The following is a 57671-nucleotide window of genomic DNA, read 5'->3' as shown; positions in this document are numbered from 1 at the left end:
TATCCGTTGCAATACTTGCAGAAAAAGCAAGTATTTCCGCTCCTATCTGGGCTATTAGAGAAACGTGGTTACCTATTTGTAAACTTTTTTATCAAGATACTATCAAATAAAAATTATAAAAACTACTTTTGCAAAAAGATATTTTTTAATGAAATCACCACTAAAAAAATGTTAGCGCAAGCTAACACCAATGAGTAAAAAAGTGATTACATATGTTACCGCTTAAAAATAATATTTACATATGAAATTTTACCAAAGATTAGCATACTATTTAGTCGGATTAGTAATGGGTGCATTTGTTGTTGCCTTAGTTTTATCAGGAAAAGACACACGTTGTAACTATTTTCCAAACTCTAGAGTTTTAAACGATTTACGCAATAAACCATTCAATTACAGCATCGAAGCCTCAAGAAAACTATCCGAAGATTGGATTGATACAGTCGATATCAAAAACACATTAACTTACGGCGATGTAGATTTTGACAAAAGCAACATAAGTTACCAAAACGGCAAACTGTATATCATTGAAGGACAAACCGTTCAAAAAGATACAATTACATTAAGAGTAATTAATTATCCAAATAAAGCTGTCTTAGAAGACATCATCCGAAAAAAATAAGAGAATTTAAACTATAAATAGAAATCCGTTTTGTAAAGCAAGACGGATTTTTTTTTGCTAAACTTTATAATATGTCTAATTCAATTTACTTCAATTATTAACTACTTTTGCAATAAAAAAAATGTCTAGGTTCAAAGAAAACGATTTACCAAAAGCAAAACTCAACGCAAGTTCTCTAAATAAAGCATTATTAATATTTAAATACGCCGACAATCATAAATGGAAATTTTATCTAGGTTTAGGATTTCTATTATTAACTGGCGGAACCGCACTAGCCTTCCCAAAACTAATGGGAATTTTAATCGACTGTGTAAAAAATAACGATTTATCAAAAGCCAATTCGATAGCTTTAGGATTAGTTGGAATTTTATTTCTGCAATCTTTTTTCTCCTTTTTTAGAATTTCATTATTTGTAAATTACACCGAAAATACTTTGGCTAATTTACGATTAGCGCTTTACAGTAATTTGATAAAATTGCCAATGCCATTCTTTACTCAAAAAAGCGCTGGCGAATTAAACAGTAGAATCAGTACCGACATCAACCAAATTTCAGACACTTTGGCAACCACAATTGCTGAATTTCTTAGACAATTTATTCTAATAATAGGAAGTTTTATATTGTTGGCAAGCATCAATTTGAAATTAACACTAATGATGATTTCCATTGTTCCGTTAGTTGCAGTTGCTGCAGTAATTTTTGGTAGATTCATTAGAAAATATTCTAAAAACCTGCAAGATCAAGTTGCCGATAGTCAAAGTATTGTGGTAGAATCATTACAAGCAATTACAGTTGTTAAAGCATTTGCCAACGAATGGTACGAAATTGCTCGCTACAAAAATAAAATTTCAGAAGTTGTTAAAGTAGCCATTAAAGGTGGAAATTACCGCGGTTATTTTGCATCGTTCATCATCTTTTGTCTATTCGGAACCATAGTTGCCGTAGTTTGGTATGGTGTAACTTTGAGCATCAAAGGCGAAATGACTGTTGGCGATTTAATTTCGTTCGTTTTATATTCCACATATGTCGGCGCATCATCTGGCGGAATTGCCGAATTGTACACCCAAATTCAGAAAGCTGTTGGAGCAACCGAACGTGTTTTCGAACTATTAGATGAAACTCCAGAAAAAATTAATACTTCTCAAAATCAATCGACAGAAAAAATTAAAGGAAATGTTTCGTTTCAAAATGTTTCGTTCTCTTATCCATCACGACCAGAAATTCAGGTTTTAAAAGATGTAAATTTCACTGCCAATTTTGGACAGAAAATTGCAATTGTTGGTCCGAGTGGCGCAGGAAAATCAACTATCTCTTCACTCCTATTACGTTTTTATGATATAGATGGCGGACTAATTTTAATTGATGATAAAAACATCTATGAATATGATTTAGAAAACCTTCGTGGCAACATGAGTATTGTTCCTCAAGATGTTATTTTATTTGGAGGAAGCATTCGCGAAAACATCGCCTACGGAAAACCAAACGCAACCGAAGAAGAAATTATGATTGCAGCAAAACAAGCTAATGCCTTCGATTTCGTAAACGGATTTCCAGAAAAATTCGACACTTTGGTGGGAGAACGTGGCATCAAACTTTCGGGCGGACAACGCCAACGAATTGCCATTGCGCGAGCATTATTAAAAAATCCTAGTATATTAATTCTAGACGAAGCTACATCATCCTTAGACAGTGAGAGCGAAAAATTAGTACAACAAGCTTTAGAAAATTTAATGGAAGGAAGAACAAGTATTATTATCGCACACCGACTTTCAACCATTAGAAACGCCGACGCAATTTTAGTTCTAAACGATGGGAAAATTGCCGAAAAAGGAACACATAAAGAACTACTCGAAATTGAAAATGGTATTTATAAAAATTTGAGCAATTTGCAGTTTAGTGAGTATTAGTGAATCTCTTAAAGTAATCCTAAAATAGAGCTATTCTCTCGAAGTGCCAATTGGTTTGGCTAAATTTGTAAATAAATCATTTTCAAATGCAATTTACCAAATCGTTCAAACTTCAATTAAAAGAACTAAAAACAATTACAATTACCTCCATTTTAATCGGATTTTTAGCATCATTTCTTGCTATTTCGTTGAAACGAATTACTGAACATTATGAAGCAATTTTGTTTTTCAAAGCCAATTCAAATAGTGTTTTTTATTTTTTGTTTCCCTTAATCGGATTGACAATAATTTACTTTTTAAGAAAATATTTATTCAAAAACAAAGAGAATAAAGGAATTAAAGAAATCTTTGAAAGCATTTCTTCATCTTCTAAAAAATTGCCATTATATAAAATTCCTTCTCATTTTATAAACGGATTATTAACCGTTATTTTCGGCGGCTCTACTGGAATTGAAGTTTCTACAGTAGTTGCTTCTGCAACAATTGGTTCGGTTGCACAACAAAAAAGTGGATTTCTAAATCAATATAAAACCGAATTTATTTGCGCTGGAGTTGCTGCAGGAATTACGGCACTATTTTGCAGTCCGATTGCTGGGATATTATTCGCTTTGGAAGTTATTTCAAGAAAAGTTACTAAAATATTTCTAATCACAACTATAATTTCGGTTACAGTAGCTTCGAGTTTACTTTTTTTACTTGACGAACCAGCATTGTTTCCAATTTCAGTCACTACTTGGCACTTGTACGCCATTCCCTATTTTATTCTTTTAGGAGTTTTGGCTGGAGCAAATTCTGTTTTGCTGACAAAAAGTGTTTTATTTTTTAAAAATCAATTCTCTAAAATTGAAAATGCTTTTTATAAAATTGCAATTGCGACACTTTTACTTGGCATGACAATTAGTTTTTTTCCAACTTTATATGGTGATAGTTATCACGGAATAAAAGAAATTATTGCTCATCCGAATACTAGCTTTACCATTACGTTTTTTATTTCAATAATTGGAATTTTAATTTTAAAACCACTTTTAACCTCAGTAACATTAGCTTCTGGCGGCGATGGCGGAGTTTTTGCTCCAAGCATTGTAATTGGTGGTTTTTTAGGATTATTTGTAGCGACTTTTGTAAATACGGTTTTCAATGCTAATGTGATTCCAATCAATTTTATTATTATTGGAATGGCAGCGTTATTAAGCGCAAGTATTCACGCACCATTTACAGCCTTGTTTTTAGTGTGCGGAATTACAAACGATTACACTTTGTTTTTCCCAATATTGATGGTTTGTTTAGTTTCTAAATATACGGCAAAATGGATTTATCCTTTCACTGTTTATTCCTATTCTTTAAAAGCTGTAAAATCATAATTGTATGCCAGTTCACAAACTTAAAAGAGGTTATAGAAAGACAAAGTATATCTTGTATAAAGAAACTTTAGTCGATTTTAAAGAGCATTTTTGGGCATTTGTCGGTTCTTTCATCGGAATCGGAATTATTGCTTATTTGCAATCTCAAACACTTCCAAGTGCAGATGTTGTTTATTTAATTGGTTCATTTGGAGCATCTAGTGTTTTGGTTTATGGAGTGATTCAAAGTCCGTTAGCACAACCTAGAAATCTTATTGGCGGACATTTAGTATCTGCAATTGTTGGCGTTAGCGTTCAAAAATTAGTGCCTGATGTACTTTATATTACTGCACCTTTGGCTGTTTCATTAGCAATAGTCTTAATGCAAATCACAAAAACACTTCATCCTCCAGGCGGAGCAACGGCATTAATTGCTGTAACTGGCTCCGAAACTATAAAAAATTTAGGTTATTGGTATGTAATTTCACCTGTTTTATTAGGAGCAATAATTCTACTTATCGTCGCATTGCTTTTTAACAATGTAACTTCTAAACGAAAATATCCTGTAAATAAGGAATTTGATGAAGTTAGAAGAAGAATTCCGTTTTTCCCAGCATATAAAAAATATCAAAATCCCAAGTAACAACTCGGGATTTTGATATTTTTTTTAACTATTATTTTGATTTTCGTCTAGTTCGTTCTGTTTTCAACAAATTCAATTCTCTACTTGTTTGTCCAGCAACAGAAGTATTTTCTTCGGCACGACGAATTAAGTACGGCATCACATCACGAACAGGTCCAAATGGTAAATACTTAGCAACATTATATCCGTGAGCGGCCAAGTTATAACTAATATTATCGCTCATTCCGTACAATTGCCCGAACCAAATGCGTTCGTCTTTAATTTCTATTGCATTAGCTTTTAGCATTTCCATTAATTTATACGAACTTTCTTCATTGTGCGTTCCAGCGAAAATTGCCATTTTATCAATGTGTTTCATCATATAATCAACTGCTGCATTATAATTGTCATCGGTTGCTTGTTTAGATGCACAAATCGGCGTTGGATAACCATTTTCTTCAGCACGTTTATGCTCTTTTTCCATGTAAGCGCCACGAACAATTTTCATTCCAATGTAAAAACCATCACGTTTAGCTCTATCGTGTAAACCTTTTAAATAATCCAATCTATCCCAACGATACATTTGTAACGTATTGAAAACGATAACTTTATCTTTATTATATTTACGCATCATGTCTTCTACCAAATCATCAGCAGCATCTTGCATCCAACTTTCTTCGGCATCAATTAACAACGCCACATCTTTACTGTGAGCTGTTTTACAAATAATTTCAAAACGTTCCAAAACTCTATTCCATTCGGCTTGTTCTTCTGAAGAAAGTGGTTGCTTCTCTCCTACTTTTGTATATAGATCCAAACGACCTAAACCAGTTGGTTTGAAAACCGCAAACGGAATTGCTTGACGTTCTTTAGCAAATTCAACCGTTTTTAAAGTCATTTCTAAAGCAGCATCAAACTGGTTTTCTTCTTCTTTACCTTCAACTGAATAATCCAAAACCGATGAAACGCCTTTAGTATACATTTTATCAACAACCGAAAGACAATCCATTTCATTTACACCGCCACAAAAATGGTCAAAAACTGTAGCACGAATCAATCCGTCAACAGGCAAATGTGCTTTTAAGGCAAAGTTGGTTACTGCAGTTCCTATGCGAACAAGCGGTTCATTGGAAATCATTTTGAAAAGAAAATAAGCTCTATCTAGTTCGGTATCGCTTTTTAAAGAGAAAGCAACTTCGGTATTGTTGAATATTTTGTCCATCGAAATTTTATTAATTATGCAAATATAATTAGAGTTTTAGAATTAATTTTATGATTTTAACCACAAATTCCTATAAACTTTATTTTTATCATAATCAGATGCTTGTTTTTCAATATTGAAATAACGATTTCCTCTTGGATCGTTTCCAACTCCAGCTAAGTAAGCCCAATTTCCCCAATTGCTACAAACATCATAATCAATAAGTTGCTCCTCAAAATAAGCTGCGCCGTAACGCCAATCCAATTTTAAATCATTACATAAATAACTGGCTACATTTTGTCGTCCACGATTACTCATAAAGCCAGTAAGTTTTAATTCGATCATATTTGCATCTACAAAATCAACTCTAGTTTCACCATCAATCCATTCTTGTAATTGATTTGCGTTATGTTTGTTTACAGGAATTCCTTTATCCTGAATTCCAGCTTGTTGAAAGAATTTGGCATTGTATTTTTTCATCATAAAACGGAAATAATCGCGCCATAATAATTCAAAAACCAACCAATAAGTCGATTCGTTTGCTCCAAATTGACTTTCATATTTTTTGAGTTCGTCATAAATAAATCTAGGTGAAATACAACCCAAAGCTAGCCAAGCAGAAAATTTTGAAGAATAATCGGCGCCAACCAGTCCATTTCTAGTTTCTTTATATTCTGAAATACATTTGGTTTTAAAGAAATAGTGATTTAGTCTAGAAATTGCTTCGGTTTCACCACCTTTAAATTGTAAAACAGCTCTTGAATCTATTGGTTCAAAATTCAATCCTAATTCTTCTAATGTTGGTAGTTTTAAAGGTTCAATTTCTGGCGATTTTAATTCTTTCGGTTCATCAAATGAAGTTCTTATAAAAGCATCTTTTTCTGTTTTTTTTCTGAAATTGGTAAAAACATCTGGAATGTCTTTTATTGAAAAAGGCAAGTCTTCTGCATGATACAATGTACTTGTACTAAATGTTTTAAGTTCGCATTTCAATTTAAATAATTCTTCTCTAATTTTTGTTTCAGTTTGATTTTCTTCATAAGAAACTTCTTTCTTGGAAAATACTTTCGTTGCTTTATATTGATGAACAATTTTAGGAATTTCAACTTCTGGTTTACCTTTTAAAATCATTAATCCCGAACCAATTGCTCTTAAATTTTTATCTAAATCAATTAGCGACTGTAACAAAAATTGTGCTCTAAAATTTCCAATTTTTTTAAATCCAAATTCTGTAATAACAAAATCAGCGTCATCAAAACAGTACACTGGAATGATTTCGTCGCTTTGCGAAATAGCTTTTATAAGCGTTTCATTGTCGTGCAGTCTTAAATCGGTTTTAAACCAAATAATCGAGGTTTTCATAATTCATTCATATTTTTCAAATAATATTCAGCTTGTTGCAAAAGAGCTGTTTTGTCTTCGGGTTTCATTTTTCGCCAAACGTTGTACATCATTCCTATTCGCGGATTTTTACCTAATTTATCTTCATTTCGATCATAAAAATTCCAATACAAACTATTGAACGGACAAGCTTTTTCTCCAATTTTTAAGGATTTTTTATAAAAACAACTGCCGCAATAATGGCTCATTTTATCAATGTAAGATGCCGAACTTACATACGGTTTTGTGCCAACAATTCCGCCATCGGCAAACTGACTCATTCCGCGAGTATTAGTAATTTCAACCCATTCGAAGGCATCAATGTAAATTCCGAGATACCAAGCATCGATTTCGTCTGGCTGAATTCCTGCCAAAAGCGCAAAATTTCCTGTAATCATTAACCGCTGAATATGATGAGCATAAGCATAATTTAACGATTGATTTATGGCATCTTTCATGCAATTCATTTTAGTTTTTCCTGTCCAAAACCAATCGGGTAATTTTTCTTGATTGTTGAAGAAATTCATGCTTGCAAATTCAGGCATTTTGTTCCAATAAATGCCTCTCATGTATTCACGCCAGCCGATAATTTGACGCACAAATCCTTCCAATTGATTGAATTCTATTTCGTTTGGACGTTTTTTCCATTCATCAATGCAACGTTCTACAACTTCTCTTGGTGAAATCATTTTTACATTCATTGAAAACGAAATTCTAGAGTGATATAATGACCATTCGTTTGGCGTCATCGCATCTTGATAACTTCCGAATAATTGCAAACATTTTTCTGCAAAAAAGTCTAATAATTGCAATGATTGCTCTCTATTTATGGGCCAAACAAAGTTTTTAGCATCAATAGTTCCAATAGTTTTTACATCGTTTTTTGTAATTTCTTCATAAATATTGGCAACATCATTATTGAAAACTAATGGAGCTGTTGGTTTATGATTTTTTGGTAATTTTTTTCGGTTTTCTCCATCATAGTTCCATTGTCCGGTTAATGGTTTTTCGCCTTCCATCATGACATTGTGTTTCTTTCGCATGGCACGATAAAAACTTTCCATTAGATAGATTTTCTTGCCTTCAAAGAAATCTCCGAGTTCATTTCGAGTAGTAAAAAAATGCTCGGAATCTACAACAGAACTTGGAATTGAAATGGATTCACAAAGTTTTTTCAAATCCAAATCTACTCGATATTCATCTGGAAACTGGTATTCAAAATGTGTAAAAATGTGTTTTGAGATTAGATTTTGTATGTTTTTTTCAAATGATTGTAAATTGTCATTATTATTTAAATGAATATAGATAACTTTATGATTTTTAGATAGTAAATAATTTTTAAAATTCTGCATTGCAGCAAAAATCCCAACAACTTTTTGAATATGATGATTGGCATAATCTGTTTCAGATCGAACTTCCATCATAACATAAGTTATTGAATCATCAACAGTTTTAAACCAGGAATGATTGCTATTTAATTGATCGCCGAGAATTAATCGTAAGGTTTTTGACATTTTAATTTTAACCCATTTAGGTATTAAGTTTCATTAAGCTATTCACTAATTACTATTCACTAATTACTATTCACTAATCACTTTTTTCCTCTACATTTATCACTACAATATTTTACTTCATCCCAAACTTTTTCCCATTTTTTGCGCCAAGAAAATGGTTTTTGGCAAACAACACAGATTTTATTTGGAAGGTTTTGCTTTTTTACTCCTCGCATCTTTTGGTTTATTTGGATTATTAACGTGCTTTTTTAAAATTCTTTTCCCTTCTTCTTTAACATCATCTTTCTTGCGGAAACTCCAAACAATATCACTTGCTTTTTTTCTAGTTTCTTCAATATCAACAATGGGAAACGGATAATCTTTTCCAATTTCACAATTGTAAAATTGTTGTTCAATGGCATTTAATTTCCAAGGTTCGTGAATTAAAGTCACTGGAACTTTGGCTAATTCTGGAACCCATTTTTTGATAAATATTCCCTCAGAATCATGATCTTCAGAGTTTTTTATTGGATTGTAAATTCGGATGGTATTGATTCCTGTTGTTCCTGATTGCATTTGAATTTGTGGATAATGAATTCCAGGTTCATAATCTAAAAATTGGCGTGCTAGAAAATGTAATTCGCGCCAATCTTGCCAGAGATTAAAAGTGAAAAATGAAACAACCATGGCTCGCATTCTAAAATTTATGTAACCCGTTTGAACCAAACATCGCATGCACGCATCTACAATTGGAACTCCAGTTTTGCCCTCTTGCCAAGCTTTTATATAGGTTTCATTTTTAGGTTTTATCAAAGAATCATAAGCTCGGTTTACATTTTCAAATTCCATACGACATTCGTCTTCAAATTTTTGCATAAAATGACAATGCCAATGCAATCTTGAAACAAAATTTAACATCGCTCGTTTATTTTTGGAAACTTGGTAATGCTGATTTGTATATTGATAAACCATTCGCATACTGATGTTTCCATAAGTAAGATATGGCGATAATCTGCTACAGCCTGTTCGACTCAAATTGGGTTTGGAAATGTGTTTGCTGTAATTTACATGACGCTCTTTTACAAAACTATCCAAGTAGCGCCAAGCCCAATATTCGCCGCCTTGCTGGAAGTTTTTGTTTCGGTTTGTGATGTCTTTTGGAAGTTCTTCTCCTTTTAAATTTTGATATAAATCAGCTTCTAAATTTTCAAATTGAAACAAATTCAAATCAATCATTTTGGGTTCAGCACGCATTACTTGTTCCCAACGTTTGTCCCAATCGCTTCTTGATTTCAACTTACGAATTACACCGTGCATTTGCGATTGCTTCCACAGAATTTTATTTGAATCAAAAAGAACTTGCATTGCAATATCTCTGTCAAATGTTATTTTATTACCTATTTCCTGATGAGAAAAAACGGTTTTGATATCGTATATTTTTATTAATTCTTCAAAAACTAAATCAACATCATTGTGAAAAAAGCAAATTTGTGTTTCAACCGATTTTAATCTGGCTTGCATTTCTTGAATCGATTCGTAGATAAAACGCCAATGACGCGCATCAGAATCATCATATTTCATAACTGATGGTTCGAAAAAGTAAACTAATAAAACTGGAATATTCTCCTGTAGTGCCAAATAAAGTGGTTCGTGATCTGTAAAACGTAAATCACGTTTGAACCAAACAATATTTATAGCTTTTTTAGTCAATTTTATAGTAATGAGGTAATTTCTTTATCGGGTTTTGCATAGCTTAATCGGTCTAATTGTAGGGTTTTGTGATAACTATCTAAACCAGAACAAGTGATTGTGTTGGCTTTTTCTAAATCAATAAAACCATCATCAAACAAACAATTTTCTGGAATGTAAATCTGTACAATTTCTCCAATAATCATCATTGTGTTATTTATAGAAATATCAATTTTTTGTTTAAATTCAATGCCTAATTGTACCTTGCTTTCAGCTACAAATGGTGCAAAAAAATCATTCTTGAATTCTGAATTTAAACCTGTTGCATCAAATTCTGAAACTCCTTTTTCATATCTCGCAGATGTTTGATGTGCTTTTTTAAAAATAGATTCATTAATATGATTTACAGTGTAAAATCCTGTATCTAAAATATTTCGCATCGTATCACGTTCTGGCGGACTTGGACGAAAAATCATTCCAATTAATGGCGGATTTGCTCCAATATGAAAAAACGAACTGAATATTGACAGATTGGTATTTTTATTTTTATCAGAAGTTCCAACCAATGCAACACTTTTAAATCCGCCTAAACTATTAATTAAGTGAACTCGTTTTTGCTTTTCTAGTTGCAAAATCTGATTGTAATCGATATGAATTTGTGCCATTTTACTTTGAGTTTAAGCTATATGAATCCACTTTTTATCGCTATTTAATTTAAACGTTCCAAGATGTTCTTTGTTCCATTCGTTTGGTGCAATTAAGGAAAGAGAATTGGTTCCGTCGTTGTTGGAATACAAATGATAAATTTCGCCGATAACTGGTTCGAACGAGAATTTAGAGTTGTAAACCAATTCGTTCCACTCAAATTCTTGCATCAACTTTTCATATTGCAATTTGAGTTCGCTAAACTTGTTTTCAAATTCTTTATTTACAGTACTAATTCCTCTACTTTTCCAAGAAACTACATCATCCATTTTGATAACTGGTGCACCAACACTTGTTGAATAAGACAACAAACTAGCATTGTAACCTTCGTCTTCTGAATAAACTATATTATCTGGTTTTTTACTTTCCATTATCGTTTCGAAATTTTATTATTTGAAATAGAGCGTTGCAAATTGCATTTGAATCGGTCAATTCCTTCTACTCGCTTGGCAACATGTTTGGTTTTACAATTTTCCACACGTTCACGCCACAATTTATAACTACTAAATTTGAGTTCTTTCTTCATCAAAGCTTTTACCTCGGCTTCGGCTAACCCAAATTGGAATTTTATGGCGTCAAAAGGAGTTCGATCTTCCCAAGCCATTTCTATAATTCTATCTATCTGAATTTCAGTTAGCTCTTCTTTATCTATGTTTGCAATAATTGGTTTCAAAATATTTTGTTTAATTATTTCTAATAAATATTAAACAAAAGTAATCAATTTTTATAAATTTGAATCATTTAAAAACAAAAAAATAAGTTAATTTTCATTCCTTCGAGCTTAAATAATATCCTTATTTTTGCAAAATATAAAACTAATTATGCAATCAATTGTAGCAAACGGATATTCTATTTATTTTAATGAAAATGGTTATGATCAAATCAACAAATCAATAGTAGAAAACAACTACTCTTCTATTTTTATTTTGGTTGATGAACATACAAATGAGTATTGTTTGCCAAAAATACTATCCAATTTGGCTACCGAAATTTCAATTGAAATCATAGAAATTGAATGTGGTGAAGAAGTTAAAAACATTACTACATGTCTAGAAGTTTGGTCGGTTTTATCTGATCTTGGTGCCGATAGAAAAAGTGTTTTAATTAATCTTGGTGGTGGCGTGATTACTGATATTGGCGGATTCATAGCATCAACTTTCAAACGAGGAATTGATTTTATTAATATTCCTACAACTTTATTAGGAATGGTTGATGCCTCAATTGGCGGAAAAAATGGTGTTGATTTGGGTAATTTAAAAAATCAAATTGGAGTTATTAATGTGCCTAAATTGCTACTTATTGATACACAATTTCTTGAAACTTTACCACAAAATCAAATGAAATCGGGATTGGCAGAAATGTTGAAACACGGATTGATTTATGATAAGAAATATTGGGAAATGTTTTCAGATTTAAGTCTATTAAATTCAGACGATTTGGATTTATTAATTTATCGTTCGATTGAAATTAAGAACGAAATTGTAAAACAAGATCCTACTGAAAACGGAATTAGAAAAGCATTGAATTTTGGTCATACGTTAGGTCATGCAATCGAAAGTTATTTACTAGAAACTACAACTCCATTGTTACACGGTGAAGCAATTGCAATTGGAATGATATTGGAAAGTTATATTTCTAAAGAAAAAGAATTGATTTCAAATGAAGAATTTTTAGAAATAAAAAAGGTAATTATGTCCATTTTTGAAATACATTCTTTCAGCCAAAATGATATCAAATTGATCCAGGAATTACTGATTCATGACAAGAAAAATGAGTACGGAAAAGTACAATTTGCATTATTAAAAAATATTGGAAACACTGCCATCAACCAATCGGTTGAAAGTGAATTAATTATTGATAGTTTTCACAATTATAATTCATAACATTTTTTTAATAAAATAGTTGCAATTCGCTTATTTTATTTTTTACATTTGTGGTAATGAATAAAAAGAATATTATCAACAGAAATAGGCAATTATTGCTAAAAACCAATGCTGGGTTTCAGGTGTTGTGCGTGGCATTTTTGACTTCTATAAAAATGATATTACATCTTATTTTAGACATTACAAAAACTGATACCATTAAGCTACCTATTGTATATGCCAATATTAGAGTTTGAATTGCAGATTAATTCATCATTTTATTAATCTTACAAAACATTTAAAACACTAATGAATACAAAATATTTCGACTTAATTAATCAAACGTATTACTTTCCGCAAGAAGAATTTACTTTAAATAAAGATAGCACATTACAGTTTCATAACATCGATTTGATGAAATTGGTTGAGCAATACGGAACGCCTTTAAAATTTACTTATTTGCCTCAAATTTCTAATAACATTAAAAAAGCCAAAAATTGGTTTAGAAATGCGATGGAAAAAAATGCTTATGAAGGTAAATATTACTATTGCTATTGCACAAAAAGCTCTCATTTTGAATACGTTATGAATGAAGCTTTTAAAAACAATATTCATGTAGAAACATCATCTGCATTTGATATCAATATTGTTGAAAATTTATTAGAAAACGGTAAGATTAATAAAAGCACCTATATTATTTGTAACGGATTTAAAAGAGACCAATACATTTCAAATATTGCTCGATTGATTAATAATGGTCATAAAAACACTATTCCGATAATTGATAATTACGAAGAACTTGATTTGCTTCAAGCAGAAATTAAAGGTAAATTTAAAATCGGAATTAGAATTGCCGCTGAAGAAGAACCTAAATTTGAGTTTTATACATCTCGATTAGGAATTGGTTATAAAAACATTTTAGCTTTTTACAAAAAACAAATTCAGGAAAATGATAATTTGGAGTTGAAAATGCTTCACTTTTTTATCAATACTGGAATTAATGATACAGCCTACTATTGGAACGAATTGGTAAAATGTATCAAAGTTTATATTCAACTTAAAAAAGAATGTCCTTCACTTGATGGATTAAACATTGGTGGCGGATTTCCTATAAAAAATTCATTGGCATTCGAATACGATTACCAATATATGATTGACGAAATTATCAATCAAATTAAGATTGCTTGTGATGAAGCAGAAGTTGATGTACCCAATATTTTTACCGAATTTGGTTCGTTTACAGTTGGAGAATCTGGAGGAGCAATTTATCAAGTTTTATATCAAAAACAACAAAATGATAGAGAAGCTTGGAACATGATTGACAGTTCATTTATCACCACGTTACCTGATACTTGGGCGATAAATAAACGCTTTATTTTGCTTGCAATAAATAGATGGAACGATACGTATGAACGGGTTTTACTTGGTGGAATGACTTGTGATAGTGATGATTATTACAATTCTGAACAAAACATGAACGCCATTTATTTGCCAAAATACAATAAAGAAAAGCCTTTATATATAGGATTTTTTAATACTGGAGCTTATCAAGAAACTATTGGTGGATATGGCGGTTTACATCACTGTTTGATTCCGCAACCAAAGCACATTTTGATCGATCGTGATAAAAATGGAATTCTAGCTACAGAAGTTTTCTCGGAGCAACAAACATCAGAAGACGTATTGAAAATTTTAGGATACACACAAAAATAATTCTAATTTTATTATAAAAAATTGTTTGAGGTTTTAGAAAAATAGTTTTTCTTTGAACACCAAACTACAATAACAAACACTAAACAAAGAAAATGAGCAAAGGACCAATAAGTCAGTTTATTGAGAAGAATTACCTTCATTTCAATGCCGCAGCTTTAGTAGATGCTGCCAAAGGATATGAACAACATCTTCTTGAAAATGGAAAAATGATGATAACTTTAGCTGGTGCGATGAGTACGGCTGAGTTAGGAAAATCTTTGGCAGAAATGATTCGTCAAGATAAAGTACATATTATTTCTTGTACAGGAGCCAATCTTGAAGAAGATATTATGAATTTAGTAGCTCACAATTCATACAAAAGAGTTCCAAATTACAGAGATTTATCTCCACAAGAAGAATGGGATTTGTTAGAAAACCATTACAATAGAGTTACAGATACATGTATTCCAGAAGAAGAAGCTTTTAGAAGATTACAATCACATTTATTTGACATTTGGAACAATGCTGACTCTAAAGGAGAACGTTATTTTCCGCATGAATTTATGTATCAAATGATTAACTCTGGAGTTTTAGAACAGTATTACGAAATTGATCCAAAAGATTCTTGGATGGTTGCTGCTGCAGAAAAAAACTTACCAATTGTAGTTCCAGGTTGGGAAGACAGTACAATGGGAAATATTTTTGCTTCGTATTGTATTAAAGGTGAATTCAAACCTACTACAATGAAAAGCGGAATTGAATATATGATGTGGTTGGCAGATTGGTATCCAAAAAACTCTAGTGGAAAAGGTGTTGGATTCTTCCAAATTGGTGGAGGAATTGCAGGAGATTTTCCAATTTGCGTAGTACCAATGTTATACCAAGATATGGAAATGCACGATGTTCCTTTTTGGAGTTATTTCTGTCAAATATCTGATTCAACAACTAGTTATGGTTCGTACTCAGGTGCGGTACCAAACGAGAAAATTACTTGGGGTAAATTAGATATTCACACTCCAAAGTTCATTATTGAGTCGGATGCAACAATTGTTGCTCCATTAATTTTTGCTTATTTATTAGACCAATAAAATATATTTATGAAATCGCCAATAAAAAGGTGATCCCAAATAGGACCTACTAAAATAATATTGTACACATATGAAAAGAATTATTGTTGATTATGCTAAGCTAACTGGCGATATTTTAAATTTACTAGTTGATAAATTTCCTGAAGGATATGATGATAGCGATATCATCCGATTTAGAAATGCCCAAAATGAATTAATTGAAGCTGTTGAAGTGCGCACAGAAGATACTATTTATTTAGTTAAAGTGAGTACTAAATTGGCAAGCAGAATGGAAAAATTTGATGAAGATGACGATTTAGATTCAGTAATCGAACCAATCATTCCAATTGCTGGAATTGATGAAGACGAAGATGCATCTGATGATGATGATATTGAAGAAGATTTATTAAAAGACAAAGGTGGATCTGATGATGGTGACGACGACGACGACGACAACGACGAAGAACCATCAGACAACTTTGACGACGATGACGACGAAGAATAAATAATTTAATTTCCAATATTTTAAATCCCAAATTCCAATTGAAAACTTTTCTTGGAATTTGGGATTTTTTATGGGCCAAATTTTGGAATTTGGAGTTTGTTTTTTGGAATTTCCCTAGAGATATCTTTCCTCAAAAATTCTTTGATGGTGATTTTGATGACCAATTATTACAAAACCTAACGCTCGAACTGACATTTGATTGTTATTGGCAGTTCCAATTCGAAGTAATTTTTCATCATTGAAAGATTTAAAAAGTAATAATGTTGCATGTCTAACAGCAGATAATTCGGTTAACAAATCCATGATAGTTCGTGAATTTGCATTGGCTTCATCCACATAATCGTTTTCTTCAAAACCTGGTAAATCGGTTTTATCATTTCTGGCAAATCGCAATGCACGGTAGGCAAATATTCGTTCAGCATCAATTAGGTGCAAAATGATATCTTTGATAGTCCATTTTCCTTCGGCATAACGGTAATCAAATTTATCCATTGGAATATCTTGAACAAATTTGATAAAGCGATGCAAGGAAATTTCTAATTCTTCTTGCAAACTATATTCATCAGAAACTTGTGAGATGTAATTTGCGTAGAATTGTCCGTATTCGTTTGGTTGTAATTGTGTTGGTTTCATTTTATTTAATATATATTGTCAAAATTCCAATTAGTGCAAATGAACCAAAAGATAAAATCAAATAGTTCAAACTACTTTTCAATTTTTTATAACTCCTTTTTAAATCTTCATCATCTAATTCATAGAATCCTGAGGAATTGAATAAATTAATTCCGTTAATCATTTCATCTTTGAAATAACCATAATCAATAGCTACTTTTTTAAACAATTCAGGTTTTTTGTTTTTTAATAAAATACTAAAGTTGGATAAATTAGTGAAATATAAAAATCCAAAAATTGGAAAACCAAAAATGAAAAATAGTAAAGGTGCAAAATTATTATAAAAGTTATCACCGAGTAAAATCCAACCAATTGAAATTACCAATAATATTAAATAATAATTTCTATAACTATTCATCATAATTTAAGCTGAATTTCTACTAGCATTAGTATTTCCAAATAGCGAACGTGTTACTAATTTTTCATAAACTTCTAGTAATTTATCCTCACTGTTAAACCCTTTTATTAAATTTATCATCATCAACGAATATTGTTGAATTGTTAATAATGGTAAAACGATATCTTCACGCATCTTAATAGAAGCTTTCCCATCGGGATAATTCTCCATTAACTCTGTATGTCCTGCAATTTTTAATAATAATCGTTTGGTTTCTTGAAATTCATCGAAAATAATTTGCCAAAAATCACCAAATTCGGGATCATTTTGCATGTATTGCGTTAATGGTAAAAATGATTTTGCCAACGACATCATACTATTTTCTAATAACGTTCTAAAAAACAAAGAAGTATCATATAATGTTTGCACTTTTTTCCATTGGTTCGTTGATTCAAAATGTTTTAAAGCCGTTCCAACACCAAAAAATCCGGGGACATTTTGTTTCATTTGACTCCATGAGCCTACAAACGGAATGGCGCGAAGATCGGCAAAATTCAATTCGCTACCAGAATTACGTTTGGATGGTCGACTACCAATATTGGTTTTAGAATAATAATTCAGCGTACTCATTTGCTCCAAATAAGGAACAAATTTAGGGTGATTCTTAAAACTCAAATATTTTTCATAACCTATATTGGCCAATTCATCAATAATTTTTTCATCAGATTTTGATAAATTATTTTCTTTCTTGTTGAAAATCTCATTTGAAACTCCAGCGCTCAAAAGATTTTCAAGATTATATCGACACGAATCTGTAGTCCCAAAATTAGAACTAATCGTTTGACCTTGAATGGTTAATTGTATTTCGTTGTGTTCGATTTTAGATCCTAAAGATTCATAAAATTTATTGGTTTTTCCACCACCACGAGCTGGCGGACCACCACGACCATCAAAGAAAATTACTTTAATTCCGTATTTTCTAGAAATTTCTGTAATGGTTTCTTTAGCTTTATAAATTCCCCAATTCGCCATTAAATAGCCACCATCTTTCGTTCCATCAGAAAAACCTAGCATAACTGTTTGCTTGTTTTCTCGATTTTTTAAATGATTTGCATATTCAGGATTGGTGTACAATTGCTCCATTATTTTATCGGCAACTTGCAAATCATCAATAGATTCAAATAACGGAACGAAATCGACAGTTGGATTTTTCCATCCACATAATTTGAATAATGCAAAGACTTCCATAACATTTAAGGCACTTTCATTATTAGAAATTATATATCTATTGGAACCTAATTCACCATTATTTTCTTGAATTTGCTTCATTGCATAGATAGAATCCAAAGTTTGTTTGGTCATCTCGTCATTAAAATATTCTGAGGTGATCATATTTCCAGAAACTTTAGAAAGATATTTTATTTTTTGTTCCTCTGAAAAATCAAAATACTTAAGTTCCTTAGGATTTGAAGCTCCAAAGGAAGTAAACATATATTTTATTACACCAGTAATAATTTTACTATTTTGACGAATATCTAACGAGGCAAAATGAAATCCGAAGACGTTTACCTTATTTATTAAGTCATTTATTTCATCTAAATACAACGATTGGTGTTTTTCAATGCAAATAGATTTTACTAAATTTAGTTTTTCTTTTAATTCAGGTAATGTTATATAAATCGCTCCATTTGAGTAAAATACAGAACGATAAATTTTATTTTCAATTTCGGCAATTATGTTTTCAATTCCAGAAAATGTTAGTTTTCTTTTAAGTTTTCTAATGTCTAGATAATAACATTTTAAAATAGATGTTCGAAGTCTGTCTGCAACTTTTAAAGTGATTTCTGAAGTAACAAATGGGTTTCCGTCTCTATCACCACCGGGCCAAAATCCTAAATTTATAATCGAATTTGAAATAGCTTTTTCCTTAAAAATGTTCTTCTGAATGAATTGTAGCATTTCACCAGAGGATTGATAAAACACATTTTCTAGATACCAAATCAAACTCACTGCTTCGTCAAAAGGTGTGGGCTTATCTTTCTTGATGAACGGAGTTTTTCCCAATTGCGCTAATAATTCTTTGATTTTGACTAAATCATTATCACGAACAGCATTGGTTAAATCGGTAATAATTCCGAGAACAGAACCTGGATAAAATTGGGTTGGATGCGCTGTTAAAACCGTTCGAATATTAAAATCCTCTAGAAATGAAATCAATTCTTGCTTCAATTCTTTGGTATCTGCGCGATCTTTCACATCTCTAAGAGAACCTTTTCCTTCCATATTATTTACCACAGGAAATGCAGCATCTTCAATTGCATCGAATAAAACTATTTGACGTTCAACATATTGTATAAATCGAAACATCAAACTAACTTTTTCTTCTAAGGAAACGTCGCCTAAATATTTTTCGAAAAACGAATTGACAATTTCAATTGGAGTTAAATTATTTTTAAAACCATTATCGCAAACTTCACTAAAAAGTGGTAATAAAACTCCAGTATTGTCAATGGCATCAAATGGTAAAGTGATAAATACACTATTGTAAATGTGATACTTAGACAATACATTTTGATTGAAACGTTCTATTTTAGGAAGTGTATACATAGTTAATTTTTGTTTTTAGTAATTCCAATTATAACACCAAAGTTGCCGTCGGTTTGTTTCCAATTTTCTTTTGGACAATAGGTTCTCGAAACAAAACCATCCAAATATAATGCATTTTTACAACCCTTACTTTTGAAATATTCTGCAAATTCATAGAAACTAATTTCTTTTTTAGACATTGCAAAAATAATATCGTTATTAGGTAAAACTCCTACTCCATTTCTAATATTCAAATTCGTAGAATTTTTATTAAATGCGGGATGAATTTTTCCGTCAATCACTAACATTGGTCCGGATTGTGTAGCAAAATCTACATTTTTAGTATTTATAAATTCATCTGTTTTTGATATAAATGCTTCTTTTCTTGAGGTTATATAAAATATTCCATTTGGTTTTAAATAGAAATTTCCGCCGGCTGTAGATGTATCAATTGGTGATTTAGTTATTCCATTTTGAATAAAAAGTCCTTGTGGAGATTGGTCTTTTTTATACATTCCGCCATTAGTAGCAAAAAGTAATTTTTTTTTATTCTTTGACAACCATTTATTCAGATTTTCAATACTTCCAAAGTTACTATGCTTTTCGTTTTTCCAATACAATGCAATCGTTTCCATTTTAGGATTTACAGAATAAGAAACAAAATCTTCCTTTTCAGCTGACGAAAACTGAAGAAAAAGTATTCCAACGATGCAAAAAATCAAAATAAATCGGAACTTATTTTTTGGCACTTTCATTTCAAAATTAATTTGGCATTAAGGTACAAAAAAACCTCAAGAATTAACTTGAGGTTGATAAAATATTGAAATTTAACTATTAAATATCTTTAAAAATGGTGTGCATCAAGCGTTTTTTATCGTTGATACTTTCTTCAAGCGAAATCATAGTTTCTGTTCTGTATACACCTTCAATATCGTCAATCATGAAGATTACATCTTTAGCATGCTTAGTATCTTTGGCGCGAATTTTACAGAAAATATTGAATTTACCAGTTGTAACATGAGCAACAGTTACAAATGGAATTTCGTTTATTCTTTCTAAAACAAATTTTGTTTGAGAAGTGTTATTAAGGAAAACTCCAACATAAGCAATGAATGAATATCCTAATTTTTCATAATCTAAAGTTAGTGAAGAACCCATAATGATTCCTGCATCTTCCATTTTCTTGACTCTTACGTGAACGGTTCCAGCAGAAATTAAAAGTTTTTTTGCGATATCTGTAAATGGAACTCTTGTGTTATCTATCAACATATCAAGGATTTGGTGATCTACTTCATCTAAACGAAACTTACTCATATTTAATAATTTATTATTATTGTTTTACATTACAATACAAATAAATACATTTTATTTAATAAAAAAGAATAAATTATGTTATTTTTTTAAACCATTAACAAATTTTATATCTTTTCCTAAACAAAAGTCAGCTTTTTGATTTATTTTCGGAATAGAACCATTTTCATCGGAATACTTCATTTTGTGAGCATTGTATTGAAAATGACCATATTTACCTTTTAATTCTCCAATTTCTACAATGTAGGCGTTAAATTGGACCTTAGAATCAATAAGTTCTTCTTTGTATTGAGCGGCAAAATTCGTAATTATTTCTTTATTATCATAATTTATTTTAACATTTTTATAAATAAAATCATAAAAAACGATGTTATTTTGAGGAATTTGCAAATAAACATCCATTTTATTGTCAACTACATCGTTTTCGTAAATATCTAGTAATCCTGAAATTAATGCAATAAAAATCATTTTGCGAGTGAATTCTCTGTAATAATCGTCTTGATAATGTCCGGCTTCAAATAAAATTGTTGGCACATTCAGAAAAGTAAACATATCACCAATACAATTCAAATTAAATCCATCGTCAAAACGACCTACTTGATTGGGAATATACTTCTGCAATTCATTATTCATAGCAACAATTATGTTCATTGCTTTTATTCTAACATCATTAACATCCCGGTTTTCATTAAAAGATGGTGCTAGAAAGGACACTGTTGCAACATTTCCAGTAGTTCCTGCGCCAAAAATAGTACGTTGATCATGAAGATTGTAGCAAAAATCGGATTTGAAATCTTCAAAAGTTTGACGTAATAACTGACTTTCGGGCTGCAATAAAGTAACCGAATCTCGATTCAAATCGATTTTATTGGCATTTTCACGAGTATAAAGTTCGGCTCCGTCAGGATTTACCATCGGAAGAAAGCAAAACGTAAAATGACTGAGTAGCTTCTCTCCTATTTCAGTTTCCGAATTAAGAACATTTAAAAAATCGAATAAAGCTTTGGTTGTCGTGCTTTCATTTCCATGCATTTGTGACCACATAAAAACCCTAATTTTACCCAAACCAATTGTATATTTATAAATTGGTTTACCCAAAACAGACGTTCCAATTATTTCTGTTGGAAGTTTTTCTAGAAGTGGTTCAATATCTTTTAAGGTAATGTATCTCCCAAAAAGCGAATTGGCTTTGTATTGTTTATGTAATTCGAAGTAATCCATAAAATAAATTTGATACAAATGTAATCATCTAAAATTATGATAAAAAAAAACCTTCAATTAAATTAAAATTGAAGGTTTAAAATTTATTTTAGAAAAATTTAATCTTATCTATATAAATAAACTGATGAAACTCCAGCTTCAGTTCTAAATGATTGAGGAGCTTGATTAGAAGAAGTTGATGGTTTATCAAATGTAAGTACTTGACCACTACCAAATAAACGTTCTGCTACATAAATTTTCTCTGAAGATGAATCGTAAGATACATCTACTGGATTACCCAAATGCGTATTAGATCCAGAAATTTTAATTTGATTACTTAATGCGATAGTTCCAAGATTAGCAGTATCGGCTAAAACATTTGTAAAGTCATTGATCACAATAATTGCTCCATCATTATCAAGTAATGCGTTTCCAATATCTGTTAAAACCAAACAATTGTCTTGAGAAGAGAACGTTAAACCATGTGTTCTAACTAATCCTTCAATAGTAACTCTTTTTGTTGGAGTTATAGCACCAGTTAAATTTGAAAAGAAATTATTGAAAACTACAATATCTCCTGTTAAATCGGCAACTGCATATAAAGTTGAACCTTCAACATGAATTCCCCAAACTTTAAAGTCAACAGTATATTCATTTACTAAAACCAAACCAGAAGTATTTCTTTGATACACAAGAAATTTATTTGTGTTTCCGTTTGCAACACTTTGATCTTGCGTTACAACAATCTTATCGTCAGAAATTGAAATTTCTCTTGGATTATCAAAATCACTTGCACTTGCAAATTGCATTTCTAAAGTTGTAGAACCACCATCAAGTGCCTCTTCAATTCCTTGGTATTGCTCAAGCCTGTTATTTGTTCTAGAAGCAATAATCAATCGGTTTGAAATTGGGCTAAAAAATGCTCCATCATTATCTACTCCGCCAACTGTAAAATTTGCTGGAACAGGATTAGATTGAGATAGATTTGTAAATGAAACCGTTCCCGAAGTGTTGCTAGTTGTAACAAGCATCAAATCATCATTTGAATTGGTAGTATCGTCATCGTCGCATGACACAAATAGTAAAGAAACTATTGATACCGTTAAAAATAAATTTTTCATGTTAATTTTTTTATGAATTAGTAATATGCAAATCTTGTCATTTTTGCAAGGAATTCTGTTACATCAACAATTCTAATTTTTACATGATTATCACATTATGCGAACTAAAATGAATAAAAAAACCTTCAATATTGCACTATTGAAGGTTTATTGAAAACTATAACTAACAAAAATCATTACGTATTAAATTGTAATTGAAGCAACTACAATTCTATTTACGTAAAGAAATTGGATATAGTTTTAATTAATATTAAATTGTTTTTCGGGATATTTAGCTTTTACATCTTTAAAGAATTGTAAATAATGTTTCAAGTCGTTTTCGTAATTTCCTGTAGGATAGTGTGGTGCTTCAATTCTAACTTCTTTTTTACCAAAATCAAAAGCTACAGGAATAATTGGCACATTGGCTTTTAATGCAATATAGTAAAAACCCGATTTTAATTCGGATACATATTTTCTCGTTCCTTCAGGTGCAATTGCCAATCGTAGTTCGTCGTAATTATCGAATGTTTTAGCTATGGCATCTACTTTGTTTAAGTTTCCTGTTCTGTCTAGTGGTTTTCCGCCCATCCATTTAAAATACCATCCAAATGGAAAGTTAAATAGCTCTTTTTTACCTATAAAATGCATTGGAATACCTGTAATACCGCGTGTAAATAAACCTAGATAGAAATCATGCCAACTAGTGTGAGGCAAAACCATAAATACACATTTATTTACATTTAAATTGGATGCGCCAATTATTTTCCATCCCATTAATCGAAAGAAAATAAATTTATAAAGGGATTTTTTCATTTAAAATATTTTACGTAAATTTATAACTAATCTCTTATTATTGAAAATAAATTTATGTTCGCCAAATTCTTTAGTTATTTCATTCCGATAAATGTTTACAAGAAAAACTCATCAATAAGTAAATCGTTAGAAGTTACTTGGAATAATGGTGAGTTGGTTTTAGATTCTAAAAACACGAATTACTCTTATGGAAGTTTACAGCGAATCTTAAAAAAAGGATTGAAATACATTGGTTATGAACGTATTAAAAAATTTGATTCGATTCTAATTCTTGGTGTTGCTGGCGGAAGCGTTATTAAAACTTTGGTTGATGATGTAAAATTTAAAGGCAAAATTACTGGTGTAGAAATTGATGCTGAAATTATTGAAATTGCCAAAAAATATTTCAAATTAGATGCAATTAAAAATTTAGAATTACATGTTGATGACGCATTTGAATTTGTTTTAAAAACCAAAGAAAATTACGATTTAATCATTATTGATATTTTTCAGGATACTAAAATGCCAAACTTTCTTTTTGAAGATTTCTTCATAAATAGAATAAATTTATTATTGAATCCAGAAGGTTTTATTTTATTTAACACAATGGTAATCAACGAAAAAGACCGCATTAGAAATTTAGATTACAGAAAGAAATTTAACGGAAATTATTCTATTAGAATGTATCCAAAAGTTGAAATTCACAATGAACTTTTTACAATAAAAAAACTTTCAAACTAATGTCAATTCTAAAGAAACTTCTTGTTGGAAAAGTATCAAATGCCTACAAACCCAAATTTAATCCAATCCAAAAAAGGATACTCAACATTAAATCTATTTGGAATAACGACCATCAAGATGACAACGGAATTGAGAAAATAGTTCGATTGTTATTATCATCTTCACAATTACTATTTCCTGGAATTTATATCAAATATTTGGCTTCTAAAATCGGACCCGAATACCAAGATTTAATCATGGATATTTACATTTTATTAAAAGTAGCTTTTCCATTTATCATCTTAATTAATGAATTACAATCTTCAATTTTCTTGATTTATCTGATGACTTATATATTGATTGAAACATTGCTGTACATTCCTACTCTAATATTTGCCTCCGATTTATTTACAAGACCTCGTTCCTACAAAAGATCGATGCTATTATTATTCTTTAATTATATCGAAATTGTAGTGTCATTCGGTGTGCTTTACACCATTGGAAATAATATGAATAAACCTTTTGAACATTGGTTTGACCCAGTATATTTTAGTATAATTAGTTCGAATTCAATTGGTTTTGGAGATTATTATCCAATTACAACTTATGGAAAAATGTTGGCGAGCATTCAAGCACTATTCTTTCTTTCTTTTGTAATTTTATTTTTGAATTTTTTCTCAACAAAAGTAAAAAACAAAGGGTATTTTGATAATGATGAAGTAACTTAAAAGGTACGAAGTTTGATTTACGAATTATTAAGTTTACAACATCTTTCTAGCTTTCTCCAAATCTTCTGGAGTATCAATCCCGATTCCAACGTGAGTTGTTTCTACCATTTTGATTCGTTTTCCGAATTCTAAATAGCGTAATTGTTCCAATTTTTCTGATGCTTCTAGCGATTTCATTGGAAGAGAATAGAAATCTAAAAGTGCTTGCTTGCGAAAAGCATAAATTCCGATGTGTTGAAAGTAACGAACTCCAACATTTACTTCTCTTGGATACGGAATTACAGAACGTGAAAAGTACAATGCAAAACCATTTTGATCTACAACCACTTTCACATTATTAGGATTATTGATGTCTTCTTCGTTAGCAATTTCTCTCATCAACGAAGCCAAATCTACTTTTTTATCAGCATCATTTTTGAAAACTTCAATGACTTTTTCTAAAGGTTCTTTATTGATAAAAGGTTCGTCACCTTGAACATTAACCACAATATCAACATCAAGATTTGCAACCGCTTCGGCAATTCTATCGCTTCCAGATTCGTGTTCTTTAATCGACATGATGGCTTTTCCGCCATTGGAAACTATTTCGTCATAAATCAAATCAGAATCTGTAACTACAAAAACATCGTCAAATAAATTGGTATTTTTTGCAGCTTCATACGTTCTAAGAATTACAGTTTTTCCACCTAAATCTTGCATCAATTTGGCTGGAAAACGTGTTGAAGCATAACGAGCTGGTATTACGGCGATTACTTTCATAAAAAGTTTATAAGTTTATAAGTTTAAGAGGCTATTTTCTAAACCTTCTAATTATCCAATAAATCAATCCAAAGATAAGAACTACAAGGATAATTGCAACTATTGGAAGGAAAATTGCGAGTGAACTTAGTGTTATTGCAGTTCCTGTTTCGGCGGTGGAAATTACTGGATTCCCTAAACCTGCTGTTTTTACTGAGGAAGCTAATCTTGTCGTGGTTGTTAATCCTTGAAATGCAGTTGCCGAACCACTTCCGGCGATTATTGCTAAGATTGTAGTCATTGTTGGAGAAATATCAACCATTGTTGATGCCATAACTACAAATCCGGCGATGGCTGCCAATGGTGTTGCAATAGTATCCAATAAATTATCGATAAACGGAATATAATAGCCAAATATTTCAAAAATCATAGCAACTCCAAAGCTTATCAATGCTGGTAAACCGCCAATCCATACCCAAGTTTCGTTTAGAGGAATGAGATTGAAATAAGAAGCTAAACTCAAAGCAAAAACTGGTAGAAAAACTCTAAATCCTGATGCAGAAGCCAATCCGATTCCGAGGCAAATTGATAAAATGGTTTCTAAATTCATTTAGTTTTTATTGATGATTTGAAAAGTTGTTCCTTTTAAAATTAGGTTCATTTTACACTCGCAACGAGCCGCGAAAACCTCTTGCTGCATAATACGATTGTGCGCTATTATGATAAACAAAAACCGTTTCATAACGAAAATCGGCAAAAAGTGCTCCGCCCAATTTTCTGATTTCGGCAGGAGTTTTAATCCAACTTGACGTTTTTAAATCGAATTTTCCTAATGTTTGTAAAAATCGATATTCATCTTCTGATAAAATTTCAATTCCCATAGAATTTGCCATATCGATGACATTATTCTCTGGTTTGAATTCTTTTCTAGCGTCTAAAGCTTCTTTATCATAGCACAAACTTCTTCTGCCTTTTGGAGTTTCTGTTGAACAATCATAAAAAATATATTCATCGGTTTCTTTGTCGTAATCTACAACGTTTGGTTCGCCTTCCGTTCGTTCCATTTCGTTTAGTGACCAAAGTTTGCTTGGATTGGCTTCTAACTTTTCTTGAATTTTGGACCATTCCAAACCAATATGACGGTTTGAATTTTTATCAAAACGCGTTTTTAGAATGGCTAAAAGTTCGGATTGTTGAGCTGATGAAAGTTGATTTTTTGACATTTTTTAGTTTTTGCCACAGATTAAACTGATTTTATTTGTTTGTTTTATCAGTGTAAATTATACTTTTCCGTTATAATTTGAATCAAAATCGATCATCCATTCGATACCATATTTGTCTCTGAACATTCCAAAATAAGAACCCCAAGGACTGTCTTGAATTGGCATTTCAACCGTTCCGCCTACTGAAAGTCCGTTAAATAATTTATCGGCTTCTTCTTTACTCTCGGCAGAAACTGCAATTTTAGATCGGTTTTCGTTTTCACTTACTGTTCCCAAACTTGATGGAACATCGTTTGCCATTAAAACATTTTTACCAATTGGTAAAGCAATATGCATTATTTTATCGGCATCTTTTTCATCAACAGGAAAATCTGGACTTTCTAAATCTTTGAGACGAGTAATTTTAGAAAATTCTCCTCCAAAAACAGATTTGTAAAAAGTAAATGCTTCTTCAGCATTTCCGTTGTAGTTTAAATGTACGTTTATTAGTGCCATGGTTTATTTGTTGATTATTTGTTTAAGCTAATGTATAAAAAAATCCGCAAAGTCAGGTGACATTTGCGGAGCTTTCAAAATAAGTTAGGGCAAAAAAGTTTTATTCATTAGCAAAACCTCCTCCACTCATAGCTTTCATAAATGCTTGAGGATTCCAATATTCTCTATAGTTTGTTATGAGTCCATCTTTAAAAGTTACAAATGTTGCGTAACTCATTTCATATGGATTTCCATTTCCTATTACAACTCCTGATGCGCTCCACTCTGCAATGGCAACATTTTCATCATCTGTTCCAATAATTTTTAGTGTTGGTATTGACTTCACATCAATAAAACTCGGATAGTCTTTTAAATAAGCATAAAGTGCTTCACGACCTTCAAATTTGGCTTGTGTACCTTCCGGAGCAAAAGGGAATTCAGCAACGACATCTTCGGCACAAAGTTCTGACCAAGCTTTCATATCTTTTGATAAAAATGTATCTAAACTGTTACGAAGTAATTGCGTTGCTGGTGTGTGTTTTAAATTTTCCATTTTTTTATAATTTTATTATGCAAATTTGCTTCAAGAACAAGCCAAAATGCGTTGACAAATGATAAAAAAAACCGTTGACATTTATCAACGGTTTTTATAATAGTTATGCAATTTTTATTTTAAGATTGCTTTTTAATTCTGCTCAAGGTTTCTTTCGTAATTCCTAAAAATGATGCAATGATATGTTGAGGAAAACGTTGAATGAATTGTGGATGATGTTCAGCAAATTCTTCATAACGTTTTTCTGCTGTATTGCTGATAGTTGATTTTAAACGTCTTTGATTTGCAATGGCATTTCTTTCATCCATTAATCGTAACATTTGCAATATAGCAGGAATCTTTTCAGTTAAATCTAGCATTTCTGCTCTCGAAATAATAAGAAGTTCGGTGTCTTCCCAAGCATCAATGTTATAAGCCGAAGGTTGCAGCGTAATGGAACTTTCACGATCGCCTGCCCAATAATTTTCAATATACAATTGTGCAATATGCTCGATTCCTTTATCATCAACACTGTAAAGACGCAATGCTCCGCTTACAACAAAGCCAACATTTTTACAAACTTCGCCTTCTTGCAAAAAATATTGTTTTTTTCTGATTTTCTTGTATTTGAAAAATGTTTTAACCAATTCTTCTTCTTCTGTTGTCAAATTAGAAGAAATATGTTGGTTGATGTAAGTTATTAATTTATCGTGCATTTAATTATAATCTTTGAGGAATTTGGTTTATTGTATAAATCCAAAAGTATAAAAAAATCCTAAATTTTGGGAGATGATTTCATAGGTTTTATGGGAACAATTTGATGAGCTGGTTATTTAAAATCATTTATGATAAATATTTTAATTGCTTGGATACTTCATATAACTCAATATTTCAGGTAAAACAATTGTTCTAAATGTTGTTGCGTTAAATATTAAATTACAAAATATTTTAAAGCAATCAATTCCTCCTGTTTCTAGTGAATAAACAGCCAAATTATTCAGCTTTACTTTATCCCAAGTAGGATGAATGTGCATTTCATTATTTCCGTGTTCGTCTTCATTTGAATACAAAATTAAACCATCCTCAATACTTAAAATTACATTATGCATAAACCTAGGTTCATCCTCTGAATCATATAAAGAAGTTAATTTGTCCAGATTGAAATCTAACTTTTGGCAGACTATAAATGTTGTAATTAAATCATTTCCACATTTAACATCTCCATAAGGATAACTATCAAATCTTCTTAAAATACTTTTACTACCAACTTTTTCACTAATTTTTTTTACTTCATATAGTTTTTTACATGCATTCTTTAACGAAGTAAAGTCAAGCGTTGATTTCACTTCACCAACTGCACATACGGTTTCAACAGGGAAAAATCTTTGAAGTTCATTACTTTTAATAAATGGTGTATGATTTCTATCATAAATTACAATATCACATTGAGTACTAACATCATCAAAAGAATTTATTAAAAAACCTTGATCAATTTCAATGCTTTGTGGTATAAAAAATCTTAAAAACCTTTTTACAATTGCTTCTCTATACATTCCAAATTCTCCACTATGCAATAACTTATTTTTAGAAGTCCCACTCTCAAACATTTTTTTAGAAACATTCGCAAACGAATTAATAAAAATCTCAATTTCTTCAATTAAAATTTCCTCAAATATTTTATTTGCCATTTTGATATATTTTTTATTTTTTTACTAAAATCATTAATTTAAATTTATTTGATTTTCACAAATAACTAAATTTCTAACTACTCCAAAAAACTCTCGTCCTTAAACCCAATCAAATACAATCGATCTTTGGCTCTGGTAATTGCAGTGTAAAGCCAACGAATGTAATCTCTGTCGATGCCTTCGGGTAAATAGGGTTGTTCTATGAAAACGGTGTTCCATTGTCCGCCTTGGCTTTTGTGGCACGTTATGGCGTAAGAGAATTTTACTTGTAATCCGTTGAAGTATTCGTTTTCTTTTACTTTTTGGAATTTGGCGTATTTGGTAGTTAGATGTTCGTAATCTTTCATCACTTCTTCATACAATTGGTTGGATTGCTCGTAAGTTAATGATGGTGATTCACTTTTTATGGTATCTAAAATCAAAACGGTTTCAAACGGAATTTGGTTGGGATAATCGACCATTCGTATTTTGACTTTGGCAAATTTGAATCCGTATAATTCTTTGAAACTATAAATTTCTAACACTTCGATGATGTCGCCATTGGCAATGAAACCAGCTTCGTCTTTTTCTTTCAACCAAAAATAATTGTTCTTCACGACCATCAAGAAATCGCCTGTCGATAAATCGCTTTCTTTGTCTAGGATTTTGGTTCTAATTTGCTCGTTGTATTGGTTCGCTCTTTTGTTGGAACGCACAATAAACGCTGTATCTTCAATAGAATAATTGCTATAGGCTTGGTTGATGGCATCTTGAATATCGTAACCGTCAGTAAGGCGAACAATGTCTTTGAAACCTCGCAACTTGAACTTGAATTCGGTGATGAAACTATCTTTTAAAAGTTCACGTAATTCAGTGGCGTTGTAGAGAATTCCTGAGTTTAGTTCTTGACGCATTACTTCGTCTAATTCAATCCAATCTACTTTTTTGTCGTAATTTAATTCTAAAGTATCTGTGTTTAAAGCTGGCGAAATATCTAAATTCACTGGCGGAAGCTGTGCTGTGTCACCCAATAAAATCATTTTGCAATTTTCTCCACTATAGATGTAGGAGATTAAATCGTCGAGCAAACTTCCGTTTTCGTACATTTTGCTTTCGGCGGCAACATCAGAAATCATTGATGCTTCATCGACTATGAAAATGGTATTTTTGTGTTTGTTTTGTTGCATGGTAAAAGCCACTCCGCCACCACTCGACTTCTTTGGAAAATAGATTTTCTTATGGATTGTAAATGCTGGTTTGTTGGAATAATTGGCAATAACTTTGGCAGCTCGACCTGTTGGTGCCAATAAAACGTATTTTTTATTGACTTCAATTAAGTTGTTTACAATGGTAGAAATTACGGTGGTTTTTCCAGTTCCTGCGTATCCTTTTAATACAAAAATGCAGTCGTTGTTGACATTGGTGATGAAAACTGCGATTTTTTGAAAGAATGCATCTTGCTTAATCGTGGGATTAAACGGAAAGTTTTGGGATAGAATGGAATAGAAATTTTTGGTTGCCACAGGTTTTTATTTAACCGCAAAGTACGCAAAGTTTTACGCAAAGTTCGCAAGGATTTTTACTTTTTTTATGATTTATGGAACGCGGATAAAACGAATGAAACGGATTGTCGCGGATTTTTAAAAAATGTTGTTTTGAAAATCTAATTTTGTGAAAATGGATGGCTAATTAGCCCTGATTGGAGCAGTTACCTTGTAACGCGGAAAGCAGGAATAAGGTTTGTAGAAATGCCCGAACCATTCGCTACTAATATTCATCGATATAAATTCTTAAAAAAAAAACATATCTTTAAATAAGACGAGATACTGAAACAAGTTCAGTATAAATTTGTAAGTTTGCGGTGTTAAAAATGGAATTTCAAAATGAGTATTACGGACAAAACTTATAAAAAACTATCGATTCAAGTTTCTTTGAATGGGTTGTCGTTTTGTGTATTTGATACTTTGAGTGGCAAACCTGTGGTGTTACATAACATTCATTTTGATAGTTTTCAGCGTAGTGCTAAGATTGAAGATTTGTTTGCTTCGGTTTTTAGAGAACATCCAGAATTGAGTCATAAGTATGATGAAATTGAGATTCTTCACAGTAATAATTTGTCTACTTTTGTGCCAACGGCTTTGTTTGACGAAGAGTTTTTAGGAAGTTATTTGCAATACAACACTAAGGTTTTTGAAACTGATTTTTTCACTTTTGATGCTTTAGATAAATATGAAATGAATAATGTTTACATTCCGTATGTGAATATGAATAACTTTTTTATTGACCAATATGGTTCGTTTGAATACAAGCACGCAAATAGTGTTTTGGTTTCAAAATTGTTGGATTTATCTAAGAATAATGAAGAGCGCAAGATGTTTGTTCACGTAAGTGAAAGTCATTTTGAGATTATTGTGGTTCAGAATCAGAAGTTACATTTGTTTAATTCGTTTGAATACAAAACTCCTGAAGATTTTATTTACTACATTCTCTTTACTGCCGAACAATTGCAGTTGAATCCTGAGAATTTCAAATTGGAATTGCTTGGTTCGATTGTTGAAACGGATACTTTTTATCAAATTGCCTACAAATACATTAGAAACATAAGTTTGTTTAATGTTTCTGATTTTAAAAATAACTTCACGGAAAAAGAAAACCGCGAACACTTTATACTACTTCACTCGTGAGAATCATTTCTGGAAAATACAAAGGAAGACGCATTACAGCTCCAAAAAACTTACCAGTTCGTCCAACGACTGACATGAGTAAAGAAGCGTTGTTTAATGTGCTGAACAATCATTTCAATTTTTCGGGATTGAAGGTTTTGGATTTATTTGCTGGAACTGGAAATATCAGTTACGAATTTGGTTCGCGTGGTTGTGACAACATTACGTGTATCGATGGCGATATGGGTTGCGTGAATTTCATTAAGAAAACGGCCAAAGAATTTGACTTGAATATCACTGCAATTAAAAGCGATGTGTTCAAATTTCTAGAAAAACACAAAGGAAGTTATGATATTATTTTTGCCGATCCACCTTATGGAATTGAGCAAAAAGAGTTTGAAAAACTAATCGAATTGGTCTTCGAGAACGAATTGCTAGACGAAGAAGGCATGATGATTATGGAACATTCGAAGCATACCAAATTGAATCACATGATGCATTTTTCTTTTCAGAAGAATTATGGTGGTTCGGTATTTTCGTTTTTTGAATTTGAAGTTGATGATGAAGAAGTTGATGGTGAGGAAGAATAAATCTTTCACAAAAAAATAAAAAAAGCAGACCTATAAGCCGGATTCTGTCATCAGTAAAGATGCCTTATCATTTATCTAGATCCCGAATTACTTCGGGATTCAATCTTTCTACCCTTCGACAACGGACGAGTAATCCTTAAATGTCGATATACTTGAAATTTCACCGCATAGAGTTTACCTGGTTTCACTACAGCCGAACTGTACATACTTTCTGTTGCACTTGTCCTAATCCAATTTCTTGAATTGACGGATGTTATCCGCTATGCTACTCTTTGGTGTCCGGACTTTCCTCCCCAATTTAAATCGGGACGATAAGGCGGTCTGCGGTGCAAAGGTAATCAATTAGCAACTAGAAATTGGCTCATTAAATTACAACTTTAACCAATAATTATGTAATGAATTATTAATTAAACAATTGTAAGTTTATACTAATCTTAAAAAATATTTATTATGGATCGTCACATGTACCATTACGCAACAGTTAGCAAAGCACTTGAAGAGTTGACTGAAAAAGGATTTACTGTAGATTTTAATATTCAGGAGAATAGAATTATTGATAGTCCTGATGATTTTGAAATTGTACATGTTTATCGATATGAAGGCGAAAGTGATCCTGGAGATGAAGCAACAGTTTATGGAATAAAATCTAGCACTGGCGAGAAAGGTGTTTTTGTTGCAGGATTATCGGCTTTTACTGAAAAAAGCGCCGCTATGGTTTTGCATGAATTGACTATTAAAGGTCATGGTAATTTTGAAAATAATTAGAAGTTGTACGTTAGTACTTGACTAGTCCAGATTGCAATGGAAAGCATTTTTTGGTAAAAACCTATTTTTTGTTGGTATAAAAAAGCGACCAACGGAAGCTCTTTTTATGGCTTACAAAAAAAGGTTTTTGCAAAAAATCTTGGAATGGAAAGCTGGAAATAGCTTCTAGAAAAAACTACAAACTTTTGGAAATTGTTATTTGCTTTTTGGAATTTCAAAACCTATATTTGTAATCCAATAATTTTCTATGGAACAATTTGTAGTATCTGCTCGTAAGTATCGTCCGCAAACGTTTAAAGACGTTGTTGGTCAGCAAGCTATCACGAACACTTTGTTGAATGCTATAGAAACCAACCACTTGGCTTCTGCCCTATTATTTACTGGTCCAAGAGGTGTTGGAAAAACAACTTGTGCTAGAATTTTGGCTCGAAAAATTAACCAACCTGGTTATGATGATCCAAACGAGGATTTTGCTTTTAATGTTTTCGAATTAGATGCTGCATCGAATAATTCTGTTGATGATATTCGGAATTTAATAGATCAAGTTCGAATTCCGCCGCAAACTGGACAGTATAAAGTTTACATTATTGACGAGGTTCATATGTTGTCATCGGCTGCTTTTAATGCGTTTTTGAAAACATTGGAAGAACCGCCAAAACACGCTATTTTTATTTTAGCGACTACAGAAAAACACAAAATTATTCCGACTATATTGTCTCGTTGTCAGATATTTGATTTTAAACGCATTACGGTTAAAGATGCTAAAGAACATTTGGCGGAAGTAGCTACTAGTCAAGGTGTTCAATTTGAAGACGACGCTTTGCACATTATTGCTCAAAAAGCGGATGGTGCGATGCGTGATGCTTTGTCTATTTTTGATAGAGTTGTTTCGTATTGTGGAACCAATTTGACGCGTCAAGCAGTAACCGAAAATTTAAACGTTTTAGATTATGAAACGTATATTAAAGTAACCGATTTAATTTTGGAGAATAATATTCCTCAAATTCTAGTTACTTACAACGATATTTTATCAAAAGGATTTGATGGTCATCATTTTGTTTCTGGATTGGCGAGTCATTTTAGAGATTTGTTGGTTTGCAAAAATCCTTCCACTTTAGTTTTATTAGAAGCTGGTGAACAAGCGCAACTTCTTTACGGACAACAGGCTCAAAAATGTACTCAAGAGTTTTTATTAAAAGGAATTGAAATTGCAAATGATTGCGATTTAAAATATAAAGTTTCTCAAAACCAACGCTTGTTGGTTGAACTAACGCTAATGCAACTTTGCTCTATCAACTTTGATGGAGAAAAAAAAAAGTTGACTTTATAATTCCACCGACTTATTATAGAAATAGTGGTTATTCGATTACAGAAGTTGGAAGTCAGAAGATTGAAGATGGAAGTGTGAAGACGGAAGTTGGAAGTGTGAAGATTGAAGATGGAAGTCAGAATATTGAAGATGGAAGTGTGAAGACGGAAGTTGGAAGTGTGAAGACGGAAGATACTATTTCTGATGAAAATACAAATTCGGAAATTATTGTTGAAGCCCCAAAACCTGAAACTGAATTAAAACCTGATACACGAAATCCGGAACTCTTAACTAGTAAAGTTTCTGCATTATCTCTTTCAAGTATTCGAGCAAAAAAAGAATTGCTGGAATCTCAAAAAGGTATTGTAAAAGTTGAAGAACATTTGCCAAGCGAAGTTTTTACAGAGACCGAAATGTTGGAATTTTGGTTTAAATACGCGCAACGATTAAATGATAAAGGTCACATGATTATGGAATCACTATTACGAATTAGCGATCCAAAATTAGATGGTAATAAAATCATTTATGAATTACCAAATGAAGGTTCTAAAATTGATTTTGAAAAAGAAAAACCGGAGCTTCTTGGTTATTTAAGAGGACATTTACACAATCATGAAATAAGTATTGAAGTGATTGTGAATGAAAGTGTCAAAAGTAAAGTAGCATTTACAGCTCAAGATAAATTTAATAGATTGAATGAAATTAATCCGAATCTGGAAGCAATGCGAAAACTATTTGATTTAGATATATAAAAAAAGCCGAAACTTACATTTCGGCTTTTTTTATTGGTATTACATTTTTGCTTTTAAAGCTTTAGATTTTTCTGATAATTCTAAGAAGCTATAAACGGTTTTTAAGTTGGACTTAATATCATTTGTTTGTATCTTATTTTTTTCAATATTTTGATCTAATTTTTCTGAAAGCTCCAAAGCTTTTTCATAAATAGGCATTACTTCCGTAAATAGTTTCTTCCTTTCAACTGTTAGTGCTTGGTATCTTTTTAAATCTTTATCACTTGTGCTTGATCCTAACTTGTTGATGTCTTCAACTAATTTGGTATCTGGTTTTAAAATATTATCTGCCAAGTTTAAATAAGCATCAATAAAATTTGGATCTAACTCAATTGCTTTTCTGTAATATTTTCCAGCTTCTTCAAATTGATTAGCACTATTAGAAACAACACCCAAATTAAAAACTAAACTTGCATCATTAGGATTTTTAACCAAAGCTTCATTCACTAATCTTTTGTAGGTATCAATATCTTTTAGTTTGTAATACAAATCAGCTTCCGTTACAATTAAAGAAACGTCATCTGGATTGGCTTTTCTGGCATCAGTGATTGCTGTTTTAGCTTCTTCATTTTTATCTTTTTGAAGTAAAATAACAGCAATGTTTTTATAGATTTCACCTCTTTTAGAAGGAACTTTCTCTTCTCTTGGATTTGAATGTGTTTTTAATTTTACTAAATTATCGCGTTCTGCTTTAGTATTAAAATATTCTTCTTGGCCCGATATAGTGTTTTTTGCAAAATACATTGTTTGCTCACCAGAATAGTTTAATGTTTTTAATTCTTGATAGTATTTTAAAGCATTATCATAATCATTTCCATTTACTGCATAACTTGCAGCATAATATAGTTTTTCTTGGTCTTTTTTATCTAATTGATAAATAGCATATAAAACTTCTGATGCTTCTTTGTATTTTTTTTGATCTCCAAGCGCAATAGCATAGTTTAAAAATTCTGGCTTAAATGATGTAATTGTTTCCAAAATATCATCTGTGTAAACTTTCTTTCCCGATTTTTTTTCATAATCTAGTGTTGTGTTTAGTCCTATTGCTAAATCAGAGATTGCTTTTGGACTAACTAACTTTGCCATAGCCATTTGTACTTGAATTGGAGGCATTGTTCTATCAATAGCTAAAGATTCTAAAACAGGCGTCATTGATTTATAAAATCCTGCATAAACTTTATCGGCTTCTTCTGTCGCTAATGGTTCTAATTTTGCTACTAACGCTTTATATTGAACTAAATCAGCTCCTTTTATCTCTTCTTTAGCATATATCTTTTTTAACGCTTTCAACTCGTCTTTTTGGGCGAAAGAAGCAACAGAAACTAATAATGTACTCGCTATTATTATTTGTTTAATTTTCATAAAATTTAATTTTAATTGTTTTATTGTTTATTGCAAAAGCCATGTTATCTAAATTATAATTAGGTTACATGGCTTTTATTTATTTTAATTTAACTTTTTTATTCTTCTGTTTCGTCTGATTCTTCTTCTGCATCTTCCTGATCATCAGTAACATCATCTTCATCATCTGAATCATCTTCTAAAATTGCATTTGGATCAATTTCTAATTCTTCTCCGTCCACAGCAATGGCTTCCTCTTCTTCATCTTTCATAACTTTAGTTACAGCAGCAATTGAATCGTTTCCTTTAATATTGATTAAACGAACACCTTGCGTTGCTCTACCCATAACTCTTAAAGTAGAAACATCCATTCTAATGGTCAATCCAGATTTGTTGATAATCATTAAATCATCAGCATCGGTAACTGTATTTATAGAAACTAAAGCTCCGGTTTTTTCAGTAATGTTTAGAGTTTTCACTCCTTTTCCACCACGGTTGGTGATTCTGTAAACTGCTTCACCTTCGTCTTCTAGTTTAGTTCTCTTACCATAACCATTTTCGGTAACCACTAATAGTTGAGTGTCATTGATATTATCCTCATCAACAGAAACCATGCCAATCACTTCGTCTTGCGCATCTCTTAAAGTAATACCTCTAACTCCAGATGCAGTTCTACCCATTGGTCTAGTTTTAGCTTCTTCAAAACGAACTAATTTACCAGATTTTACAGCAATTAAAATTTGGCTTTGACCATTAGTTAATTCTGCTGCCAATAATTCGTCATCTTCTTTAATTGTAATTGCGGCAACTCCGTTTACTCTTGGTTTAGAATATTTCTCTAAAGATGTTTTCTTAACCTGACCTTTTTTGGTCGCCATAACTACATAATGACTTTTAATATAATCTTGATCTTTTAAATCTTGAGTACAAATAAATGCTTTTACTTTATCGTCTGGTTCAATGTTGATAAGGTTTTGAAGTGCGCGACCTTTACTTGCTTTTGTTCCTTCTGGAATTTCGTAGACACGCATCCAATAACATTTCCCTTTTTGTGTAAAAATCAATAAATAATTATGATTTGTTGCAACAAATAAATGTTCTAAGAAATCTTGATCACGAGTTGCAGCCGATTTCTGTCCAACACCACCTCTATTTTGAGTTTTGTATTCTGTTAACGAAGTACGTTTAATGTAACCAGCGTGCGAAATTGTAATAACCACATTTTCGTCAGCAATTAAATCTTCAATACTAACATCGCCACCAGAATATTCAATTACTGAACGACGCTCATCGCCGTATTTCTCTCTAATTTCAACTAATTCCTCTTTAATTAATTCCATTCTCATTTCTTTACTTTCCAATAAAGCTCTTAAATGGTTGATTAATTTCATGATTTCTTCATATTCTGCACGAAGTTTATCTTGCTCAAGACCTGTTAATTGACGTAAACGCATTTCAACAATAGCACGCGCTTGAATTTCAGATAAATTAAATCGTTCAATTAATTTGGCTCTCGCTTCTTCACCATCTTTAGAAGAACGAATTAAAGCAATAACTTCATCAATATTATCTGAAGCAATAATTAAACCTTCAAGAATGTGAGCTCTTTCTTCTGCCTTTCTTAATTCAAATTGAGTTCTTCTTACAACAACATCGTGTCTGTGTTCGACAAAATAGTGAATTAAATCTTTCACATTCAACATTTGAGGCCTTCCTTTTACCAATGCAATATTATTTACACTGAAAGAAGATTGAAGTTGTGTGAATTTATATAAAGTATTCAAAACTACATTCGGAACTGCATCACGTTTTAATTCGTAAACAATTCGCATTCCAGTTCTATCCGATTCGTCACGGATATTTGAAATACCTTCAATTTTTTTATCATTAATTAAATCGGCAGTCTTTTTAATCATTTCTGCCTTATTCACCTGATATGGAATTTCGGTTACAATGATGGCTTCTTTACCGTTTACTTCTTCAAAACCTACTTTGGCACGAATTACAATTCTACCACGACCTGTTTTAAATGCCTCACGAACACCTTCCATTCCATAAATTATTCCACCTGTAGGAAAATCTGGAGCTTTGATCATTGTGATTAATTCGTCAATCTCAATATCATTGTTGTCAATGTAAGCTAACGTTCCATCAATAACTTCTGTTATATTATGTGGAGCCATATTTGTTGCCATACCTACTGCAATTCCTGAAGCTCCATTTATAAGTAAAGCAGGAACACGAGTTGGCATTACTGTTGGCTCATATAAAGTATCGTCAAAGTTCAGTTTAAAATCAACTGTTTCTTTGTCGATATCTGCCATAATGTCTTCTGACATTTTTTTCATTCTTGCCTCAGTGTAACGCATCGCTGCAGGACTATCGCCATCTACAGAACCAAAGTTACCTTGACCATCAACTAATAAATAACGTAAACTCCACTCTTGAGCCATACGAACCATTGCATCATAAACCGATGTATCGCCGTGTGGGTGATATTTACCTAAAACTTCTCCAACAATTCTTGCGGATTTTTTATGAGCTTTATTCGAGAAAACTCCTAAATCATACATTCCATATAATACTCTTCGGTGCACTGGTTTTAAACCATCACGCACGTCTGGCAATGCTCTTGATACAATAACTGACATCGAATAATCGATGTAAGCTGACTTCATTTCGTCTTCAATGTTAATAGGAATTAACTTTTCTCCGTCAGACATATTTATAAATTTTTAAAATAAATTAATTTAGAATTCAAACGTGCAATATACATCTTTTTGCTATTTTTAAAAGCATTTTAAAGTACTTATTTCAATGATTTATTAACAAAATATACCTCAATAATGGTTAATAAATTTACAGTAAACTACCTTTTATATATGAGTATTTTTTTGTCAATTTACTGACAGGTGTTTTAGTCGGAATGATATTTGTAATAATTCAAGTAATTCACTAAATTTACCATAATTATTATATAAAAAAAATGGATGATAATTTTTCACCGAGAGTAAAAGATGTTATTACGTACAGCAAAGAAGAAGCATTACGTTTAGGCCACGATTTTATTGGCACTGAACATTTAATGTTAGGCATTTTGCGTGATGGAAATGGTAAAGCAATATCTATTTTAAATAATCTATCTGTTGATTTAGAACATTTAAGACGAAAAGTAGAAGTATTGAGTCCACCAAATCCAAATCTAGAAACAAGTATAGAAAAGAAAAACTTACACTTAACTCGTCAAGCAGAAAGAGCTTTAAAAACAACTTTCCTTGAAGCCAAAGTGTTTCAAAGTACTTCAATAAGCACGGCACATTTATTGTTGTGTATATTGAGAAATGAAAATGATCCAACAACAAAGCTACTTAATAAATTAAAAATTGATTATGAAGTAGCTAAAGAACAATATTTAGATATGACACCAAAAGAAGAAGATTTTTTAGAAAATTTACCAAAAAATGAATCTTTCAATGAAGATTCAGGTCAAGATGACAGCTTAAAAGGCGATAACTTTAATACTCCAACAAATAAATCTAATAAAAAATCTAAAACACCAGTTTTAGATAATTTTGGTCGTGACTTAACAGAAATGGCCGAAGAAGGAAAATTAGATCCTGTAGTTGGACGTGAAAAAGAAATTGAAAGGGTTTCTCAAATTTTAAGCCGTAGAAAGAAAAACAACCCACTATTAATAGGTGAACCTGGAGTTGGTAAATCTGCAATTGCCGAAGGTTTGGCTCTAAGAATTATCCAAAAGAAAGTTTCAAGAATTCTATTTAATAAAAGAGTTGTTACTTTAGATTTAGCAAGTTTAGTTGCTGGAACGAAATACCGAGGACAATTTGAAGAGCGAATGAAAGCCGTAATGAACGAACTTGAAAAGAACGACGATATTATTCTTTTCATTGATGAAATTCACACTATTGTTGGTGCTGGTGGCGCAACTGGTTCGCTTGACGCATCTAATATGTTCAAACCTGCATTGGCAAGAGGCGAAATCCAATGTATTGGAGCAACAACTCTGGACGAGTACAGACAATATATCGAGAAAGATGGTGCATTAGAAAGACGTTTCCAAAAAGTAATTGTAGAACCAACTTCTGTTGATGAAACAATTACGATATTGAATAACATTAAAAATAAATACGAAGATCATCACAGCGTAACTTATTCGCAAGAAGCGATTGAAGCTTGTGTAAAACTGACTGACAGGTACATGTCAGACCGATTTTTACCAGACAAAGCTATTGATGCTTTAGACGAAGCTGGATCTAGAGTTCACATAACAAACATTGATGTTCCTAAACAAATTTTAGAATTAGAACGTCAGCTTGAAGAAGTGCGCGAACTTAAAAATTCTGTTGTAAAAAGACAGAAATATGAAGAAGCTGCCAAACTTCGTGATGACGAAAAGAAAATAGAAAAAGATCTTGCAATTGCTCAAGAACAATGGGAAGAAGATTCTAAAAATAATCGTATTCAAGTAACTGAAGATAACGTTGCTGATGTCGTTTCGATGATGACAGGAATTCCTGTAAATAGAATTGCTCAAACCGAAAGTAATAAATTAGCTAACTTACCTGAACTACTTCAAGGTAAAGTAATTGGACAAAATGACGCGGTAATGAAAATATCTCGTTCAATCCAAAGAAATCGTGCCGGATTGAAAGATCCAAATCGCCCAATTGGTTCGTTTATTTTCTTAGGACAAACCGGTGTTGGTAAAACACAATTAGCGAAAGTTTTAGCTAAAGAATTATTCGATTCTGAAGAAGCTTTGATTCGTATTGACATGAGTGAATACATGGAAAAATTTGCAATTTCTCGTCTAATTGGTGCTCCTCCAGGATATGTTGGATATGAAGAAGGCGGACAATTGACAGAAAAAGTTAGAAGAAAACCGTATTGTGTTGTGCTTCTTGATGAAATTGAAAAAGCGCATCCAGACGTTTTCAATATGATGTTGCAAGTTCTTGATGATGGTTACTTAACAGATAGTTTAGGAAGAAAAATCGATTTTAAAAATACGATCATCATCATGACATCAAATGTTGGTGCACGTCAATTAAAAGATTTCGGACAAGGAGTTGGATTTGGAACAGCTGCTAAAGTAGCTCAAGCCGATGATAATTCGAAAAGTATAATAGAAAATGCATTAAAGAAAACTTTTGCACCAGAATTCTTAAATAGAATTGATGACGTAATTGTTTTCAACGCATTGGAAAAACACGATATTGATAAAATTATCGAAATCGAATTGAAAAAATTATACGCTCGTGTTGCAGATTTAGGATATAAATTGAATCTTTCTGATAAAGCAAAAGCATTTATTGCCGAGAAAGGTTTCGACCGACAATTTGGCGCAAGACCATTAAAAAGAGCCATTCAGAAATATGTTGAAGACTCATTAGCAGAAGAAATTATAACTTCTAAAATTGGATCTGGAGACGAAATATTTATGGATATCGAAGATGGTTCAGAAGAATTGACTGTTAAAGTTCAAAAAGCAGAAGAACCAACGAGTTAATCTGATTTAAAAATTAAGATTATGGAAATTACATTTAAAAAAGTTCAAAAAAAACATCTTCCATTATTAAAAGAGTTAGCGAAATCGCTGCATCTTGAAATCGAAGAAGAGTCAAAAAGTCCTTACAATAAGGAATTTGTGGCTAAAGTTTTAAAAGGAGAACAAGACTTGAAAGATGGTAAAGGCGTAATTATCCCATTAGAAGATATATGGAAATAAGATATACTCCTGATGCTTTAAAAGACTTAGAATTTTGGAAAAAATCTGGAAAATAAAATAATTCAGAAAAGAATAGTTCTTTTAATTGAAGACATTAAGAAACATCCTTATTCTGGAATAGGAAAACCAGAAGCTTTAAAATATGAACTTTCAGGAAAATGGTCTAGAAGAATTAACAGCGAACACAGAATAGTTTATCAAGTTATTAACGAAAACATAATTGATATTTTAGAAATATTAACATTAAAAGGTCATTACTAATAATAGTTGTTCTTCAAAATAAACCACTAACAAAACAAATTAGCTTTTGCTGATAAAAATGTTTTATTAGTGGTTTTTGATTTTAAAAAAAGTAGTACTTTCGATTTGAATTTAATTCATCAAAAAATGCCACAAGAAAAAATAATTTTAGGTTCAGAAGAATGGTGTTCGTTTCCCGAACTTGGAATTCCAGCTATAAAAGCACGTGTTGATTCAGGTGCAAAAACATCAGCTTTACATGCCATAAACATTGCTCCTTTTGTAAAAGAAGGAATCAATTGGGTAAAATTTGACATCAATCCTATTCAAAATAATCTCAAAACTGTTATTCATTGCGAAGCGTTACTTATAGATAAACGCGTTGTTAAAAGCTCTAGTGGTTTTCGTGAACAACGTTATGTAATTCAATCAGACATTAAAATTGGAAACGATACTTGGAAAATTGAAATGACCTTAACCAATCGAGATTCGATGGGTTTTAGAATGCTACTTGGTCGTGAAGCCATGAGTGGAAGAATTCTAGTAGATCCAGAACAAAAATATTTACTTGGACAAACTACAGTCGAAAATCTTAAAGATTTATATGTAAATTCAATAGCTATAAAATCGGGACTTCGAATTGGTTTATTAGCCAGTAATCCTGAATTGTATAGCAATAAACGTATCATGGAAGCAGGCGAAATGCGCGGTCACGAAATGCATTTTCTGAACATCAAAGAATGTTACATGAAACTCGATGCCGACCAACCCGAAATTCATTATCGCGGTGGTAAAGTATTAGATAATTTTGATGCCGTAATTCCAAGAATTCGACCGAGTATTACATTTTATGGTTGTGCTTTAACTAGGCAATTTGAAGCCATGAAAGTGTATTGTTTAAATTCGGCGGCAGCCATAACGCAATCCCGTGATAAATTATTTTCGTTGCAATTGTTACTTAGAAATGGTGTCGATATTCCTACCACAGGATTTGCAAATTCGCCACTAGATACTGACGATTTGATAAAAATGGTTGGTGGTTCTCCTTTAATTGTAAAATTATTAGAAGGAACTCAAGGAAAAGGTGTTGTTTTGGCAGAAACTAAAAAAGCAGCCGAATCAGTAATTAACGCTTTCAAAAGCTTAAATGCCAATATATTAGTTCAAGAATTTATTAAAGAAGCAAACGGAAAAGATTTGCGATTATTTGTAGTTGATGGAAAAGTAGTTGCATCAATTCAACGTGAAGCTGCACCAGGCGAATTTAGAGCTAATATTCACATGGGCGGAACAGCATCAATAGTAAAACCAACCGTTGAAGAAAAGAAAATAGCAATTAAAGCTGCTAAAGCAATGGATTTACGTGTCGCTGGAGTTGATATTATCCGTTCATCTAAAGGTCCACTTTTATTAGAAGTAAATTCATCTCCAGGTTTAGAAGGAATTGAAGGTGCAACTAATAAAGATATTGCTGGAGAAATGATAAAAGCAATTGAAAATAATATTAAGAAAAAGTAAGAATTACTAGGAACAATATATGAAATAAAAGACAAATTAATTATGACAAAAAACAGACTCGAAGCGTTTAGTGATGGGGTTTTAGCCATTATAATTACCATTATGGTTTTGGAATTTAAAGTTCCAAATGATACTACTTTCGAATCAGTTGTCAAATTGTCACATAAGTTTTTGAGTTATATTTTGAGTTTTATTTACGTCGGAATTTACTGGAATAACCACCATCATTTATTGCAAACAGCTAAAAATGTAAACGGTAAAATCCTTTGGGCAAACTTGCATTTGCTATTTTGGTTATCACTAATTCCTTTTACAACAGCTTGGATTGGTGAACACCACTTTGCCTCTTTTCCAATGATGTTGTATGGAATAATATTGATGATGAACGGAATTGCTTTCAACATTTTACAAAGAACAATCATTCAACATCATGGCAAGGATTCGGTTTTATACAAAGCTGTTGGCAAAGATTTTAAAGGAAAAATATCAGTTGTTCTGTATTTAATTGCGGTATTTTTAACTAAGTATTATCCAATTGCATCAGGATGTATTTACATTCTTGTTGCATTAATGTGGTTAATTCCCGATAAAAGAATCGAACAAGTTTTAGAGAACGAAAAATAACAAACAAATAAATTATGAATTTAATATCTCAAATTATCGTTGGTTTTGTTGCGTTCATTCATATTTATATTTTATGGTTAGAAATGTTTGTTTGGACAAGTCGTGCGCGAAAAGTTTTTAAGACCATTCCGCCTGACATGTTTGAAAAAACCAAAGTAATGGCAGCCAATCAAGGTTTATATAACGGATTTTTAGCGTTTGGATTAATTTGGTCGCTATTTATTTCTGATGGAATTTGGAGTTGTAATGTGGCTTTTTTCTTTTTAATCTGTGTTTTCGTTGCAGGACTTTATGGTGCTTATTCTGTCTCAAAACGAATCTTTTTCGTTCAAGGAATTCCAGCGCTTTTAGGAATTTTGAGTTTGTTATTTATGAATTAATCCTCCAAATCAATCAAAAAGCTATTTAAAAAAGCTACAGATTTTTCAATATCGTAATGTAAAATTCGATCTTCTTTTACAAACGGAACTTCTTCACGGTACGATTTTATAAACATTTCAATAAAATCGCTTGATTTTAAAGGTCTTCTAAATTCGATAGCTTGTGAAGCATTCATCAATTCGATTGCTAAAATTCGCTCCAAGTTTTCCATAACTTTCAAGCATTTTGTAGCGGCATTTGCTCCCATCGAAACGTGATCTTCTTGGCCATTACTCGAAACAATGCTGTCAATACTTGCAGGTGTTGCCAGTTGCTTATTCTGACTAGCAATGCTCGCAGCCGTATATTGCGGAATCATAAAACCTGAATTCAAACCTGGATTATCAACTAAAAATGCTGGTAATCCTCGTAACCCAGAAATCAACTGATAGGTTCTTCTTTCTGAAATACTTCCTAATTCTGATAAAGCAATAGCTAGAAAATCTAAAGCCAAAGCCAATGGCTGACCATGGAAATTTCCACCAGAAATAATCATATCTTCACCAACAAAAATATTTGGATTATCGGTAACCGAATTAATTTCGGTCTTAAAAACTTTCTTCACATAATCAATCGTATCTTTCGACGCACCATGTACTTGCGGAATACATCTAAACGAATATGGATCTTGAACATGTTGTTTTTCTTGTGCTGTAATTTCACTATCTTCAAGCAATTCAGTCATTCGTTTTGCCGTTACAATTTGACCTTTATGCGGACGAACATAATGAATCAGTTCATTAAAAGGTTCGATTCTCCCATCAAATCCTTCCAATGAAATTGCCGAAATCACATCTGCCAAATACGAATATTTCATCGCTTTTAGCAAAATATAACTTCCGTACGAACTCATAAATTGAGTACCATTCAACAATGCCAAACCTTCTTTAGACTGCAAAACAATAGGCTTCCATCCCATTTTTTCCAAAACCTTTGCTGATGGTTGACGAAATCCTTCATAATTCACTTCGCCTTCTCCTAACAATGGCAATGACAAATGAGCCAACGGAGCCAAATCACCACTCGCACCTAGCGAACCTTGAGTATAAATAACTGGCAAAATATCATTATTGTAAAAATCCACCAATCGTTCAACTGTTTGTAATTGAACACCTGAATGTCCATAACTTAAAGATTGAATTTTAAGTAACAACATAATTTTCACAATCTCTTCTGGTACTTCATCTCCAGTTCCGCAAGCATGAGATTTCACCAAATTTGATTGCAATTGTGATAAATTTTCATTCGATATTTTCACATTATACAACGAACCAAAACCTGTGTTAATTCCATAAATGGCTTTTTCATTTCCAGCCATTTTAGCATCAAGATATTCTCTACATTTCTGAATATTAACTTTGGCTTCTTCCGATAATGCAATCAATTTATTTTGAGATATAATTTCTTGTAAAGTCTCTAACTGCAATACTTCTGAACTGATATAATGTGAATTTTCCATTTTTGGTTTGAAATTTGACCTCAAAATTCCGCAAACAATTGTTAAAATACAACTATTTTAACTTCTATTTTTTTATCAAATCAATAAATTTTAGCTTTTATAACTATTCAAATAATTTATTTCAAATGGGATATCGATGTAAAATTGTGATATTCATAAAAATACAAGCAATATTTTTTTCATTACTAAAAAATACTACTTTTGAAATGTATGATGTACAACAAAAAAAATAACACTTCACTTTTCACAACCACTTCTTTGGTTGCGACTTTTGTTGGCAATCCATCTACAACAACTACAACCCCATTTGGGGTATAATTTTCACATATAATCCAATTTCTATGGGCTTTCAATTGAGAGCTATCAATCTTTTTTTGAGGACTCATAACTCATATCTTCTAATTCATAATTAAACTATGATAACACTAAAATTCGGTGGCACTTCTGTAGCCAATGCTCAAAATATAAAACTCGTAATTGAAATCATCAATCAAAAAGCTAAAGAAAACAAACTGGCAGTAGTTGTTTCCGCTTTAAGTGGTGTAACCGACATGCTTATAAACGCTGCAAAAAAAGCTGCCGCAAAAGAGGAATCGTATAAAAATTCAATTGACGAAATCAAACAAAAACATTTTGATGCAATTGCCGATTTGGTTGACAATACTAATCAAAATCAATTGCTAATCAAGATTAACAGTCAAATAAATCAATTGCAAACATTACTTGACGGATGTTATTTATTGGGTGAATTATCTCCAAGAACTTCAGATGCAATTGCTAGTTTTGGAGAATTATTGTCTTCACAAATCATTGCAACAGCTATCCAACAAACTATTCCTAATAGTAATTTTAAAGACAGTCGTGAGTTAATCAAAACCAATTCTAACTTCGGAAAAGCTTCTGTTGATTTTGATTTGTCAAATAAATTAATTGCTGATTATTTTGATTCCAATAAATCGCAAGTAGTTCTTTTACCTGGCTTTATTGCATCTGACGAAAACCAAAATACAACAACGCTTGGACGTGGTGGTTCTGATTATACAGCAGCCATAATTGCCAATGGAACAAAATCAGATGCACTTGAGATTTGGACAGATGTTAATGGAATGTTTACTGCAAATCCAAAAATTGTAAAACAAGCACAACCAATTGAATCAATTTCCTACCAAGAAGCAATGGAATTGTCGCATTTTGGTGCTAAAGTATTGTATCCTCCAACAATTCAACCTATTTTGAATTCGCAGATTCCAATTTGGATTAAAAATACTTTCGAACCAGAAGCTTTTGGAACTTATATCTCTAATGAAAATAAGGATTCCAACAACCCAATAAAAGGTATTTCGCACATTGATAAAATTGCATTACTCACTTTAGAAGGTTCGGGGATGATTGGTGTTGCTGGTTCCTCTAAACGTTTGTTTTCGGTGCTTTCGCAAAATAATATCAACGTAATTTTTATCACACAAGCTTCCTCTGAGCATTCTATTTGCATCGGAATTCAAAATCAAGATGCCGACTTGGCAAAAAAAGCGATTGAATTTGAATTCCAAATTGAAATAAGTCAAAACAAAATTGATCCCTGTCAAGTTGAAAAAGACTTGTGCATTGTTGCTTTGGTAGGCGAAAGCATGAAGAATCACCAAGGGTTAAGTGGCAAAATGTTTAGCACTTTAGGAAAAAATAACGTCAATATTCGAGCTATTGCTCAAGGTGCTTCCGAAAGAAATATTTCGGTGGTAATCAATGAAAATGACGTTAAAAAAGCTTTGAATACCTTACACGAACGCTTCTTTGAAGATAATACTAAACAGTTGAATTTATTCGTTATGGGCGTTGGAAATGTAGGCGAAAAATTTATAGATCAAATCCACCAACAAAAGAAATTCTTGAAAGAGAATCTAAAAATTAATGTTCGTGTGATTGCTCTTTCTAATTCACGCAAAATGATTTTTGACGAAGACGGAATAAACTTAAAAGATTGGAAATTAATATTGGAAAACGGAGAAAATTCAAATGTTTCTCAATTTATCACTAATTCAAAAAAACTGAATTTTCGCAATAGTATTTTTGTTGATATCACCGCCAATCATGACATCGCTTCTATTTATGATCAATTTTTAAAACAAAATATTGCCGTTGTTACTTGTAATAAAATCGCTTGTTCATCGCAATATGATAACTATAAAAATCTAAAAAATCTATCTCGTAAATACAACGCTTCATTTTTATTTGAAACCAATGTTGGTGCAGGCTTACCAATTATTGATACACTAAAACATCTAATTGCTTCAGGTGATAAAGTCAATAGAATTAACGCTGTTTTATCAGGAAGTTTGAACTTTATATTCAATAATTTTGGTGATTCATACAACTTTCATGATGTTGTAAAAGAAGCTGGAGTACAAGGATTTACCGAACCTGATCCAAAAATTGATTTAAGTGGTGTTGATGTAGCTAGAAAAATTCTAATTCTAATTCGCGAAAGCGGTTACGAAATGGAAATGGAAGCAATAGAAAACAATTGCTTCTTGCCAAAAGAATGTATGGAAACCACCAATAATGAAGATTTTTTCAAGTCATTAACTAAACATTCAAGTCATTTTGAAAACCTTTTAGCTGAGGCAAAATCGAAAGATTCTCGACTAAAATTCGTAGCTTCGTTTGATAACGGAAAAGCAAGTGTTGGTTTACAATTTATTCCGAAAGAAAGTCCGTTTTACAACCTGGAAGGAAAAGATAATATTGTAGAATTTTACACCGACAGATACATTGACCAACCACTAATCATAAAAGGCGCTGGTGCTGGTGCAGCCGTTACAGCATCGGGAATTTTTGCAGATGTTATTCGAATTGGAAATGTGTAGAGACAAAACATTGCATCTTCTCAACACAAAAAAATAAAAATATGAACGAAATAAAAATATTCTGTCCAGCAACAATTGCCAATCTCAATTGCGGATTTGACGTGTTAGGTCTATGCCTAGAAGGAATTGGCGATGAAATGATTATAAGAAAATCAACAGAAAAAGGAATAAAAATAACAAAAATTACTGGCGCCGATTTACCATTAGAAACGGAAAAAAATGTTGCAGGAGTTGCTGCTTTGGCTATTATACATGATTTGGATTTAGAGCATGGTTTCGAAATAGAAATTCATAAAAAAATAAAAGCCGGAAGCGGAATCGGAAGCAGTTCTGCAAGTGCCGCTGGAGCTGTTTTTGGAATCAATGAATTACTAGGAAAACCATTTGCAAAACACGAGTTAGTTGATTTTGCGATGAAAGGTGAAGCTGTGGCAAGCGGTTGCGAACATGCCGACAATGTTGCTCCTTGCCTACTTGGCGGTTTTACTTTGGTTAGAGGTTACAATCCGCTAGACGTGATTCGAATTGAAAGTCCGAGCGAACTTTATGCAGTAGTTTTGCATCCTCATATCGAAGTAAAAACCTCCGATGCCCGAGCCGTTTTACTGCCTATGATTCCAATGAAAGATGCCATAAAGCAATGGGGAAATCTCGGCGGATTTATTGCTGGTTTATATACAAATGACTACAATTTAATTGGTTGTTCGCTAAATGATGTGATTGTTGAACCTGCTAGAAAACATTTAATTCCTAACTTTGATGAAGTCAAAAATACAGCATTGCAAAATGGTGCATTAGGTTCTGGAATTTCTGGAGCTGGACCAAGTATTTTTGCATTGTGTAAAGGTCAAGAAATTGCCGAAAAAGTAGCATTTTCCATGAGCGAAAGTTATCAAAATACCGGAATTACATTTGATATACACCTTTCAAAAATTAATCCAGAAGGAGTTACAATAATTACGAATTAAAAATTACGAATAACGAATCTAAAAAATCCGTGGAAATCGGCGTTTGCGAAGCAACCGTTTCATCTGCGTTCCAATAATATGAAATATTATAGTTTAAACAATAAAGACAACAAAGTTTCTTTTCAAGAAGCAGTTATTCAAGGACTTGCGCCTGATAAAGGTTTGTATTTTCCTGAAACAATTACTCAAATACCACAAGCATTCTTCGATGAAATAGAGCAATTGTCAAACGAAGAAATAGCTTTCGAAACGATAAAACAATTCGTAGGAAATGAAATACCAGAACCCGAGTTAAAGCAAATTCTAAAAGAAACATTATCCTTCGATTTTCCATTGGTAAAAGTGGAAGAAAATGTCTTTTCGTTAGAATTATTTCATGGTCCAACAATGGCTTTTAAAGATGTTGGCGCACGATTTATGTCGCGTTGTCTAGCCTATTTTAACAGAGATAAAGATCAAAAAAATACAGTTTTAGTTGCGACTTCTGGCGATACTGGTGGCGCAGTTGCAAGCGGATTTCTTGGTGTGAAAGGCGTTGAAGTTATCATTCTTTATCCATCAGGAAAAGTAAGCGATATTCAGGAACGACAATTGACAACTTTAGGTCAAAATATCACCGCTTTAGAAGTCGATGGCGTTTTTGACGATTGCCAAGACATGGTGAAAAAAGCATTTCTTGACGATGATTTAAAATATAAAAATCTGACTTCAGCGAATTCTATAAATATTGCACGTTGGTTACCACAAATGTTTTATTTTTTCTTCGCTTATAAAGAATTGAAAAAATATAATAAGCAATTAATCGTTTCTTGTCCAAGTGGGAATTTTGGTAATATTTGCGCTGGAATTATGGCTAAAAAATTAGGTTTGCCACTCACCCATTTTGTGGCTTCAACCAATGCAAATGATACCGTTCCAAGATTTTTAGAAAACGGAATTTATAATTCAAAACCATCAATAGCAACCATTTCAAATGCTATGGATGTTGGAAATCCTAGTAATTTTGTACGTATTCAGGAAATGTACAACAATGATTTAAAAGCCTTTGAAAAAGATTTTTCATCCTATACTTTTTCTGATGAGGAAACTAAATTTGCAATGAAAAACATTCATGTAAATACTGGATATATCGCCGAACCTCATGGCGCAGTTGGTTATTTAGGATTGAAAAAAGAGCTTCTGAATTATCCAAATGCTGTTGGTTTTTTCCTAGAAACTGCTCATCCAATAAAGTTTTTGGATGTTGTTGAACCTGTTTTGAATGTCAAATTAGAAATTCCAAAACAGATCGAAAGTGTTTTGAATAAAGAGAAAGTGAGCGTGAAAATTAAAAGTTATGAAGATTTAAGAAACTTCCTTCAAAAGAATTAAATTATGACTATTATTCTATCAAATGATTTATGTTCAGCATCAATAAATACTAAAGGAGCCGAACTGAATTCGTTTAAAAATTTGCAAACTAATAGGGAATATATTTGGAATGGAAATCCTGAGTTTTGGGGTAAACATTCACCAGTTTTATTTCCTGTTGTTGGTGCATTAAAAGACGATTGTTACTATTATGAAGGCAAAAAGTACAACCTTTCACGTCACGGCTTTGCTAGAGATTTTGAATTTGAAGTAATTGAATCAAGTTCAAATGCTGCTTCGTTTTTACTAAAACAAAATTCTGAAATTGCAGCAAAATATCCTTTTGATTTTGAACTTCAAATGGATTATAAATTAGTTGACAGACAATTAGTTTTAAGTTATACAATTCGAAATAAATCGGATGTAGAAATGCCATTTTCTATTGGTGCGCATCCAGCTTTTGCTTTGCCAAATTCTTTTACAGATTACTCATTAGAGTTTGAACATGAAGAAAAATTAATCACGCATGAACTAGAAAACAACTTATTTTCAGGAAAAACTAGGCCTATAAATTTAGACAAAACCAACTTGCCTCTAACCTATTCTTTATTCGAAAAAGATGCTTTGGTTTTAAAAACAATTCAATCTAAAAAAGTTACAATTTTAGAAAATAAAAAACCTTTATTGAAAGTGAATTTTGACGATTTTAGTAGTTTAGGAATTTGGACTGTTCAAAATGCACCATTTATTTGTATCGAGCCTTGGATTGGTTTTGCTGATGATGCCACAAGTGATGGAAATCTTTTTGAAAAAACAAACATTCAAATTTTACAGCCAAGTACAAGTTTTGGAGCTTCGTTTTCCATAGAAATTTTATAGTGGAATTTAAACAACATATTTAGGAAATTGTGTAAAAGTGAAATCATCTAAAATGATGACTTTTACACAAAACTTAATCCTATGAAATCTAAACTTTTTCTTCTATCATTTTTGACCTTAATAACTTTATTTTCTTGCAAGCAAAACGAAAGTTCGGTAAAACAAAAAAAACAAATTGTAAGAAAACAACCAAAATCGGTTTCTTATAAAATTGAAAATGCAAAAATATGGTTGGAGCAAAACGCAACCGATATTTCTAAAATTGAAATTGTAACGGCAATTAATAGAACCGATAAAAAGAACTTAGCAAAGCAAGATTCGATAGTTATTCCGAGTGATTTTAGTGGTGATGTGGTTTATTATTTGCCTTTTCCATTAGAAGTTAATTATTTAGAAGATGTTTCTAAAGTGTTGCTTTTTTCTTATCCAACACAAACTTTTGCGGCTTATGAAAACGGAATTCTTGTCTATTCTGGACCAACAAATATGGGTAGAAAAAAAGACAAAACGCCAACTGGATTATTTTTTACCAATTGGAAAGCCGAAGAAACTACAAGTACTTTTAACGACGAATGGGATTTAAAATGGAATTTTAACATCGAAAATAAATTGGGCGTTGGTTTTCACGAATATGAATTACCTGGTTATCCAGCGTCGCATTCTTGTTTGCGATTGTTAGAAAAAGATGCCAAATTCTTGTACGATTGGGCTGATCAATGGGTTTTAGCCGATAAAGAAAATGTAAAAGTAAAAGGAACGCCAGTTGTTGTTTTTGGAAGTTATGATTTTGACGGAGAAAAACCTTGGTTGCAACTTTTAAAAAACCCAAAAGCTTTAGATATTTCAATAGCTGAAGTTGAAAAACAAGTGGCTCCTTTCTTAAAATCTATTTTGGAGCAACAAAAAATTAGAGAAGATTATACTAAAACTTCTGCTGAATAATTTAATTTTCCAGAGTTACAAAAGCTTTTCCTAAATAATTAATAATATCAGACGCTATAAACGATTGATGTCCAGTTTCTGGAAGAGCAATATCGGCTGTTAATCCGTGAAGATAAACGCCTAGAGTTGCAGCATCTATGGGTTCGTAATTTTGTGCGAGTAAACTTGTGATGATTCCAGTAAGTACATCGCCACTTCCGGCGGTTGCCAATGCTGGATTTCCTGTTGTGTTTTGGTAAATTGTTTCTCTATCAATTATATATGTTGGCGCGCCTTTCATGACAATAATTACATCAAACTTCTTGGAAAATTCAATTGTTTTTGCAAATTTTTCTTCTTCAGAATTCCATTTTCCTAGTAATCTTTCTAGTTCTTTTGGATGTGGTGTTATAATGGTTTTGGGTTGTAAAAGTGATAGCCAAGTTGGATTTAATGACAAAACATTTAACGCTTCAGCATCAATAACCATTGGTGTTTTATTGTCAAATAGTAATTGTTGAATGGCGTTTTGAGTTTCGATTTCTTGTCCAATTCCGATGCCAATTCCGATTGCATTTGGTAGTATTGTATAATCAATATTAGTTATAAAATTCTCTTGAACATCGGTTAAAACCATTACTTCTGGAATACTAATTTGCAGAATATCATAACCGCACTTTGGAATAAATGCCGTAACCAATCCGCATCCCGATTTTATAGCTGCTTTACTTGACAAACAAACTGAACCCATTTTGCCATAACTTCCGCCAATAATAAGTGCATGACCTTGAATTCCTTTATGAGAATTTAGTGGAATTGGTTTATAAATTTTTAGAATTTCTTGTTTTGTAATTTTTATAGGAAGTTGCATGGAATCAAATATTGGTTAGTTAAAGTTACTGAATTTTAATGGAATTACTAAAGTTTATTTTTAATACTATTGCCCTAGCCCAGATAATAATGAAAAGCCAGGAGTTAAAAAGTTGTAGTTTTTCATGGTGTAAAAAAGCGACCAACGGAAGCTCTTTTTACACCTTAGAAAAACACATCTTTTAACGAGGACTTGTAATGAATAGCTGGAAATAGCTTCTGAAAACAATTAAAATATTGCATTTGGTCGATGATTACAGCGTTTGCAAATCTCGAAACATTGTATAAAATGTGGTTTAGCAACTTAAAAATGTAGTTTTATTACAGAGTTTTCAATATTCAATTGATTTAATTGAAATATCAAAATTAATCTCGTAAACGTAAACTTTTACGTATTTTATACTATTATTTTCACTATAATTGTTAAAATAAAAGAAATTTATGAGAGAGGAATATTTTAAATGGTACTCACCCAATTTAAACCGAGAAATTCAAATGTTGGTTTTTGGTCATGCTGGTTATCCTGTTATTCTTTTCCCAACTTCAATGGGAAGTTATCATGAAAATAGAGATCAAGGCTTAATTGAAAGCGCGCGATGGTATATTGAGCAAGGTTTGATTCAGATTTTTTGTCCCGATAGTATTGATAAAGATAGTTTTTATAATAAAAATATTTATCCTGTACATCGCATTCAAAACCACACTTGGTATGATAAAATGATTTGTCATGAAATTGTAGAACGCGTAAAAAATAATACTGGCGCTGGAAAAGTAGCCGTTGCTGGATGTAGTTTTGGTGGATATCATGCGGCAAATTTTGCTTTTAGACATCCTGGTTATGTGAGTCACATGTTTTCTATGGGTGGCGCTTTTTCTATCAAGAGTTTTATGGATGGTCATTGGGATGACGACGTTTTTTACAATTCGCCAGAAGATTATATTCCGGGAATAAATGACCATGAAATGTGGAATATGGACATTGTTTTGGGAACTTCCAACTGGGATATTTGCTACGATGCTAACTTAAAATTGAGTGGCGTTTTAGCTCGAAGAGATATTCCGCATTGGCTTGATGTTCGGCAAGATAGAGAACACGATTGGCCCGTTTGGAAAGAAATGTTTCCGCATTATTTGTCGCGAATTAAGTTTTTTTAAAAGAGAAAATAAATTGTATAATTTAATAAATATAGAATGAAGAAAATTGGAATTTTGTTTGGAATGGAAGATACTTTTCCGCAAGCATTTATAGATAGAGTCAACTCGAAAAACGAAAAGGGAATTATTGCTGAAGCGGTTTCAATTGATAAAGTGGTTCAGAATAAAGACGGCGAATATGCTGTGATTATTGATAGAATTTCGCAAGATGTTCCGTTTTATCGTGCGTATTTGAAAAATGCTGCGCTTACTGGAACGAACGTGATCAATAATCCGTTTTGGTGGAGTGCCGATGATAAATTTTTTAATAATTCGTTAGCCGATACGCTTGGTGTTCCGTTACCAAATACAGTGATTTTACCTTCTGCCGAACATCCAACTGATACTACTGGAAAATCATTTAGAAATTTGAAATATCCAATGGACTGGGATGGAATTTTTGATTATATCGGATTTCCAGCTTACATGAAACCTTACGCTGGTGGCGGATGGAAAAACGTTTACAGACTAGAAAATAAAGAAGAATTTTGGCAAAAACATCAAGAAACTGGACAATTAGTAATGATGTTGCAAGAAGAAATTGTGTTTACAGAATATTTTAGAGTGTATTGTCTTGGCGGAAAAGACGTTCACATTATGCAATACGAACCAAGAAATCCGCATCATTTAAGGTATGTAATTGATGGTCAGCCAGTTTCTAAAGAATTATTAAAAACGGTAAAAGAATATACATTGCGACTTTGCAAAGGATTAGGATATGATTTTAATACGGTAGAATTTGCTGTTCGTGACGGTATTCCCTATGCTATTGATTTTGGAAATCCTGCTCCCGATGCTGAGTTGACTTCGGTTGGTGCAGAAAATTTTGAATGGGTTGTAGAACACGCCGCAAAAATGGCAATCGCAGCAGCCAAAAAACAAAAACCAGGGAAAATGAATTTGACTTGGGGAACATTTATAAAAGAAGCTGTTAAATAGTTGGCAGTAATCAGTATTCAGTTTGCATTATTTTGCAACTGAGCACTGAACAC

General features: G+C 31.9%; 56 protein-coding genes and 1 other RNA gene. 28 read left to right on the top strand and 29 right to left on the bottom strand.

Going from position 1 to position 57671, the window contains the following annotated elements:
- Window positions 1-241 precede the first annotated feature (241 nt).
- The 4 genes from LG45_RS11165 (at window position 242) to LG45_RS11150 (ending at window position 4508) form a co-directional block, all read left to right on the top strand.
- Window positions 242-619: a DUF4258 domain-containing protein gene (locus tag LG45_RS11165; protein WP_035127210.1), complete on the top strand. Its 378-nt coding sequence runs from the start codon at window positions 242-244 to the stop codon at window positions 617-619.
- Window positions 620-740: 121 nt separating this feature from the next.
- Complete coding sequence (locus LG45_RS11160; protein ID WP_035127208.1) at window positions 741-2525, top strand: ABC transporter ATP-binding protein; 1785 nt, start codon at window positions 741-743, stop codon at window positions 2523-2525.
- Window positions 2526-2611: 86 nt separating this feature from the next.
- Window positions 2612-3886: a chloride channel protein gene (locus tag LG45_RS11155; RefSeq protein ID WP_035127206.1), complete on the top strand. Its 1275-nt coding sequence runs from the start codon at window positions 2612-2614 to the stop codon at window positions 3884-3886.
- Window positions 3887-3890: 4 nt separating this feature from the next.
- Window positions 3891-4508 carry an HPP family protein gene (locus LG45_RS11150; protein ID WP_035127204.1) on the top strand — a complete coding sequence of 206 codons (618 nt, stop codon included), beginning with the start codon at window positions 3891-3893 and terminating at the stop codon, window positions 4506-4508.
- 31 nt (window positions 4509-4539) lie between these two features.
- Here LG45_RS11150 and LG45_RS11145 read toward each other — a convergent pair whose 3' ends face one another.
- The 8 genes from LG45_RS11145 to LG45_RS11115 all read right to left on the bottom strand — a co-directional run bounded on the left by LG45_RS11145 (window position 4540) and on the right by LG45_RS11115 (window position 11628).
- A complete protein-coding gene (locus LG45_RS11145) occupies window positions 4540-5709 on the bottom strand; it encodes a proline dehydrogenase family protein (protein ID WP_035127202.1) in 1170 nt (389 codons plus the stop codon).
- A gap of 48 nt (window positions 5710-5757) precedes the next feature.
- Window positions 5758-7050: a DASH family cryptochrome gene (locus tag LG45_RS11140; RefSeq protein ID WP_035127200.1), complete on the bottom strand. Its 1293-nt coding sequence runs from the start codon at window positions 7048-7050 to the stop codon at window positions 5758-5760.
- Window positions 7047-8582, bottom strand: coding sequence for a cryptochrome/photolyase family protein (locus LG45_RS11135; protein ID WP_035127199.1), 1536 nt, complete (start codon window positions 8580-8582; stop codon window positions 7047-7049). The genes LG45_RS11140 and LG45_RS11135 overlap by 4 nt, the downstream gene beginning before the upstream one ends.
- 77 nt (window positions 8583-8659) lie before the next feature.
- The gene (locus LG45_RS16305) at window positions 8660-8797 is read right to left on the bottom strand and encodes a DUF2256 domain-containing protein (RefSeq protein ID WP_081932075.1); all 138 of its coding nucleotides are present in this window, start codon (window positions 8795-8797) and stop codon (window positions 8660-8662) included.
- Window positions 8763-10271, bottom strand: coding sequence for a cryptochrome/deoxyribodipyrimidine photo-lyase family protein (locus LG45_RS11130; protein ID WP_035127197.1), 1509 nt, complete (start codon window positions 10269-10271; stop codon window positions 8763-8765). The genes LG45_RS16305 and LG45_RS11130 overlap by 35 nt, the downstream gene beginning before the upstream one ends.
- A gap of 2 nt (window positions 10272-10273) precedes the next feature.
- Window positions 10274-10915 carry a flavin reductase family protein gene (locus LG45_RS11125; RefSeq protein ID WP_035127195.1) on the bottom strand — a complete coding sequence of 214 codons (642 nt, stop codon included), beginning with the start codon at window positions 10913-10915 and terminating at the stop codon, window positions 10274-10276.
- A 12-nt stretch (window positions 10916-10927) separates the two neighbouring features.
- Window positions 10928-11326 carry a DUF2452 domain-containing protein gene (locus LG45_RS11120; protein ID WP_035127192.1) on the bottom strand — a complete coding sequence of 133 codons (399 nt, stop codon included), beginning with the start codon at window positions 11324-11326 and terminating at the stop codon, window positions 10928-10930.
- Entirely contained in the window at window positions 11326-11628 is a 303-nt protein-coding gene (locus LG45_RS11115; protein WP_255318233.1) for a TIGR03643 family protein, read from the bottom strand. The genes LG45_RS11120 and LG45_RS11115 overlap by 1 nt, the downstream gene beginning before the upstream one ends.
- A 148-nt stretch (window positions 11629-11776) precedes the next feature.
- Here LG45_RS11115 and aroB point away from each other — a divergent pair, with 148 nt between their 5' ends.
- The 4 genes from aroB (at window position 11777) to LG45_RS11090 (ending at window position 16081) form a co-directional block, all read left to right on the top strand.
- Window positions 11777-12838: a 3-dehydroquinate synthase gene (gene aroB / locus LG45_RS11110; protein WP_035127190.1), complete on the top strand. Its 1062-nt coding sequence runs from the start codon at window positions 11777-11779 to the stop codon at window positions 12836-12838.
- 288 nt (window positions 12839-13126) lie between these two features.
- A complete protein-coding gene (locus LG45_RS11100) occupies window positions 13127-14530 on the top strand; it encodes a type III PLP-dependent enzyme domain-containing protein (RefSeq protein WP_035127186.1) in 1404 nt (467 codons plus the stop codon).
- A gap of 92 nt (window positions 14531-14622) precedes the next feature.
- On the top strand, window positions 14623-15597 hold the full coding sequence (locus LG45_RS11095; protein ID WP_035127184.1) for a deoxyhypusine synthase family protein: 975 nt from the start codon (window positions 14623-14625) through the stop codon (window positions 15595-15597).
- Window positions 15598-15667: 70 nt separating this feature from the next.
- Entirely contained in the window at window positions 15668-16081 is a 414-nt protein-coding gene (locus LG45_RS11090; RefSeq protein ID WP_035127182.1) for a hypothetical protein, read from the top strand.
- A 114-nt stretch (window positions 16082-16195) separates the two neighbouring features.
- Here the strand turns inward: LG45_RS11090 and LG45_RS11085 are convergent, their stop codons facing one another.
- The 8 genes from LG45_RS11085 to LG45_RS11050 form a co-directional block, all read right to left on the bottom strand.
- Window positions 16196-16714 carry a DinB family protein gene (locus LG45_RS11085; RefSeq protein ID WP_035127180.1) on the bottom strand — a complete coding sequence of 173 codons (519 nt, stop codon included), beginning with the start codon at window positions 16712-16714 and terminating at the stop codon, window positions 16196-16198.
- A 1-nt stretch (window position 16715) separates the two neighbouring features.
- Window positions 16716-17114, bottom strand: a complete 399-nt coding sequence (locus LG45_RS11080; RefSeq protein WP_035127178.1) for a hypothetical protein — start codon at window positions 17112-17114, stop codon at window positions 16716-16718.
- Between the two features lie 3 nt (window positions 17115-17117).
- Window positions 17118-19697: a phosphoenolpyruvate carboxylase gene (locus LG45_RS11075; RefSeq protein WP_035127177.1), complete on the bottom strand. Its 2580-nt coding sequence runs from the start codon at window positions 19695-19697 to the stop codon at window positions 17118-17120.
- 2 nt (window positions 19698-19699) lie between these two features.
- The gene (locus LG45_RS11070) at window positions 19700-20431 is read right to left on the bottom strand and encodes a phosphodiester glycosidase family protein (protein WP_035127175.1); all 732 of its coding nucleotides are present in this window, start codon (window positions 20429-20431) and stop codon (window positions 19700-19702) included.
- A gap of 79 nt (window positions 20432-20510) precedes the next feature.
- Window positions 20511-20990: an Lrp/AsnC family transcriptional regulator gene (locus LG45_RS11065; RefSeq protein WP_035127172.1), complete on the bottom strand. Its 480-nt coding sequence runs from the start codon at window positions 20988-20990 to the stop codon at window positions 20511-20513.
- Window positions 20991-21068: 78 nt separating this feature from the next.
- Entirely contained in the window at window positions 21069-22208 is a 1140-nt protein-coding gene (locus LG45_RS11060) for a M14 family metallopeptidase (RefSeq protein WP_035127170.1), read from the bottom strand.
- Between the two features lie 104 nt (window positions 22209-22312).
- Window positions 22313-23308, bottom strand: coding sequence for a hypothetical protein (locus LG45_RS11055; protein ID WP_035127168.1), 996 nt, complete (start codon window positions 23306-23308; stop codon window positions 22313-22315).
- A 240-nt stretch (window positions 23309-23548) separates the two neighbouring features.
- Window positions 23549-24103, bottom strand: coding sequence for a 1-acyl-sn-glycerol-3-phosphate acyltransferase (locus LG45_RS11050; RefSeq protein WP_035127167.1), 555 nt, complete (start codon window positions 24101-24103; stop codon window positions 23549-23551).
- Window positions 24104-24157: 54 nt separating this feature from the next.
- Between LG45_RS11050 and LG45_RS11045 the strand changes: the two genes are divergently transcribed.
- Together LG45_RS11045 and LG45_RS11040 are read left to right on the top strand one after the other, a co-directional pair.
- Window positions 24158-24823, top strand: a complete 666-nt coding sequence (locus tag LG45_RS11045; protein ID WP_035127165.1) for a spermidine synthase — start codon at window positions 24158-24160, stop codon at window positions 24821-24823.
- Window positions 24823-25530, top strand: coding sequence for a potassium channel family protein (locus LG45_RS11040; protein ID WP_035127163.1), 708 nt, complete (start codon window positions 24823-24825; stop codon window positions 25528-25530). The genes LG45_RS11045 and LG45_RS11040 overlap by 1 nt, the downstream gene beginning before the upstream one ends.
- Window positions 25531-25563: 33 nt before the next feature.
- On the opposite strand, the gene kdsB is transcribed toward LG45_RS11040, so the two are convergent.
- The 8 genes from kdsB to LG45_RS11000 form a co-directional block, all read right to left on the bottom strand.
- Complete coding sequence (kdsB, locus tag LG45_RS11035; protein ID WP_035127161.1) at window positions 25564-26289, bottom strand: 3-deoxy-manno-octulosonate cytidylyltransferase; 726 nt, start codon at window positions 26287-26289, stop codon at window positions 25564-25566.
- 31 nt (window positions 26290-26320) lie between these two features.
- Window positions 26321-26878, bottom strand: a complete 558-nt coding sequence (locus LG45_RS11030; RefSeq protein WP_035127159.1) for a DUF4126 domain-containing protein — start codon at window positions 26876-26878, stop codon at window positions 26321-26323.
- A gap of 52 nt (window positions 26879-26930) precedes the next feature.
- Window positions 26931-27491, bottom strand: a complete 561-nt coding sequence (locus LG45_RS11025) for a DUF4256 domain-containing protein (RefSeq protein WP_035127157.1) — start codon at window positions 27489-27491, stop codon at window positions 26931-26933.
- A 57-nt stretch (window positions 27492-27548) separates the two neighbouring features.
- Entirely contained in the window at window positions 27549-27986 is a 438-nt protein-coding gene (locus LG45_RS11020) for a VOC family protein (protein WP_035127154.1), read from the bottom strand.
- 100 nt (window positions 27987-28086) lie between these two features.
- Entirely contained in the window at window positions 28087-28518 is a 432-nt protein-coding gene (locus LG45_RS11015; protein WP_035127152.1) for a nuclear transport factor 2 family protein, read from the bottom strand.
- A 119-nt stretch (window positions 28519-28637) separates the two neighbouring features.
- On the bottom strand, window positions 28638-29213 hold the full coding sequence (locus LG45_RS11010; protein ID WP_035127150.1) for a Crp/Fnr family transcriptional regulator: 576 nt from the start codon (window positions 29211-29213) through the stop codon (window positions 28638-28640).
- A gap of 141 nt (window positions 29214-29354) precedes the next feature.
- Complete coding sequence (locus tag LG45_RS11005; protein ID WP_035127142.1) at window positions 29355-30185, bottom strand: DUF6602 domain-containing protein; 831 nt, start codon at window positions 30183-30185, stop codon at window positions 29355-29357.
- Window positions 30186-30262: 77 nt separating this feature from the next.
- Window positions 30263-31687 (bottom strand): ATP-dependent DNA helicase, encoded by a 1425-nt coding sequence (locus LG45_RS11000; protein ID WP_035127140.1) that lies wholly within the window; start codon window positions 31685-31687, stop codon window positions 30263-30265.
- Between the two features lie 360 nt (window positions 31688-32047).
- Between LG45_RS11000 and LG45_RS10995 the strand changes: the two genes are divergently transcribed.
- A complete protein-coding gene (locus LG45_RS10995; RefSeq protein WP_035127138.1) occupies window positions 32048-32848 on the top strand; it encodes a DUF3822 family protein in 801 nt (266 codons plus the stop codon).
- Window positions 32845-33417 carry a 16S rRNA (guanine(966)-N(2))-methyltransferase RsmD gene (gene rsmD, locus LG45_RS10990; RefSeq protein WP_035127136.1) on the top strand — a complete coding sequence of 191 codons (573 nt, stop codon included), beginning with the start codon at window positions 32845-32847 and terminating at the stop codon, window positions 33415-33417. Before LG45_RS10995 ends, rsmD begins: the two co-directional genes overlap by 4 nt.
- A gap of 17 nt (window positions 33418-33434) precedes the next feature.
- On the opposite strand, the gene rnpB is transcribed toward rsmD, so the two are convergent.
- Window positions 33435-33745: RNase P RNA component class A (gene rnpB / locus LG45_RS16155), an RNA gene on the bottom strand.
- Window positions 33746-33867: 122 nt separating this feature from the next.
- Here rnpB and LG45_RS10985 point away from each other — a divergent pair.
- The 3 genes from LG45_RS10985 to LG45_RS16660 all read left to right on the top strand — a co-directional run bounded on the left by LG45_RS10985 (window position 33868) and on the right by LG45_RS16660 (window position 36243).
- A complete protein-coding gene (locus LG45_RS10985) occupies window positions 33868-34182 on the top strand; it encodes an SH3 domain-containing protein (protein WP_035127134.1) in 315 nt (104 codons plus the stop codon).
- Between the two features lie 247 nt (window positions 34183-34429).
- Complete coding sequence (gene dnaX, locus LG45_RS10980; RefSeq protein ID WP_035127132.1) at window positions 34430-35512, top strand: DNA polymerase III subunit gamma/tau; 1083 nt, start codon at window positions 34430-34432, stop codon at window positions 35510-35512.
- Window positions 35513-35586: 74 nt separating this feature from the next.
- On the top strand, window positions 35587-36243 hold the full coding sequence (locus LG45_RS16660; RefSeq protein ID WP_240471873.1) for a DNA polymerase III subunit gamma/tau: 657 nt from the start codon (window positions 35587-35589) through the stop codon (window positions 36241-36243).
- A gap of 39 nt (window positions 36244-36282) precedes the next feature.
- Here LG45_RS16660 and LG45_RS10970 read toward each other — a convergent pair whose 3' ends face one another.
- On the bottom strand, window positions 36283-37644 hold the full coding sequence (locus LG45_RS10970) for a tetratricopeptide repeat protein (protein WP_035127130.1): 1362 nt from the start codon (window positions 37642-37644) through the stop codon (window positions 36283-36285).
- 98 nt (window positions 37645-37742) lie between these two features.
- Complete coding sequence (gene gyrA / locus LG45_RS10965) at window positions 37743-40346, bottom strand: DNA gyrase subunit A (protein WP_035127128.1); 2604 nt, start codon at window positions 40344-40346, stop codon at window positions 37743-37745.
- Between the two features lie 263 nt (window positions 40347-40609).
- On the opposite strand from gyrA, the gene LG45_RS10960 reads away from it, so the two are divergent.
- From LG45_RS10960 to LG45_RS10940, 6 genes are all read left to right on the top strand, one after another.
- The gene (locus LG45_RS10960; protein WP_035127126.1) at window positions 40610-43153 is read left to right on the top strand and encodes an ATP-dependent Clp protease ATP-binding subunit; all 2544 of its coding nucleotides are present in this window, start codon (window positions 40610-40612) and stop codon (window positions 43151-43153) included.
- A gap of 21 nt (window positions 43154-43174) precedes the next feature.
- Entirely contained in the window at window positions 43175-43372 is a 198-nt protein-coding gene (locus LG45_RS10955; RefSeq protein ID WP_035127124.1) for a DUF2683 family protein, read from the top strand.
- Window positions 43373-43417: 45 nt separating this feature from the next.
- Window positions 43418-43633 (top strand): Txe/YoeB family addiction module toxin, encoded by a 216-nt coding sequence (locus tag LG45_RS16655; RefSeq protein WP_307725774.1) that lies wholly within the window; start codon window positions 43418-43420, stop codon window positions 43631-43633.
- A gap of 126 nt (window positions 43634-43759) precedes the next feature.
- Window positions 43760-45130: a 30S ribosomal protein S6--L-glutamate ligase gene (gene rimK, locus LG45_RS10950; RefSeq protein WP_035127490.1), complete on the top strand. Its 1371-nt coding sequence runs from the start codon at window positions 43760-43762 to the stop codon at window positions 45128-45130.
- A gap of 42 nt (window positions 45131-45172) precedes the next feature.
- Complete coding sequence (locus LG45_RS10945) at window positions 45173-45754, top strand: TMEM175 family protein (protein ID WP_035127122.1); 582 nt, start codon at window positions 45173-45175, stop codon at window positions 45752-45754.
- Window positions 45755-45768: 14 nt separating this feature from the next.
- Complete coding sequence (locus LG45_RS10940) at window positions 45769-46134, top strand: DUF1304 domain-containing protein (RefSeq protein ID WP_035127120.1); 366 nt, start codon at window positions 45769-45771, stop codon at window positions 46132-46134.
- On the opposite strand, the gene hutH is transcribed toward LG45_RS10940, so the two are convergent.
- The gene (hutH, locus tag LG45_RS10935; RefSeq protein WP_035127118.1) at window positions 46131-47633 is read right to left on the bottom strand and encodes a histidine ammonia-lyase; all 1503 of its coding nucleotides are present in this window, start codon (window positions 47631-47633) and stop codon (window positions 46131-46133) included. The genes LG45_RS10940 and hutH overlap by 4 nt on opposite strands.
- A gap of 416 nt (window positions 47634-48049) precedes the next feature.
- On the opposite strand from hutH, the gene thrA reads away from it, so the two are divergent.
- The 5 genes from thrA to LG45_RS10905 all read left to right on the top strand — a co-directional run bounded on the left by thrA (window position 48050) and on the right by LG45_RS10905 (window position 54636).
- Window positions 48050-50497, top strand: coding sequence for a bifunctional aspartate kinase/homoserine dehydrogenase I (thrA, locus tag LG45_RS10925; protein WP_035127115.1), 2448 nt, complete (start codon window positions 48050-48052; stop codon window positions 50495-50497).
- A gap of 41 nt (window positions 50498-50538) precedes the next feature.
- Window positions 50539-51465, top strand: coding sequence for a homoserine kinase (locus LG45_RS10920; protein WP_035127113.1), 927 nt, complete (start codon window positions 50539-50541; stop codon window positions 51463-51465).
- A gap of 78 nt (window positions 51466-51543) precedes the next feature.
- Complete coding sequence (gene thrC / locus LG45_RS10915; RefSeq protein WP_035127111.1) at window positions 51544-52836, top strand: threonine synthase; 1293 nt, start codon at window positions 51544-51546, stop codon at window positions 52834-52836.
- Between the two features lie 3 nt (window positions 52837-52839).
- Complete coding sequence (locus LG45_RS10910; protein ID WP_035127108.1) at window positions 52840-53694, top strand: aldose 1-epimerase family protein; 855 nt, start codon at window positions 52840-52842, stop codon at window positions 53692-53694.
- A gap of 81 nt (window positions 53695-53775) precedes the next feature.
- Window positions 53776-54636: a L,D-transpeptidase gene (locus LG45_RS10905; RefSeq protein WP_035127106.1), complete on the top strand. Its 861-nt coding sequence runs from the start codon at window positions 53776-53778 to the stop codon at window positions 54634-54636.
- A 1-nt stretch (window position 54637) separates the two neighbouring features.
- Here the strand turns inward: LG45_RS10905 and LG45_RS10900 are convergent, their stop codons facing one another.
- Window positions 54638-55486 (bottom strand): NAD(P)H-hydrate dehydratase, encoded by an 849-nt coding sequence (locus tag LG45_RS10900; RefSeq protein ID WP_035127103.1) that lies wholly within the window; start codon window positions 55484-55486, stop codon window positions 54638-54640.
- 440 nt (window positions 55487-55926) lie between these two features.
- Between LG45_RS10900 and LG45_RS10895 the strand changes: the two genes are divergently transcribed.
- Together LG45_RS10895 and LG45_RS10890 are read left to right on the top strand one after the other, a co-directional pair.
- Complete coding sequence (locus LG45_RS10895) at window positions 55927-56640, top strand: esterase family protein (protein ID WP_035127101.1); 714 nt, start codon at window positions 55927-55929, stop codon at window positions 56638-56640.
- 36 nt (window positions 56641-56676) lie between these two features.
- Window positions 56677-57618: an ATP-grasp domain-containing protein gene (locus LG45_RS10890; protein WP_035127098.1), complete on the top strand. Its 942-nt coding sequence runs from the start codon at window positions 56677-56679 to the stop codon at window positions 57616-57618.
- The last annotated feature ends 53 nt before the right edge of the window (window positions 57619-57671 follow it).

The sequence above is a fragment of the Flavobacterium aquatile LMG 4008 = ATCC 11947 genome, from assembly GCF_000757385.1.
Lineage (GTDB): Bacteria > Bacteroidota > Bacteroidia > Flavobacteriales > Flavobacteriaceae > Flavobacterium > Flavobacterium aquatile.
This window is presented reverse-complemented; position numbering and strand designations above follow the sequence as displayed.

Excerpts from the sequence above, each read along its gene's own strand:
- LG45_RS11060 (WP_035127170.1), bottom strand. The coding sequence starts at position 22,208 with ATGGATTACTTCGAATTACATAAACAATACAAAGCCAATTCGCTTTTT.
- LG45_RS10970 (WP_035127130.1), bottom strand. The coding sequence starts at position 37,644 with ATGAAAATTAAACAAATAATAATAGCGAGTACATTATTAGTTTCTGTT.
- LG45_RS10985 (WP_035127134.1), top strand. The coding sequence starts at position 33,868 with ATGGATCGTCACATGTACCATTACGCAACAGTTAGCAAAGCACTTGAA.
- LG45_RS10945 (WP_035127122.1), top strand. The coding sequence starts at position 45,173 with ATGACAAAAAACAGACTCGAAGCGTTTAGTGATGGGGTTTTAGCCATT.
- LG45_RS11055 (WP_035127168.1), bottom strand. The coding sequence starts at position 23,308 with ATGAAAAATTTATTTTTAACGGTATCAATAGTTTCTTTACTATTTGTG.
- LG45_RS11160 (WP_035127208.1), top strand. The coding sequence starts at position 741 with ATGTCTAGGTTCAAAGAAAACGATTTACCAAAAGCAAAACTCAACGCA.
- LG45_RS11165 (WP_035127210.1), top strand. The coding sequence starts at position 242 with ATGAAATTTTACCAAAGATTAGCATACTATTTAGTCGGATTAGTAATG.
- hutH (WP_035127118.1), bottom strand. The coding sequence starts at position 47,633 with ATGGAAAATTCACATTATATCAGTTCAGAAGTATTGCAGTTAGAGACT.
- LG45_RS11065 (WP_035127172.1), bottom strand. The coding sequence starts at position 20,990 with ATGAGTAAGTTTCGTTTAGATGAAGTAGATCACCAAATCCTTGATATG.
- LG45_RS11095 (WP_035127184.1), top strand. The coding sequence starts at position 14,623 with ATGAGCAAAGGACCAATAAGTCAGTTTATTGAGAAGAATTACCTTCAT.
- LG45_RS11045 (WP_035127165.1), top strand. The coding sequence starts at position 24,158 with ATGTTCGCCAAATTCTTTAGTTATTTCATTCCGATAAATGTTTACAAG.
- LG45_RS11090 (WP_035127182.1), top strand. The coding sequence starts at position 15,668 with ATGAAAAGAATTATTGTTGATTATGCTAAGCTAACTGGCGATATTTTA.
- LG45_RS11085 (WP_035127180.1), bottom strand. The coding sequence starts at position 16,714 with ATGAAACCAACACAATTACAACCAAACGAATACGGACAATTCTACGCA.
- rimK (WP_035127490.1), top strand. The coding sequence starts at position 43,760 with ATGCCACAAGAAAAAATAATTTTAGGTTCAGAAGAATGGTGTTCGTTT.
- LG45_RS10895 (WP_035127101.1), top strand. The coding sequence starts at position 55,927 with ATGAGAGAGGAATATTTTAAATGGTACTCACCCAATTTAAACCGAGAA.
- LG45_RS10910 (WP_035127108.1), top strand. The coding sequence starts at position 52,840 with ATGACTATTATTCTATCAAATGATTTATGTTCAGCATCAATAAATACT.
- LG45_RS16305 (WP_081932075.1), bottom strand. The coding sequence starts at position 8,797 with ATGCGAGGAGTAAAAAAGCAAAACCTTCCAAATAAAATCTGTGTTGTT.
- LG45_RS11080 (WP_035127178.1), bottom strand. The coding sequence starts at position 17,114 with ATGATGAATAGTTATAGAAATTATTATTTAATATTATTGGTAATTTCA.
- LG45_RS11140 (WP_035127200.1), bottom strand. The coding sequence starts at position 7,050 with ATGAAAACCTCGATTATTTGGTTTAAAACCGATTTAAGACTGCACGAC.
- LG45_RS10905 (WP_035127106.1), top strand. The coding sequence starts at position 53,776 with ATGAAATCTAAACTTTTTCTTCTATCATTTTTGACCTTAATAACTTTA.
- LG45_RS10900 (WP_035127103.1), bottom strand. The coding sequence starts at position 55,486 with ATGCAACTTCCTATAAAAATTACAAAACAAGAAATTCTAAAAATTTAT.
- LG45_RS10960 (WP_035127126.1), top strand. The coding sequence starts at position 40,610 with ATGGATGATAATTTTTCACCGAGAGTAAAAGATGTTATTACGTACAGC.
- LG45_RS11025 (WP_035127157.1), bottom strand. The coding sequence starts at position 27,491 with ATGTCAAAAAATCAACTTTCATCAGCTCAACAATCCGAACTTTTAGCC.
- thrA (WP_035127115.1), top strand. The coding sequence starts at position 48,050 with ATGATAACACTAAAATTCGGTGGCACTTCTGTAGCCAATGCTCAAAAT.
- LG45_RS10940 (WP_035127120.1), top strand. The coding sequence starts at position 45,769 with ATGAATTTAATATCTCAAATTATCGTTGGTTTTGTTGCGTTCATTCAT.
- LG45_RS11070 (WP_035127175.1), bottom strand. The coding sequence starts at position 20,431 with ATGAAAGTGCCAAAAAATAAGTTCCGATTTATTTTGATTTTTTGCATC.
- LG45_RS11075 (WP_035127177.1), bottom strand. The coding sequence starts at position 19,697 with ATGTATACACTTCCTAAAATAGAACGTTTCAATCAAAATGTATTGTCT.
- LG45_RS11020 (WP_035127154.1), bottom strand. The coding sequence starts at position 27,986 with ATGGCACTAATAAACGTACATTTAAACTACAACGGAAATGCTGAAGAA.
- LG45_RS11010 (WP_035127150.1), bottom strand. The coding sequence starts at position 29,213 with ATGCACGATAAATTAATAACTTACATCAACCAACATATTTCTTCTAAT.
- kdsB (WP_035127161.1), bottom strand. The coding sequence starts at position 26,289 with ATGAAAGTAATCGCCGTAATACCAGCTCGTTATGCTTCAACACGTTTT.
- LG45_RS11145 (WP_035127202.1), bottom strand. The coding sequence starts at position 5,709 with ATGGACAAAATATTCAACAATACCGAAGTTGCTTTCTCTTTAAAAAGC.
- gyrA (WP_035127128.1), bottom strand. The coding sequence starts at position 40,346 with ATGTCTGACGGAGAAAAGTTAATTCCTATTAACATTGAAGACGAAATG.
- LG45_RS10920 (WP_035127113.1), top strand. The coding sequence starts at position 50,539 with ATGAACGAAATAAAAATATTCTGTCCAGCAACAATTGCCAATCTCAAT.
- LG45_RS10890 (WP_035127098.1), top strand. The coding sequence starts at position 56,677 with ATGAAGAAAATTGGAATTTTGTTTGGAATGGAAGATACTTTTCCGCAA.
- LG45_RS11100 (WP_035127186.1), top strand. The coding sequence starts at position 13,127 with ATGAATACAAAATATTTCGACTTAATTAATCAAACGTATTACTTTCCG.
- LG45_RS11150 (WP_035127204.1), top strand. The coding sequence starts at position 3,891 with ATGCCAGTTCACAAACTTAAAAGAGGTTATAGAAAGACAAAGTATATC.
- LG45_RS11005 (WP_035127142.1), bottom strand. The coding sequence starts at position 30,185 with ATGGCAAATAAAATATTTGAGGAAATTTTAATTGAAGAAATTGAGATT.
- LG45_RS11040 (WP_035127163.1), top strand. The coding sequence starts at position 24,823 with ATGTCAATTCTAAAGAAACTTCTTGTTGGAAAAGTATCAAATGCCTAC.
- LG45_RS10955 (WP_035127124.1), top strand. The coding sequence starts at position 43,175 with ATGGAAATTACATTTAAAAAAGTTCAAAAAAAACATCTTCCATTATTA.
- LG45_RS11050 (WP_035127167.1), bottom strand. The coding sequence starts at position 24,103 with ATGAAAAAATCCCTTTATAAATTTATTTTCTTTCGATTAATGGGATGG.
- thrC (WP_035127111.1), top strand. The coding sequence starts at position 51,544 with ATGAAATATTATAGTTTAAACAATAAAGACAACAAAGTTTCTTTTCAA.
- LG45_RS11120 (WP_035127192.1), bottom strand. The coding sequence starts at position 11,326 with ATGGAAAGTAAAAAACCAGATAATATAGTTTATTCAGAAGACGAAGGT.
- LG45_RS11015 (WP_035127152.1), bottom strand. The coding sequence starts at position 28,518 with ATGGAAAATTTAAAACACACACCAGCAACGCAATTACTTCGTAACAGT.
- LG45_RS10995 (WP_035127138.1), top strand. The coding sequence starts at position 32,048 with ATGAGTATTACGGACAAAACTTATAAAAAACTATCGATTCAAGTTTCT.
- LG45_RS11030 (WP_035127159.1), bottom strand. The coding sequence starts at position 26,878 with ATGAATTTAGAAACCATTTTATCAATTTGCCTCGGAATCGGATTGGCT.
- dnaX (WP_035127132.1), top strand. The coding sequence starts at position 34,430 with ATGGAACAATTTGTAGTATCTGCTCGTAAGTATCGTCCGCAAACGTTT.
- LG45_RS11135 (WP_035127199.1), bottom strand. The coding sequence starts at position 8,582 with ATGTCAAAAACCTTACGATTAATTCTCGGCGATCAATTAAATAGCAAT.
- LG45_RS11125 (WP_035127195.1), bottom strand. The coding sequence starts at position 10,915 with ATGGCACAAATTCATATCGATTACAATCAGATTTTGCAACTAGAAAAG.
- aroB (WP_035127190.1), top strand. The coding sequence starts at position 11,777 with ATGCAATCAATTGTAGCAAACGGATATTCTATTTATTTTAATGAAAAT.
- LG45_RS11155 (WP_035127206.1), top strand. The coding sequence starts at position 2,612 with ATGCAATTTACCAAATCGTTCAAACTTCAATTAAAAGAACTAAAAACA.